At 65.8% G+C, this 55,670-nt stretch carries 50 protein-coding genes, 1 tRNA gene, 1 other RNA gene and 2 pseudogenes (2 of these 54 only partly in view); 24 read left to right on the forward strand and 30 right to left on the reverse strand.

The window, feature by feature from the left end; translation table 11 throughout:
* Positions 1-520, reverse strand: the 5' portion of a protein-coding gene (locus VUG52_RS00815) for an FKBP-type peptidyl-prolyl cis-trans isomerase (protein ID WP_050703286.1). Its footprint begins 146 nt before the window's first position; only the first 520 of its 666 coding nucleotides appear in the window; its start codon is at positions 518-520; its stop codon lies off the left edge, out of view.
* A gap of 224 nt (positions 521-744) precedes the next feature.
* Between VUG52_RS00815 and VUG52_RS00820 the strand changes: the two are divergent.
* Positions 745-1,898 (forward strand): annotated as a pseudogene (locus VUG52_RS00820) (AlgP family protein).
* Here VUG52_RS00820 and VUG52_RS00825 read toward each other — a convergent pair.
* Complete coding sequence (locus VUG52_RS00825) at positions 1,874-2,353, reverse strand: TIGR02444 family protein (RefSeq protein ID WP_050703288.1); 480 nt, start codon at positions 2,351-2,353, stop codon at positions 1,874-1,876. The pseudogene VUG52_RS00820 and the gene VUG52_RS00825 sit on opposite strands and share 25 nt — an antisense overlap.
* Positions 2,354-2,403: 50 nt before the next feature.
* Here VUG52_RS00825 and VUG52_RS00830 point away from each other — a divergent pair, with 50 nt between their 5' ends.
* The 3 genes from VUG52_RS00830 to VUG52_RS00840 all read left to right on the forward strand — a co-directional run bounded on the left by VUG52_RS00830 (position 2,404) and on the right by VUG52_RS00840 (position 5,711).
* The gene (locus VUG52_RS00830; RefSeq protein WP_050703289.1) at positions 2,404-4,314 is read left to right on the forward strand and encodes an ATP-binding cassette domain-containing protein; all 1,911 of its coding nucleotides are present in this window, start codon (positions 2,404-2,406) and stop codon (positions 4,312-4,314) included.
* Complete coding sequence (locus VUG52_RS00835; protein ID WP_050703290.1) at positions 4,314-4,901, forward strand: mechanosensitive ion channel family protein; 588 nt, start codon at positions 4,314-4,316, stop codon at positions 4,899-4,901. The genes VUG52_RS00830 and VUG52_RS00835 overlap by 1 nt, the downstream gene beginning before the upstream one ends.
* Before the next feature lie 177 nt (positions 4,902-5,078).
* Complete coding sequence (locus VUG52_RS00840) at positions 5,079-5,711, forward strand: LysE family transporter (RefSeq protein WP_050703291.1); 633 nt, start codon at positions 5,079-5,081, stop codon at positions 5,709-5,711.
* Positions 5,712-5,820: 109 nt separating this feature from the next.
* Here VUG52_RS00840 and VUG52_RS00845 read toward each other — a convergent pair whose 3' ends face one another.
* Both VUG52_RS00845 and VUG52_RS00850 read right to left on the reverse strand, forming a co-directional pair.
* Positions 5,821-6,573: a slipin family protein gene (locus tag VUG52_RS00845; protein ID WP_050703292.1), complete on the reverse strand. Its 753-nt coding sequence runs from the start codon at positions 6,571-6,573 to the stop codon at positions 5,821-5,823.
* 3 nt (positions 6,574-6,576) lie between these two features.
* Positions 6,577-7,920 (reverse strand): NfeD family protein, encoded by a 1,344-nt coding sequence (locus VUG52_RS00850; protein ID WP_050703293.1) that lies wholly within the window; start codon positions 7,918-7,920, stop codon positions 6,577-6,579.
* Positions 7,921-8,046: 126 nt separating this feature from the next.
* Between VUG52_RS00850 and VUG52_RS00855 the strand changes: the two genes are divergently transcribed.
* The 3 genes from VUG52_RS00855 (at position 8,047) to VUG52_RS00865 (ending at position 9,487) form a co-directional block, all read left to right on the forward strand.
* A complete protein-coding gene (locus VUG52_RS00855) occupies positions 8,047-8,475 on the forward strand; it encodes a YbaK/EbsC family protein (RefSeq protein WP_331833198.1) in 429 nt (142 codons plus the stop codon).
* 60 nt (positions 8,476-8,535) lie between these two features.
* The gene (locus VUG52_RS00860) at positions 8,536-8,778 is read left to right on the forward strand and encodes a DUF2789 domain-containing protein (RefSeq protein WP_050703294.1); all 243 of its coding nucleotides are present in this window, start codon (positions 8,536-8,538) and stop codon (positions 8,776-8,778) included.
* 70 nt (positions 8,779-8,848) lie between these two features.
* Complete coding sequence (locus VUG52_RS00865; protein ID WP_028688591.1) at positions 8,849-9,487, forward strand: hypothetical protein; 639 nt, start codon at positions 8,849-8,851, stop codon at positions 9,485-9,487.
* A 6-nt stretch (positions 9,488-9,493) separates the two neighbouring features.
* Here VUG52_RS00865 and VUG52_RS00870 read toward each other — a convergent pair whose 3' ends face one another.
* Positions 9,494-9,931: a CBS domain-containing protein gene (locus VUG52_RS00870; RefSeq protein WP_050703295.1), complete on the reverse strand. Its 438-nt coding sequence runs from the start codon at positions 9,929-9,931 to the stop codon at positions 9,494-9,496.
* A 146-nt stretch (positions 9,932-10,077) separates the two neighbouring features.
* The gene (locus tag VUG52_RS00875) at positions 10,078-11,808 is read right to left on the reverse strand and encodes a dipeptidase (protein ID WP_050703296.1); all 1,731 of its coding nucleotides are present in this window, start codon (positions 11,806-11,808) and stop codon (positions 10,078-10,080) included.
* Between the two features lie 215 nt (positions 11,809-12,023).
* Here VUG52_RS00875 and VUG52_RS00880 point away from each other — a divergent pair, with 215 nt between their 5' ends.
* Entirely contained in the window at positions 12,024-12,728 is a 705-nt protein-coding gene (locus VUG52_RS00880; RefSeq protein WP_156329569.1) for a hypothetical protein, read from the forward strand.
* Between the two features lie 217 nt (positions 12,729-12,945).
* Here the strand turns inward: VUG52_RS00880 and VUG52_RS00885 are convergent.
* From VUG52_RS00885 to VUG52_RS00895, 3 genes are all read right to left on the reverse strand, one after another.
* A tRNA-Arg gene (locus tag VUG52_RS00885) sits at positions 12,946-13,022 on the reverse strand.
* A gap of 86 nt (positions 13,023-13,108) precedes the next feature.
* Positions 13,109-13,972: an ABC transporter ATP-binding protein gene (locus VUG52_RS00890; protein WP_050703298.1), complete on the reverse strand. Its 864-nt coding sequence runs from the start codon at positions 13,970-13,972 to the stop codon at positions 13,109-13,111.
* Positions 13,969-15,552 carry an ABC transporter permease gene (locus tag VUG52_RS00895; RefSeq protein WP_052896346.1) on the reverse strand — a complete coding sequence of 528 codons (1,584 nt, stop codon included), beginning with the start codon at positions 15,550-15,552 and terminating at the stop codon, positions 13,969-13,971. Before VUG52_RS00895 ends, VUG52_RS00890 begins: the two co-directional genes overlap by 4 nt.
* Positions 15,553-15,856: 304 nt before the next feature.
* Here VUG52_RS00895 and VUG52_RS00900 point away from each other — a divergent pair, with 304 nt between their 5' ends.
* Positions 15,857-16,897, forward strand: coding sequence for an ABC transporter substrate-binding protein (locus VUG52_RS00900; protein ID WP_050703299.1), 1,041 nt, complete (start codon positions 15,857-15,859; stop codon positions 16,895-16,897).
* A gap of 28 nt (positions 16,898-16,925) precedes the next feature.
* Positions 16,926-17,831 carry a TauD/TfdA dioxygenase family protein gene (locus VUG52_RS00905; RefSeq protein WP_050703300.1) on the forward strand — a complete coding sequence of 302 codons (906 nt, stop codon included), beginning with the start codon at positions 16,926-16,928 and terminating at the stop codon, positions 17,829-17,831.
* 117 nt (positions 17,832-17,948) lie between these two features.
* On the opposite strand, the gene VUG52_RS00910 is transcribed toward VUG52_RS00905, so the two are convergent.
* A complete protein-coding gene (locus VUG52_RS00910) occupies positions 17,949-18,863 on the reverse strand; it encodes a LysR family transcriptional regulator (protein ID WP_050703301.1) in 915 nt (304 codons plus the stop codon).
* Positions 18,864-19,055: 192 nt separating this feature from the next.
* Between VUG52_RS00910 and VUG52_RS00915 the strand changes: the two genes are divergently transcribed.
* From VUG52_RS00915 to VUG52_RS00940, 6 genes are all read left to right on the forward strand, one after another.
* Positions 19,056-21,392, forward strand: coding sequence for a TonB-dependent receptor (locus VUG52_RS00915; RefSeq protein ID WP_050703302.1), 2,337 nt, complete (start codon positions 19,056-19,058; stop codon positions 21,390-21,392).
* A gap of 17 nt (positions 21,393-21,409) precedes the next feature.
* On the forward strand, positions 21,410-23,083 hold the full coding sequence (locus VUG52_RS00920) for an aryl-sulfate sulfotransferase (RefSeq protein ID WP_050703303.1): 1,674 nt from the start codon (positions 21,410-21,412) through the stop codon (positions 23,081-23,083).
* Positions 23,084-23,398: 315 nt separating this feature from the next.
* Positions 23,399-24,841: an NADP-dependent succinate-semialdehyde dehydrogenase gene (gene gabD / locus VUG52_RS00925; RefSeq protein ID WP_028688580.1), complete on the forward strand. Its 1,443-nt coding sequence runs from the start codon at positions 23,399-23,401 to the stop codon at positions 24,839-24,841.
* Between the two features lie 183 nt (positions 24,842-25,024).
* Positions 25,025-26,302, forward strand: coding sequence for a 4-aminobutyrate--2-oxoglutarate transaminase (gabT, locus tag VUG52_RS00930; protein ID WP_050703304.1), 1,278 nt, complete (start codon positions 25,025-25,027; stop codon positions 26,300-26,302).
* 137 nt (positions 26,303-26,439) lie between these two features.
* On the forward strand, positions 26,440-27,777 hold the full coding sequence (locus VUG52_RS00935) for a response regulator (RefSeq protein ID WP_050703305.1): 1,338 nt from the start codon (positions 26,440-26,442) through the stop codon (positions 27,775-27,777).
* A 140-nt stretch (positions 27,778-27,917) separates the two neighbouring features.
* Positions 27,918-28,697: a hypothetical protein gene (locus VUG52_RS00940; protein WP_052896348.1), complete on the forward strand. Its 780-nt coding sequence runs from the start codon at positions 27,918-27,920 to the stop codon at positions 28,695-28,697.
* 6 nt (positions 28,698-28,703) lie between these two features.
* Here VUG52_RS00940 and VUG52_RS00945 read toward each other — a convergent pair whose 3' ends face one another.
* Together VUG52_RS00945 and desA are read right to left on the reverse strand one after the other, a co-directional pair.
* A complete protein-coding gene (locus VUG52_RS00945) occupies positions 28,704-29,693 on the reverse strand; it encodes a GGDEF domain-containing protein (RefSeq protein ID WP_050703306.1) in 990 nt (329 codons plus the stop codon).
* 140 nt (positions 29,694-29,833) lie between these two features.
* Entirely contained in the window at positions 29,834-31,018 is a 1,185-nt protein-coding gene (gene desA, locus VUG52_RS00950; RefSeq protein WP_050703307.1) for a delta-9 fatty acid desaturase DesA, read from the reverse strand.
* A gap of 150 nt (positions 31,019-31,168) precedes the next feature.
* Between desA and dibA the strand changes: the two genes are divergently transcribed.
* Positions 31,169-33,064, forward strand: a complete 1,896-nt coding sequence (dibA, locus tag VUG52_RS00955) for a phosphodiesterase DibA (protein ID WP_050703308.1) — start codon at positions 31,169-31,171, stop codon at positions 33,062-33,064.
* Between the two features lie 5 nt (positions 33,065-33,069).
* Here the strand turns inward: dibA and VUG52_RS00960 are convergent, their stop codons facing one another.
* The 9 genes from VUG52_RS00960 to VUG52_RS01000 all read right to left on the reverse strand — a co-directional run bounded on the left by VUG52_RS00960 (position 33,070) and on the right by VUG52_RS01000 (position 42,535).
* Positions 33,070-34,317 (reverse strand): HipA domain-containing protein, encoded by a 1,248-nt coding sequence (locus tag VUG52_RS00960; protein WP_218188883.1) that lies wholly within the window; start codon positions 34,315-34,317, stop codon positions 33,070-33,072.
* Positions 34,318-34,319: 2 nt separating this feature from the next.
* Complete coding sequence (locus tag VUG52_RS00965) at positions 34,320-34,547, reverse strand: helix-turn-helix domain-containing protein (RefSeq protein ID WP_050703310.1); 228 nt, start codon at positions 34,545-34,547, stop codon at positions 34,320-34,322.
* Between the two features lie 213 nt (positions 34,548-34,760).
* Entirely contained in the window at positions 34,761-35,405 is a 645-nt protein-coding gene (locus tag VUG52_RS00970; RefSeq protein WP_050703311.1) for a methionine ABC transporter permease, read from the reverse strand.
* Positions 35,395-36,504 carry a methionine ABC transporter ATP-binding protein gene (locus tag VUG52_RS00975; RefSeq protein ID WP_050703312.1) on the reverse strand — a complete coding sequence of 370 codons (1,110 nt, stop codon included), beginning with the start codon at positions 36,502-36,504 and terminating at the stop codon, positions 35,395-35,397. Before VUG52_RS00975 ends, VUG52_RS00970 begins: the two co-directional genes overlap by 11 nt.
* A 1-nt stretch (position 36,505) precedes the next feature.
* On the reverse strand, positions 36,506-37,306 hold the full coding sequence (locus tag VUG52_RS00980; RefSeq protein WP_050703313.1) for a MetQ/NlpA family ABC transporter substrate-binding protein: 801 nt from the start codon (positions 37,304-37,306) through the stop codon (positions 36,506-36,508).
* A complete protein-coding gene (locus tag VUG52_RS00985) occupies positions 37,299-38,690 on the reverse strand; it encodes an LLM class flavin-dependent oxidoreductase (protein ID WP_050703314.1) in 1,392 nt (463 codons plus the stop codon). Before VUG52_RS00985 ends, VUG52_RS00980 begins: the two co-directional genes overlap by 8 nt.
* Positions 38,690-39,871, reverse strand: a complete 1,182-nt coding sequence (locus VUG52_RS00990) for an SfnB family sulfur acquisition oxidoreductase (protein ID WP_050703315.1) — start codon at positions 39,869-39,871, stop codon at positions 38,690-38,692. Before VUG52_RS00990 ends, VUG52_RS00985 begins: the two co-directional genes overlap by 1 nt.
* 146 nt (positions 39,872-40,017) lie before the next feature.
* Entirely contained in the window at positions 40,018-41,259 is a 1,242-nt protein-coding gene (locus tag VUG52_RS00995; protein WP_050703316.1) for an SfnB family sulfur acquisition oxidoreductase, read from the reverse strand.
* Positions 41,260-41,554: 295 nt separating this feature from the next.
* Entirely contained in the window at positions 41,555-42,535 is a 981-nt protein-coding gene (locus VUG52_RS01000) for an NADPH:quinone oxidoreductase family protein (protein WP_050703317.1), read from the reverse strand.
* A gap of 157 nt (positions 42,536-42,692) precedes the next feature.
* Between VUG52_RS01000 and VUG52_RS01005 the strand changes: the two genes are divergently transcribed.
* A complete protein-coding gene (locus VUG52_RS01005) occupies positions 42,693-43,094 on the forward strand; it encodes a flagellar basal body-associated protein FliL (protein ID WP_050703318.1) in 402 nt (133 codons plus the stop codon).
* Here VUG52_RS01005 and VUG52_RS01010 read toward each other — a convergent pair whose 3' ends face one another.
* The 4 genes from VUG52_RS01010 to VUG52_RS01025 form a co-directional block, all read right to left on the reverse strand.
* Positions 43,095-44,204 (reverse strand): ABC transporter permease, encoded by a 1,110-nt coding sequence (locus VUG52_RS01010; RefSeq protein WP_050703319.1) that lies wholly within the window; start codon positions 44,202-44,204, stop codon positions 43,095-43,097.
* A 1-nt stretch (position 44,205) separates the two neighbouring features.
* The gene (gene rbbA / locus VUG52_RS01015) at positions 44,206-46,929 is read right to left on the reverse strand and encodes a ribosome-associated ATPase/putative transporter RbbA (RefSeq protein ID WP_050703320.1); all 2,724 of its coding nucleotides are present in this window, start codon (positions 46,927-46,929) and stop codon (positions 44,206-44,208) included.
* On the reverse strand, positions 46,926-47,885 hold the full coding sequence (locus tag VUG52_RS01020) for an HlyD family secretion protein (RefSeq protein ID WP_050703321.1): 960 nt from the start codon (positions 47,883-47,885) through the stop codon (positions 46,926-46,928). The genes rbbA and VUG52_RS01020 overlap by 4 nt, the downstream gene beginning before the upstream one ends.
* A 93-nt stretch (positions 47,886-47,978) precedes the next feature.
* Positions 47,979-48,428: an EVE domain-containing protein gene (locus VUG52_RS01025; protein WP_050703322.1), complete on the reverse strand. Its 450-nt coding sequence runs from the start codon at positions 48,426-48,428 to the stop codon at positions 47,979-47,981.
* A gap of 176 nt (positions 48,429-48,604) precedes the next feature.
* Here VUG52_RS01025 and VUG52_RS01030 point away from each other — a divergent pair, with 176 nt between their 5' ends.
* Positions 48,605-48,760 (forward strand): hypothetical protein, encoded by a 156-nt coding sequence (locus tag VUG52_RS01030; RefSeq protein WP_011536298.1) that lies wholly within the window; start codon positions 48,605-48,607, stop codon positions 48,758-48,760.
* 16 nt (positions 48,761-48,776) lie between these two features.
* On the opposite strand, the gene VUG52_RS01035 is transcribed toward VUG52_RS01030, so the two are convergent.
* The 4 genes from VUG52_RS01035 to VUG52_RS01050 all read right to left on the reverse strand — a co-directional run bounded on the left by VUG52_RS01035 (position 48,777) and on the right by VUG52_RS01050 (position 50,167).
* The gene (locus VUG52_RS01035; protein WP_050703323.1) at positions 48,777-49,385 is read right to left on the reverse strand and encodes a 5-formyltetrahydrofolate cyclo-ligase; all 609 of its coding nucleotides are present in this window, start codon (positions 49,383-49,385) and stop codon (positions 48,777-48,779) included.
* 61 nt (positions 49,386-49,446) lie between these two features.
* Positions 49,447-49,626: non-coding RNA, 6S RNA (gene ssrS, locus VUG52_RS01040), on the reverse strand.
* Positions 49,627-49,643: 17 nt separating this feature from the next.
* Positions 49,644-49,961, reverse strand: coding sequence for a cell division protein ZapA (locus tag VUG52_RS01045; RefSeq protein WP_028688562.1), 318 nt, complete (start codon positions 49,959-49,961; stop codon positions 49,644-49,646).
* A complete protein-coding gene (locus tag VUG52_RS01050) occupies positions 49,958-50,167 on the reverse strand; it encodes a TIGR02449 family protein (protein WP_023631616.1) in 210 nt (69 codons plus the stop codon). Before VUG52_RS01050 ends, VUG52_RS01045 begins: the two co-directional genes overlap by 4 nt.
* 146 nt (positions 50,168-50,313) lie before the next feature.
* Between VUG52_RS01050 and VUG52_RS01055 the strand changes: the two genes are divergently transcribed.
* The 5 genes and pseudogenes from VUG52_RS01055 to VUG52_RS01075 all read left to right on the forward strand — a co-directional run bounded on the left by VUG52_RS01055 (position 50,314) and on the right by VUG52_RS01075 (position 55,122).
* Positions 50,314-50,868: a YecA/YgfB family protein gene (locus VUG52_RS01055; protein ID WP_050703324.1), complete on the forward strand. Its 555-nt coding sequence runs from the start codon at positions 50,314-50,316 to the stop codon at positions 50,866-50,868.
* Positions 50,869-50,889: 21 nt separating this feature from the next.
* The gene (gene pepP / locus VUG52_RS01060; protein ID WP_331832340.1) at positions 50,890-52,221 is read left to right on the forward strand and encodes a Xaa-Pro aminopeptidase; all 1,332 of its coding nucleotides are present in this window, start codon (positions 50,890-50,892) and stop codon (positions 52,219-52,221) included.
* A pseudogene (ubiH, locus tag VUG52_RS01065) lies at positions 52,218-53,416 on the forward strand (2-octaprenyl-6-methoxyphenyl hydroxylase). The gene pepP and the pseudogene ubiH overlap by 4 nt, the downstream one beginning before the upstream one ends.
* On the forward strand, positions 53,413-53,895 hold the full coding sequence (locus VUG52_RS01070; protein ID WP_050703327.1) for a DUF4442 domain-containing protein: 483 nt from the start codon (positions 53,413-53,415) through the stop codon (positions 53,893-53,895). Before ubiH ends, VUG52_RS01070 begins: the two are co-directional and overlap by 4 nt.
* 9 nt (positions 53,896-53,904) lie before the next feature.
* A complete protein-coding gene (locus tag VUG52_RS01075) occupies positions 53,905-55,122 on the forward strand; it encodes a 2-octaprenyl-3-methyl-6-methoxy-1,4-benzoquinol hydroxylase (protein ID WP_177330811.1) in 1,218 nt (405 codons plus the stop codon).
* Between the two features lie 32 nt (positions 55,123-55,154).
* Here VUG52_RS01075 and VUG52_RS01080 read toward each other — a convergent pair whose 3' ends face one another.
* Positions 55,155-55,670: the 3' portion of a phosphatase PAP2 family protein gene (locus VUG52_RS01080; RefSeq protein WP_050703329.1), read on the reverse strand. 285 nt of this gene lie beyond the right edge of the window; the window shows 516 of its 801 coding nt (coding positions 286-801); the start codon falls outside the window, past its right edge; it ends in the stop codon at positions 55,155-55,157.

Raw genomic sequence — 55,670 nt, forward strand, 5'->3', positions numbered from 1 at the left:
CCTGCCAGCCCTCGATCACCGAGTCCAGCTTGAACCATTGCGGTTGCAGGTTCTGGTCGAACACCGTGCCATCCGGCAGTTTCCCCACATAGCGCACCTGCACGCGACCGCTGGCCTTGGGTTGCGCGCCGCTGCCGCTGGCCAGTTCGCTGTAGAGGATGCCCTCGGGCAGCTCGCGTACCCCGGTCTTGGCCCGCTCACCGGCAATGAAGCGTTTTTCCGCTTCCACCAGTTTTTCCACCTGGGCCTGTTCGGCGGCGGCGTTGGCTTGCGTCTCGTGCTGCTCGAGGATGGCCTGCATGCGTGACTTGGCAATGCGTGGCGGCTGGCCCTGGTAGGCCTGGCGCAGGCCTTCGACCAGGGCGTCGAGCTGCAGGCCGGGGACTTCCTGGCGCAGGCGCTCGCCCAGGCTGGCACCAAGGCTGTAGGCCAGGTCGCTGTCGTTGGCGGGGGCGGTTTCGGCGTTGGCCAGGGAGAGCGGCATCACCAGGCACAGGCCCAGAATCAGATAACGAGGCATGGACGGTTCCTGCGGTAAAGAGCGCAAAGTATGCCAGCGTTGTTGGGCGAAGATGTGTAAATATCGGCAGTGCACTAATGGGCAACTACACTTGTTTCCAGCTGCAAGACAACAACTTTGCCCAGGCATGCAACGCGGCGCTACTGAGACTGTCAACATGCCCTAGCGGCGGTAGCAGCAGAAGCATAGTATGAGCCGCACTCTCGTCAGCCAGGAGGTAAACCATGTCGGCCAAGAAGAAAGCAGTCAGTACGCCGTTGCACCTGCTCCAGCAACTTTCGGGTAGCTTGCTCGAACATTTGGAAGATGCCTGCTCCCAAGCGCTGGCGGATGCCGAGAAACTGTGTTGGCCAAGTTGGAAAAACAACGTGGCAAGGCCCAGGAGAAACTGCATAACGCTCGCCTGAAGTTGCAGGACGCCGCCAAGGCCGGTAAAGCCAAGGCTCAGGGCAAGGCGCAGAAAGTCGCCGGAGAACTTGAGGACTTGCTCGATTCGCTCAAGGATCGCCAGGCGCAAACCCGTACTTATATCCAGCAACTCAAGCGCGATGCCCAGGAAAGCCTGAAACTGGCCCAGGGTGTCGGCAAGGTACGTGAGGCGGCCGCCAAGGCCCTGGACTCGCGTACTGCGACACCGAAAGCCGCCGCGAAACCTGCTGCCAAACCAGCGGCCAAGCCGGCTGCCGCCAAGGCCCCGGCGAGGACTGCAGCCGCGAAACCTGCCGCCAAGCCAGCGGCCAAACCGGCTGCTGCCAAGGCTCCCGCGAAGACCGCTGCAGCGAAACCTGCCGCCAAGCCAGCGGCCAAGCCTGCTGCCGCCAAGGCCCCGGCGAAGACTGCCGCCGCAAAACCTGCGGCCAAGCCAGCGGCCAAGCCTGCTGCCGCCAAGGCCCCGGCGAAGACCGCCGCCGCGAAACCTGCCGCCAAGCCAGCGGCCAAGCCTGCTGCCGCCAAGGCACCGGCGAAGACTGCTGCTGCGAAGCCTGCGGCCAAACCAGCAGCCAAACCGGCTGCTGCCAAGGCCCCGGCGAAGACCGCCGCCGCGAAACCTGCTGCCAAGCCAGCAGCCAAACCGGCTGCCGCCAAGGCCCCGGTGAAGACCGCTGCCGCTAAACCTGCTGCCAAGCCAGCGGCCAAACCAGCTGCTGCCAAGGCACCGGCAAAGACCGCTGCAGCGAAACCAGCAGCCAAGCCTGCTGCCGCCAAGGCCCCGGCCAAACCAGCCGCTGCCAAAGCTCCGGCCAAGCCTGTAGCCAGCAAGCCAGCCGAAAGCAAGCCAGCCACGCCGACCGCCAGCGCCACTCCGGCGCCTGCGACCAGCGCGGCCACGCCTGCGGCAACCACCACACCGGCTCAGTCGCCGACTTCGGCGTCCTGAAGCTCACGGGCCGCGGCGCGCAGCTGATGCAGCGCGTCGTGGTCCCGGGCCTGGTCCGGCGCCAGCCGGGTCAGCCAGTCCTGCGCGGCGCCCGCCTGCGCAGGCCATCCACGCGCCAACGCCTCCAGACGCTCCAGCAAGGTGCGTTCAGCCTGTAACTCCAGCGCCTTCACCTGCTCACGCATCACGCTCAGTTGTGGGTCGGCCAGCGCCTGCTCGCGCCATTGCCGGCGTAGCGCGCGCAGCGGCGTCACCACATCGCGTTGCCAGGGGCCGGCCAGGGCCTGCAGGGCGGCGATCCGCTGTTCATCGGCGGCCACGCCGCGGGCCTGCAGCCAGGTGCCGCAGAGCAGCAGGCAGACATCGCCGCCCAGTTCCTGGAGGGCCAGGCTGGCGGCTTCGACGCCTGGCCGGGCATACAAGGCCAGGGCGTGATTCCACAGGTCGGTGTGCATGGTTTCACTCGCGCCAGTGATCGGCGAAGCTGGTAGACTCCGCGACCATCATGATCAGACTATCGAACCTCACTTTACAGCGTGGTCCCCAGCGCCTGCTAGAAGGCGCCGAGATGACCCTGCACACCGGTCACAAGGCCGGCCTGATCGGCGCCAACGGCGCCGGCAAATCCAGCCTGTTCGCCCTGCTGCGCGGTGAGCTGTCGCCCGATGCCGGCGATTGCCTGCTGCCCGGCGACTGGCGCATTGCCCACATGCGCCAGGAGGTCGACACCCTCGACCGCATCGCCGTGGACTATGTGCTCGACGGCGATGCCCGCCTGCGCAAGGTCCAGGCGGAGCTGGCCGCCGCCGAGCAGGCCCACGACGGCACCGCCCTGGCGCGCCTGCACAGTGAGCTGGACAGCGCCGACGGCTACACCGCCGATGCCCGCGCGCGCAAGCTGCTGGCCGGCCTGGGTTTCACCAACGAGCAGATGGACCGCCGCGTCGGCGACTTCTCCGGTGGCTGGCGGATGCGCCTGAACCTGGCCCAGGCACTGATGTGCCCGTCCGACCTGCTGCTGCTCGACGAGCCCACCAACCACCTGGACCTCGATGCCATCCTCTGGCTGGAAGAGTGGCTCAAGGGCTACCCGGGCACGCTGCTGCTGATCTCCCACGACCGCGACTTCCTCGATGCCGTGGTCGACCATGTGCTGCATGTCGAACAGCGCAAGCTCAATCTCTACAAGGGCGGCTACAGCGCCTTCGAGCGCACCCGCGCCGAACGCCTGGCGCAACAGCAGCAGGCCTACGAGAAGCAGCAGGCGCAGCGCGCGCACATGGAAAAGTACATCGCCCGCTTCAAGGCCCAGGCCACCAAGGCCCGCCAGGCGCAGAGCCGGATCAAGGCCCTGGAGCGCATGGAGGAGCTGTCGGCGGCCCACGTCGACTCGCCGTTCGACTTTGTCTTCCGCGAGTCGGAGAAGATCTCCAGCCCCTTGCTCGACCTGTCCGAAGGCCGCCTGGGCTATGGCGACAAGGCCATCCTCGAGAAGGTCAAGCTGCAACTGGCGCCGGGTGCGCGGATCGGCCTGCTCGGTCCCAACGGTGCGGGCAAGTCGACCCTGATCAAGAACCTCGCCGGCGAGCTGCAGCCGTTGTCCGGGCGCCTGGTGCGTGGCGAGAACCTCGCCGTCGGCTACTTCGCCCAGCACCAGCTCGACTCGCTGGACGACAAGGCCAGCCCGCTGCTGCACCTGCAGCGCATCGCCCCAGGTGAGCGCGAGCAGACCCTGCGCGACTTCCTCGGCGGCTTCGACTTCCACGGCAACCGTGTCGACGAACCGGTGGTGAATTTCTCCGGTGGCGAAAAGGCACGCCTGGCCCTGGCGCTGATCGCCTGGGAGCGGCCGAACCTGCTGCTGCTCGACGAACCGACCAACCACCTGGACCTTGAGATGCGCCTGGCGCTGACCATGGCCCTGCAGGAGTTCGCCGGTGCCGTGGTGGTGGTGTCCCACGACCGTCACCTGCTCAAGAGCACCACCAACGACTTCCTGCTGGTGGCCGATGGCAAGGTCGACACCTTCGACGGCGACCTGGACGACTACAGCCGCTGGCTGGTCGAGTATCGCCAGCGCAACGCGCCGGTGAGCAGCACGCCCGCGAACCCGGACAAGACCGACAAGAAGGCCCAGCGCCAGGCCGCCGCGGCCCTGCGCCAGCAGTTGGCGCCGCACAAGAAGGCAGCCGACAAGCTGGAGAGCGAACTCAACCAGGTGCACCAGCAACTGGCCGAGATCGAAACGGCGTTGGGCGACAGTGGTCTGTACGAGGGCTCGCGCAAGGATGAGCTGCGCGACTTGCTGGCCCGCCAGACCAAGCTCAAGCAACGCGAAGGCGAGCTTGAGGAAGCCTGGATGGAAGCCCTGGAAACGCTGGAAAGCATGCAGGCCGAGCTCGAGGCGCTGTCCTGATGGAGGAGTTGCGTTCGCTGCTGCCGGGACAGTGGATGGACACGTTCTGGCTGGGGCTGCAGATCCTGCTGATCCTGATCGCCGCGTTCGTCCTGCAGCGCATGGTCGCCCGCGGCCTGCGCAGCCTGGGCGAACGCTACCCGTTGCCGCACGAGCTGATGGTGCCGGTGCGCGGTGCCCTGCGCTGGCTGATCATGGGCAGCGCGTTGCTGTTCGTGCTCGAGCGCATGGGGGTGTCCGCCACGGTGCTGTGGACGGCATTGTCGGGCTTCGTCGCGGTGGCGGCGGTGGCGTTCTTCGCCATCTGGAGCGTGCTGTCCAACCTGCTGTGCGCGGTGCTGATCTTCACCGTCGGACCGTTTCGCATTGGCGATGTGGTCGAGCTGGTCGATACCCTCGACAAGCCGGGGGTGAAAGGCCGGGTGATCGCCATCAACCTGCTGTACACCACGCTGATGGAAACGCCGGAGGCGGGCGGGGCACTGGTGCAGGTGCCGAACAGCCAGTTCTTCCAGAAGGCGGTGCGGCGTTGGCGTGGTACCGAGGCTTCAGTGGCCTTGCAAGAGGCACCTGTCGAGAGCGACTGACAGGGCGCTGCTCATTGTAATCGCGGGGCAAGCCCGCTCCCACGCCCTGGTCCTTTTGGATGGCTGGCGTGGGAGCGGGCTTGCCCCGCGATCGTTTCAAGCAGAAAAACCACTGGTTATTTTTTCGCCAACACCTTAGCTTAGCGGTTTGCAAAAGCTGTTCGAGCGAGGTGTGCGATGTCGATGGAAACGTGGTTGGCCTTCTTTGCCGCGTGCTGGGTGATCAGCCTGTCGCCGGGTGCCGGGGCAATCGCCTCGATGTCCAGTGGTCTGCAGTACGGTTTCTGGCGTGGATACTGGAACGCCCTGGGCCTGCAACTGGGCCTGATCGTGCAGATCGCCATCATCGCCGCCGGTGTTGGCGCCATCCTCGCCGCGTCGGCCACCGCCTTCCAGGTCATCAAGTGGTTCGGCGTCGCCTACCTTGTCTACCTCGCCTACAAGCAATGGCAAGCCCTGCCGATGGACATGAGCGACGAGTCCGGCGTGCGACCGATCGGCAAGCCGCTGAGCCTGGTGTTCCGTGGTTTCCTGGTCAACGTCAGCAACCCCAAGGCGCTGGTGTTCATGCTGGCGGTGCTGCCGCAGTTCATCAACCCGCACGAGGCGTTGCTGCCCCAGTACCTGGCGATCACCGTGACCATGATCAGCGTCGACCTGCTGGTGATGGCGGGCTACACCGGGCTGGCTTCGCGGGTGCTGCGCCTGTTGCGCACGCCGAAGCAGCAGAAGCGACTGAACCGTACCTTTGCCGGGTTGTTCATCGGTGCGGCGACGTTCCTTGCCACTCTGCGCCGGGCGCCGCTCTGATAAATTGCGTGAAGCCATTCGCGGGTAAACCCGCTCCCACAGGCATACCACTCCTCTCGAGGACAGTGGCGTACCTGTGGGAGCGGGTTTACCCGCGAATGCTGCACCGCTATCGCTGCTTGTCCACCAACCCCTTGAGCAGATCCACCGGCAACGGAAACACGATGGTCGAGCTCTTGTCCCCGGCAATCGACCCCAGCGTCTGCATGTAGCGCAGCTGCATCGCCCCCGGCTCCTTGCCTAGCATCTGCGCCGCCTGCATCAGTTTCTCCGACGCCTGCAGCTCGCCTTCGGCATGGATCACCTTGGCCCGTCGTTCGCGCTCGGCCTCGGCCTGGCGGGCGATGGCGCGGACCATCGACTCGTTGAGGTCGACGTGCTTGATCTCGACGTTGGCCACCTTGATGCCCCAGGCGTCGGTCTGCGCGTCCAGCACCTCGCGGATGTCCGAATTCAGCTGTTCGCGCTCGGCCAGGAGTTCGTCCAGCTCGTGCTTGCCGAGCACGGCGCGCAGGGTGGTCTGGGCCAGCTGGCTGGTGGCGGTGAGGAAGTCTTCGACCTGAATGATCGCCTTCTGTGGGTCGAGCACGCGAAAGTACAGCACCGCGTTGACCTTGACCGAGACGTTGTCGCGGGTGATCACGTCCTGGGGCGGCACGTCGAGCACCACGGTGCGCAGATCGACCCTGACCATCTGCTGGATGCCGGGAATCAGTATGATCAGCCCCGGGCCCTTGACCTGCCAGAAGCGCCCAAGCTGGAACACCACGCCTCGCTCGTACTCGCGCAGGATGCGCAGGGCCGACAGCAGCAGTATGCCCAGCAGCACCAGCCCGGCGCTGAATCCGAATTGCATGAACATCGTCTACTCTCCTTGCGCCGTGGGCGCAGTGGCGCTGACCTCCAGCGTCACGCCATGACGGGCCGTTACCCGCACGTGCTGGCCCGGCTGCAGCGGTGTCGCGCACTGCGCCTGCCACTGTTCGCCCTGGGCTTGTACCGAGCCGCAGAACGGGTTGTCCGCGCGCACCTGGGTCACCGTCACCAGGCTGCCCACCAGCCCGGCATCGCCGCTGACCAGGGCGCGCCGGCGCGCCTTCAGCGCCATGCCCAGCACGCCGCCGAGCAACAGCGCCGACAGCACCGCCAGGCTGACGATCAGCGTCAGCGGAATGCCAAAGCCAGGGGCGTCGGTGTCCATCAGGATCACCGCGCCGACCACGAAGGCGACGATGCCGCCGAAGCCGATCACCCCGAAACTGGGCAGGAACGCCTCGGCGACCATGAACGCCACCCCGAGCAGGATCAACGCCACCCCGGCGTGGCTCACCGGCAGCAATTGCAGGGCGTACAGCGCCAGCAGCAGGCAGATGCCGCCGACCACGCCGCCGACCCCGGAGCCTGGGTTCATGAATTCGAACAGCAGGCCGTACACGCCGATCATGATCAGGATCAGCGCCACGCTGGGGTTGGTGATCACCGCCAGCAGGCGAGTGCGCCAGTCCGGCAGGTGCTCCACCACATTGACGCCGGCGGTCTGCAGGGGCAGGGCCTGGCCGGCGACGGTCAGCGTCCGGCCATCGAGCTGGCGCAGCAGGTCGGGCAGGTCAGCGGCAACCAGGTCGATCACCTTCAGTCGTTGCGCTTCGCTGGCGGACAGGCTGACCGCCTCGCGCACGGCCTTTTCCGCCCAGTCGGCGTTGCGCCCGCGCAATTGCGCCAGGCCGCGGATGTAGGCTGCGGCATCGTTGACCTGTTTGCGGGCGAGGGTGTCCTGCTCGCTGTTCGCGGCGGGCTTTTCCTCCGTGCCGGGGACACCGATCTGTACCGGCGTCGCCGCGCCCAGGTTGGTCCCTGGGGCCATGGCCGCCACGTGGCTGGCATAGAGGATGTAGGTGCCGGCGCTGGCCGCCCTGGCACCGCCCGGGGCGACGTAGGTGGCCACCGGCACCGTGCTTGCGAGGATGGCCTTGATGATCTGGCGCATGGCGCTGTCGAGCCCGCCGGGGGTGTCGAGACGGATCACCACCAGTTGCGCGCCTTGCGCCTGCGCCTGGTCCAGCCCGCGCAACAGGTAGTCGGCACTGGCCGGGCCGATGGCGTCGTCGACGCTCAGCAGCCACACATTGGCGCCGGGCGCGGCCAAGCCGCCCGGAGCGAAGCCCAGGATCAGCAACAACAGCAGCATGCGCCAGCGTCGGGCGATCACCTGTCGTCACCTCATGCGGACCTGTCCTTGAAGTTTAGCCGTGGCTGCCGGTCCACGGCCTAAACTTGAGGGTGGGGGCAAAACCGGAGGTGCATCATGCGTATGGCCAAGACCCTTTAGCAGCGCCTGGACCAGGCCAACTGCGACTACGACATCATTCCCCATCCCCATTCGGCCACCAGCCTGGAGTCGGCGCGCACGGCCGGCGTACCCGCTGAGCGGGTCGCCAAGTCGGTGATGCTCGATGACCGCCATGGCAACTACATCATGGCCGTGCTGCCGGCCAACCGGCACCTGGACATGACCGAGGTGCGCATGACCGGCGCCTGGCAGTTGACCCGCGAAAGCAACCTGCCGAGCCTGTTCGGCGATTGCGAGCGCGGCGCCATCCCGGCCCTGGGCGACGCCTACAACATTCCCATGCTGCTCGACCGGACCCTTACCCGCCAGGGTGATGTCTATCTCGAGGCAGGTGACCACGATCACCTTATCCACATGAGCATGGAGCAATACTTGAAACTGGTGCCGCACGCCGAAGTGCGCGAACTGAGCTGATGCTCGCAACCCACGCCGGGCTGGCGTCGTGGACGACCAACCCGGCCATAGGAGTGAATCATGGAAGCGCCGATCCACAAGTTTTCCGAACTGTTCAAGCAACTGGGCCTGCCGGACGATGCCAAGAGCATCGACCAGTTCATTACCAGTCATTCGCCGTTGAAGAACGAAATCAAGTTGGTGGATGCACCGTTCTGGACCAAGGCCCAAAAAGACTTCCTGGAGGAAAGCATCAAAGAGGACGCCGATTGGGCGGTACCCTTCGACCAACTCAACGAAGCGCTGCGCCGTCCCCGCCAATAAAGCGCCGAGCGGCACCTGATGGGCGATCGGGCCGTTGCTATGCTCAGGTAAAACAAGAGGGGATGGCGCAATGAAAGATCCCTACGCACCAGGTTTCTGGTGCACCGTGACGATCCTGGGCACCCTGACCGCCGGCTACTTCTACGGTATCCGGCACACCCACACGATGAACCAGGCCGTGCAGTTTCTCTATGCCGCCGCCGCCGTGACCGCAGCGGTGGCGTTGTGCGGCCTGGCGTGGATCGCCTGGCAGCAGCTGCACCTGAACAGGCGCGAAGTCGCCCAGGGACGAACGTTGCTGACCATCTGGAACACCAAGGTCGCCCTGCGCCGGGTCGAGACGGTGTTCGACCGTTATTTCTGGGGCAGCTACTGGCACTCCGGGCGTACCTTCGAGGAGGTGATGGGCGAGCTCAAGGGCACGCCGCTGGAGCAGAGCCTGGACGCGCTCAAGCGCCAGTGCCGGGAACTCGACCGGGAAGTGCATGACCACCACCATCACTGGCTGGCCAATGCCCGCGACCTGTCCAGCGTGGCCACGGCCATGGCCCGCGAGCGCTACCAGTTGGACCTGTGCGACGCGCCGGCCCGTGACGGCGGCAACACCGCCGTGCTCAACAGGGATCTGGAAGTGCTGGTGTACACCTGGTCGGCGCGCCTGCGCAGCTTCGACCATCAGCTGGACGAGCTGGAACGCGCCTATCACTGAGCAGGGTCATTCACCGCGGATGTACTGCTCCAGCTGCAGGATCAGGTTGGCCTGTTCGGCGATGGTTTCCTTGACCAGGTCGCCGATCGACAGCAGCCCGAGCAGCTTGCCTTCGTGTACCACCGGCAGGTGGCGCAGATGGCGGTTGGTCATCAGGTTCATGCAGTACTCGAGGTTCTGCTTGGGCTCAACCGTGACCACCGGAGAACTCATGATGTCGCGTACCGGCGTGGCCGCCGAGGAGCGACCCTTGAGCACCAGCTTGCGGGCGTAGTCGCGTTCGCTGACGATTCCCACCACCTGGTCGTTCTCCACCACCGGCAGTGCACCGACGTTCTTCTCCGCCAGCAGCCTCAAGGCATCCAGCACCGAGTCGTCAGGGTTGATGGTGTAGACGGTGTGGTGCTGGGACTTGGCTTTGAGGATTTGTTCGACGTTCTTCATACGGGCCTCTGTGGGTGGAAACGCGACGTGTCGGAGTAAATAAAGCATCCGGCACGGCGCTCTGCACGGCAATGCAGGAAACGGCATCGAGGTGATTGAAAAACGTCATTGCGGCAAGGGGCCGCAACGCGGCCCCAAGTGGGTCATCAGAGCTTCGGCATCTGCCCGATCCGCGCCACCATCTCGCTGACGATCTGCAGGTCGAGCATGAACTGCTCCACGGTCTTGAACTCGTTGTCGTTGTGCCCGGTGTACTTCACGTCCGGCATGGCCAGGCCGAACTGCACGCCGTTGGGCAGGTCGTGCACCGAGGTGGCGCCGGCGGAGGTGCCGTACTCGTGCTTCATGCCCAGGTTCTCGCTGGCCACGGCCAGCAGGGCTTTGACCCATTCGCCTTCAGGGTTGCGGTACATCGGCGCGTCGAGGGTGTAGTCGAAGGCCACCTGGGTCTTGCTCTTGGCCTTCCAGCCGTCGAGCTTGCGGGCGATCTCGCCCTTCAGGGTGTCGAGCGACTTGCCCTTGGGAATGCGCAGGTTCACCGCCAGCTTCAGCGCCTTGTCATCCAGGCCGACGAAGGTCAGCGAGGTGGTCAGCGGGCCCATGAAGTCGTCCTTGAAGCCGACGCCGAGCTTGTTGCCCAGGTAGTCCAAGCCCCAGTTGTCGGCGGCGTAGCGGGCGGCGTCGGTGATGTGGTTGTGCTTGAGCGGCACGTCCTTGCCCAGGCCGTTGAGGAAGTCGAGCATGCGTGCCACCGGGTTGACCCCGGACTCGGGCTCGGAGGAGTGCGCCGAGACGCCGGTCACGGTGAGCAGCACCTGCTTGCCGTCGACCTTGGCGTCGATGCTGAAGTCGCCGCCATGGCGTTTGACGTAGGCCGCGCCGGCCTTGTTCAGCGCCTTGGCCAGGTCGGCCGGCTTGTCGCCGGTCAATGTCGCCACCGAGCTGCCGGGGATCTGGTTGGTGGCCAGGCCGCCGGTGAGGTTGATCACCTCGGCGCCTTTGCCGTCACCGGCACGCTTGGCGAAGGTGGCCATGACGGTGCCATAGCCCTTCTCGGCGATCACCACCGGGTAGCCGCCGTCCAGCGCCAGGTTGTAGTCGGGGGTGGCGTTGCGTTCGAAGTAGTAAGGGATGGCGTCGCCGGTGGTTTCTTCGGTGGTGTCCACCAGCAGCTTGAACTGGCGGGCCAGCGGCAGCTTCTCGTCCTTGGCCACCTTCAGCGCGTACAGCGCGACGACGATGCCGTTCTTGTCGTCCTCGGTGCCGCGGCCATACATGCGGTCGCCCACCAGGGTGACCTTGAACGGGTCGAGCTTGGTGCCGTCCTTGAGCTTCCAGTTTTCCGGAGTGACCGGTACCACGTCGGCGTGGGCGTGGATGCCGATCACTTCCTTGCCTTCACCGAGGGTGATCTCGTAGACGCGGTTGTCGATGTTGCGGAACGTCAGGCCGAAGCCCTCGGCCAGGGCCTTGATCTTGTCGGCGATCTTGAGAAATTCCGGGTTCTCGTGCTGCGCCACGCCCTCTTTGCGATAGGTCGGGATCTCCACCAGCTCGCGCAGGGTTTCCTTGGCGGCCTTGCCGTACTTGATGCGGGTGTACAGGCCCAGCAGGCGGTTGATCTCGTCCTGCTGCTCGGCGCTCAGCGGCTTGCCGGCCAGGTACAGCTTGAGGGTGTCGTCCAGCTTGTCGGCCTTGGCCAGGTCGCTGCCGGCCAGCTTGCCGAGGAACTGCTTGAAGTCGGCCGGGTCGCTGCCATCGTAGGCCTTGATGATGGCGGCGGACTGCTGCTGGGAGAGGTTGGCCTGGGCCGGGATCGAGAACATGGCCACGCTGGCCAGCAGGAGCGATGCGGCGGATAGCTTGGTAAATGGCATGGGGGTGCGCATTCCTTTGCAAGGGGTGGAGGGTGACCGTTTACGCAAACGGAAGATGCTCAAGCTATCACCAATGCGCGGCTGCGTGTGAGAGGTGGCATTGTGAGGTCATGGCGAATTTGGTGGTGGCCTTATAGTGGCCTTTTGTTTCCGGCATCAAGCCTATATGGTGGGCGGCCCCGGAAATGTGCAGGCGTATGGAAATGACGACTAGAATGCTGTTTTTGCTGTGTTGTGCCTTGGTCTGTGCCGGATGCGTTAATGATCCGAATGCCCGGGATTCCACTGTCGTGAAGACGGCTACCGATGGCATTCGTTGCCCCCCACCTCCGGCGGATGTCATGCAAACGGCTACCAAGGCGGATGGTTCCTTCGACTTCAAGCTGAATGAGGTGCGTAAGGTCGCCCTGGAAGCGGGGGCGGGTATCGAGAGGAAGTACGAGAAGATCCGAGAGATCGACCCTCAGCTTCAAACGGTCGAGACTGTCCACTATCGCCTGTGCATCGAGTACTCGAATGGGACCTTCACCAAGGAGGAGTACAAAAAGGCAATCCAGGCACTGCCCCTGTTCGGTTCACCTGCGCGAGGAACACCTGGCGATGACAAGGCACAGAACAAGCAGAGCATGGTGTTTCCCGCGAGGTCGGCGCTCGCTCCCGGCGGCACACGCACCGAGCCTTCTCTTGGCCTGACGATCATCCTCAAGTCGATGGGCGATATATGTGCCTTGCCTTGCCAGGTTAAGTCGAAGGCCACCTTGGATGTCACGACTTCATCCTTTCGTATGCCGAACTACGACGTTCAGCCAGGCTCGACGATCACCTTTACCCATGAGAACGAAACGTTCCTGCTGACCATTGAGCAGATCAAGTACTCGCCCTTCTATGTCGTGCTGGGGATCGACAGGATCAAGATCTGAGCGAGGAGCGCTTGCCTGGGCCGGTCAGTGCGTCGGTTTGCTGTGTGCATGGATAGGGTGCCGGAAGCGTCGCCCGGCAGGCCGTCCGAGACGGTGGGCAACCCTGTACCGATTAACAAGGGGCATGAGAGGTGGCCATGCACCCGCGTAGAGGGTTCTTCACGCGGGTGGGGGGCTGAAACAAAAAAGCCCAGGAGCGTTCCGGGGCTTTGGTGTATGGCGCACTCGGCGGGATTCGAACCCACGACCCCTGCCTTCGGAGGGCAGTACTCTATCCAGCTGAGCTACGAGTGCAACGGGCCGCATGATACCCATCTGTGTCGGTGGCGTCCATGACCTTGATCTGCGGAGTTTTTTCCCGGGGGGACAGCGGGTGCCGGTCACAGTGCGATCAGCTCCGGCCGCAGCCCCTCCACCCGCTGTCCCGCAGGCTTGAGATACCCGCCATCCCCGGTGATCTGGTGCAAGACCTTTTCGCGCAAGCCATGCAATGCCACGCCGGTGCGCTGGCGCGGGTGCGGCAGTTCGATTTCCACCACCGCCTTGATCCGCCCCGGCCTCGGCTCCAGCACCACCACCCGATCGGCCAGGTAGGTGGCTTCCTCGGCATCGTGGGTGACCAGCAGGATGGTGATGCCCGAGCGTTCGCGAATCGCCAGCAGTTCGTCCTGCAACTGTTGGCGGGTCAGCGCGTCGAGGGCGCCGAAGGGTTCGTCCAGCAGCAGGATCCGTGGGCTGGCCACCAGGCCACGGGCGATGGCCACGCGCTGGGCCATGCCGCCGGACAGCTGGTGCGGATAGGCCGATTCGAAGCCGACCAGGCCCACCAGTTGCACGTACTCGTGCACGCGCCGGGCGCGCTCGCCCTGGGTGAGCGTCTCGTTGACCAGCCCCAGGCCGATGTTCTGCGCCACCGTCAGCCATGGGAACAGGCGGTGCTCCTGGAACACGATGCCGCGTTCGCCGCCGATGCCGTCGAGCGGCTGGCCGTCGACCCGGATCGTGCCGCTGTAGTCGGTGTCCAGCCCCACCAGCAGACGCAGCAGGGTGGACTTGCCGCAGCCGGAGGAGCCGACGATGGCGATGAACTCGCCTTCGTTGATCGACAGGTCGAAGTCGCGGATCGCCTCGAAGGGCTGGCCGTCGACGCTGAAGGTCTTGCCGACCCCCTCGAAACTGACCAGCGGCGGCGTGGCGTCGGGTTGGTTGGCCGCGTGCAGGGCCGGGGTGATGAAGGCATTCATGCGGATCTCCAGCGCGTGGCGCGCGATTCGAGGCGTTGGCCGAGGTGGCCGAGCAGGGCGCCGACCAGGCCGATCAGGACCATGGCGGCCATCACCTGGTCCATGCGGAACAATTGCTGGGCGCCGATCATCTGGCTGGCGATGCCACCGTCCGAGGGCATGAAGTACTCGGCGCCGATGGTGCCAAGCCAGGCGTAGATCAGTGCCAGGCGCAACCCGGCGAAGATTGCCGGGGCGGCGCCGGGCAGCACCAGCAGACGCAGCCGGTGCGGCAGGTCCAGGCGCAGGGCCTGGGCGGCTTCGCCCAGCTGTGGCGGAAGGCTGGCGATGCCGCGCTGGGTGGCGATCAGCAGCGGGAAGAACGCCGCCAGCGCGACGAACACTAGCTTGGCGCCCTCGCCCAGGCCGAACCAGGCGGTCAGCAGCGGCACCCAGGCGAACAGCGCTACCTGACGCAGCGCCGACAGGCTCGGGCCGAGCAGCCGCTCGGCGTTGGCTGACAGGCCCAGCAGCAGGCCCAGCACAAAGCCCGCGCCACCGCCTAGCAGCAGCCCGGCCAGGGTGCGTTGCAGGCTCAGGCGCAGGGCCTCGGGGAGTGATCCGTCGAGCAGGCCTGCGTACAGGCTGCGCAGCACATCCAGCGGCGAGGTGAGGATGTTGGCGTCGACCCAGCCAAGGCTGTTGGCGGCCTGCCACAGCAGCAACAGCCCCGCAGGCAGCAGCAGGCTTTGCCAGCCGCGTGGCACCTGGCCGCGCAGCTGTTCGCCCGTGGCCGGTTGCGGCCAGTGCAACAGGCCGCGCTCCAGGCGCGTGAAGCCGCGATCCATCAGCGCGCCGACCAGGCCGATCACCAGGATGCAGAGGAACACCAGGTCGAGCATGAACAGTTGCCGCCCCCAGACCATCAGGTAGCCGATGCCTTCGCTGGAGGCCAGCAGCTCCACGGCCAGCAGCGAGGTCCAGCCAGTGGCCAGGGCCAGTCGCACACCGGCGAGAAACGCCGACAGCGCGGCGGGCAGCAGCAGGCGCAGGAACAGCAGGTGAGGGGGCAGGCGCAGGACGGCGGCGGCTTCACGCAGCTTGGGCTGGGCGTCGCGCACGCCGACCAGGGTATGCAGCGTGACCGGCACCACCACGGCCTTGACCAGCACCACCAGCTTGAGCAGCTCGCCGATGCCGAAGAACAGCATGAACAGCGGGATCCAGGCCAGGGTCGGGATCTGCGCCAGGGCGACGAAGGTGGGCAGCACCAGGGTCTGCGCCCGTCGCGATCCGCCCAGCCAGGTCCCCAGCAGCAACCCGCTGCCAATCCCCGCCAATAGCCCCCAGATCAGCCGTTGCAAACTTATCCACAGATGTCCCCAGAGCTCGCCGGAGCCATACTCCAGCGCACTCTGCCAGACCAGCGATGGCGCAGGCAGGATCTGCTCGCTCATCCAGTGTTCACGGCTGGCGATAATCCATAACGCCGCCACCACCAGCGGCACGACCCACGGTATGTAGGAGCGGCCTTGCGCCGCGAAAGGGCCGCGTCGCGGCCCCCATCGACGGCGCTGGCCTACGCTCAAGACTTCGCTCATCAAGGCACCTCTCAAACAAACCATTCCTTGTTTATTCGTTTATGGAATTAAAAAGTTCTCACAAGCGATATTCAAGAGATAAGAGCATGCGGCTGTTGCATGCGAAACCCCCGAGGCATTGCGTTTTCCTCATATTTTCCATGCGTGCTCTGCAAGCCGCCCGGCGCCCCGCATGGCGCCTGGGTTATGTCTTCTGGTTACTAAAAAATGAAGTTTTGATCTTTGTAGGTTCTAACCGGACCTGCCTAGCTTCTGGCCCATAGCGCCGGCCATCGCCGGTGGCAGCCTGCCAAGGAGCCTTGCCATGAAAACCGCCTTCCGCCATCTGCTCAGCCCGTTGCTCGCCGCCGTGTTGAGTGCCGTGCCCGTGGCAGCCCATGCCGCCCAGCCGGATGTGATCCGTATCGCCGTGCCCGACCTCAGCGCTGGCAGCAAGCCCAGCGCCGGCGGCGTGGTGGATGTGCTGCGCGACCAGCAACTGCTGGAGAAAGAGTTTGCCAAGGACGGCATCCGTATCGACTGGCGCTTCTTCAAGGGCGCCGGCCCCGTGGTCAACGAAGCCCTGGCCAACGGCCAGGCGGACTTCGCCTACCTGGGCGACCTGGCCGCGATCATCGGCAAGGCCAACGGCCTCGACACCCGCGTGCTGTCGGCCGGGGTGCGTGGGGTGAAGAGCTACCTCGGCGTGGTGCCGGGCTCGGGTATCCACAGCCTGCAGGACCTCAAGGGCAAGCGCGTGGCGGTGTTCCGCGGCACCGCCAACCAGCTGTCGTTCGCCAGCGCCCTGGCCAGCCAGGGGCTGTCCGAACGTGAGCTGAGAGTCATCAACCTCGATTTCAACGCGGCGAACGCCGCCCTGGCCGCCAAGCAGATCGACGCCACCTGGGGCCTGTCCAACCTGCTGTCGCTGCGCGAGCGTGGGCTGGTCGAGCTGCCGGTCAACTCCCGGGACCTGAAAGGCGCCGGCAGCACCCAGGCGGTGCTGCTGGGTACCGGCGAGTTCATCCGCCAGCACCCCGACCTGGTGCAGCGGGTGGTCAACGCCCAGGAGCAGGCGGTGAAGTGGCTGCGCGACGAACGCAACCGCGAGGCCTATGTGGACCTGGTGGCGAACACCGCCAACTGGCCGAAGGCGATCCTGCGCGACGACCTGGCCGAGGAGAACCTCGCCGACTACTTCGACCCACGCCTGGATGCCGGTTTCGTCGGCCTGCTGCAACAGGGCGTGGACCTGGCCGTCAAGGAGCGCCTGATCCGCCGTGGCTTCCAGGTGGCCGACTGGATCGAACCGCGTTTCATCGATGCCGCCCAGCGCCAGGACCAGGCCGTTCAGGCCGCCCGCTGATCCGACAACAACCGTGAGGAGCACGACCATGAGCAACGCCGCACTGGCCACCGCGCCGCAATCCCTCGAACTCGACATCCACCCCGTTGCCGGGCGCATCGGCGCCGAGATCCATGGCATCAAGCTGTCCGCCGACCTCGATCCGGCTACCATCGATGCCATCCAGGCGGCATTGGTGCGCCACAAAGTGATCTTCTTCCGCGCCCAGGAGCACCTGGACGACGTGGGCCAGGAGGCCTTCGCCCAGTTGCTCGGCGAGCCGATCGCCCACCCCACGGTGCCGGTGGTCGATGGCACCAGCTACCTGCTGCAGCTCGATGGCGCCGAGGGGCAGCGGGCCAACTCCTGGCACACCGACGTGACCTTCGTCGACGCCTACCCCAAGGCCTCGATCCTGCGCAGCGTGGTGGCCCCGGCTGCCGGTGGCGACACGGTGTGGGCCAACACCGCCGCAGCCTACCAGGAGCTGCCCGAGCCGCTGCGCGAACTGGCCGACAAGCTGTGGGCGGTGCACAGCAACGAATATGACTATGCCAGCGTGAAGCCGGACGTCGATCCGGCGAAGCTTGAGCGCTACCGCAAGGTGTTCACCTCGACGGTGTACGAGACCGAGCACCCGGTGGTGCGGGTGCATCCGATCAGTGGCGAGCGGGCGTTGCAGCTGGGGCACTTCGTCAAGCGCATCAAGGGCTATTCGCTGGCGGACTCGCAGCATCTGTTCGCGCTGCTGCAGGGGCATGTGACACGCCTGGAAAACACCGTGCGCTGGCGCTGGCAGGCGGGGGACGTGGCGATCTGGGACAACCGCGCGACGCAGCACTATGCGGTGGATGACTATGGCACCCAGCCGCGCATCGTGCGCCGGGTTACCCTGGCTGGCGAGGTGCCGGTGGGCGTCGATGGGCAACTGAGCCGGACCACGCGTAAGGGTTGAGATCGTTGGGGCCGCTTTGCGGCCCTTTCGCGGCACGAGGCCGCTCCTACAGGAGATCTTGTTCCCCTGTAGGAGCGGCCTTGCGCCGCGAAAGGGCTGCGCAGCAGCCCCTATCCGCTACAACTCGGTATCGCAGGCCACCAGCTGCCTCACCAACCCCTGCGCCAGCGCCGACAACCCATACCCCACCCGGCTCACCACCCCATAACGGGTGTAGAACGCCTCTTCCTGCTCGGGCGCCAGGTCCACCAGCTTCAGCGCGACCAGCCCGCGATCGCCTTCATAAGGCCGCAAGTTCGCACTGCAAGCGATACCGATGGTGTCCGACTGCAGCACGACATTGAGCAGCGCATAGCCATGCTCGCATTCCACGCTGGGCAGAAAGTCCTGCCGCCCGCTCAGATCGCTGAGGATCTTGCGGATGTTCGGCGGGCGAAACGTGGTGGCCAGCGGGTAATCGAACAGGTCCCGCGCCCTTACCTCGGCCAGCTCGGTCAATGGATGCCCCCGGCGGCAGCAGAAATGCCAGCGCTGTGGCCTGAGCTTGTGCACCTGGTAATCCGGGTCGGCCTCGAACTGGCGGGTGTCGGCGACGAAGAACTCGATCTCCTCGGCGATCAGCCGCCGGTTCAGCGCCTGCCAGTTGTCCACCTGGAAGCAGGTGCGCGCCGCCGGGTACTCGGCGACGAACCGCGCCACCGCCCGGGGCACCAGCCCGCCGGCGGGGGCCGGCCCCGAACCGAAGCGCACCACGCCGGTGGTGGCGCCATTGAACTGGTTGATCTCGTTGACCAGGTTATGCGCCCCGTGCACCAGCCGCCGCGAATGCTCCAGCACCAGCAGGCCCTGGCGGGTCGGCGCCAGCTCCTTGCTGGCGCGGTCGACCAGGCGGCAGCCGACGTTGTGTTCCAGCGTCTGGATGCTGCGGCTGAAGGCCGATTGCGAGAGGTTCACCGCCGCCGCCGCGGCGACAAAGCTGCGGTGCTCGACAAGGGCGATGAAGTGGCGGAGCTGGCGCAGGTCGATATGCATTTTCTACATGGAAACTTTCGGTGGAATGCAATTGCTGGGAAGGGTTGGGAACCTTATAAAGGGAGTCACTTATTCCACAAAATATGAAATATAAATATTTATATTTCTTAAAAGAATAAAGCCCATCTGATCGCGATTCGGTTCCGCCAACGGAAATGCTCGCCAGGGCCTGTGCCTCCAAGGAGCATCTGCATGTCCCGAATTTCCCGTTGGCCGGCGCGCGCGTCGGTATTCGCCCTGCAACCCTTGGCCGCTGGCGTGCTGCTGGCCGCCGCCGGCAACAGCTTCGCCGAAGAACCGCGCCCGGCTGCGCCGGCCGTCGAGCAGGAGGCCAAGCTTGGCACCGTCACCGTCAATGCCCGGCGCCGTGAGGAGACCGCCCAGAGCGTGCCCACGCCGATCAGCGTGCTGGGCAGCGAAACCCTGGAGACCCAGCGCATCTATCGCGTGCAGGACCTGCAACAGCTGGTGCCGAGTACCAACGTCGCCTATGTGCACGCCCGGCAGTCGAGCATCTCCATCCGTGGGTTGGGTAACAACCCGGCCAGCGATGGCCTGGAAGGCAGCGTCGGCGTGTACCTGGACAACGTCTACCTGGGGCGCCCGGGCATGGCGGTGTTCGACCTGCTCGATGTCGAGCAGCTGGAGGTGCTGCGCGGGCCGCAGGGCACGCTGTTCGGCAAGAACACCACCGCCGGGGTGCTCAACATCACCACCCGCAAGCCTACCTTCCACCAGGAGGGCAGCGTGCAGTCGTCGCTGGGCGAGGATGGCTACTGGCAGACCCAGGGCAGCTTCTCCGGCCCCCTGACCGACACCCTCGCCGGGCGCATCAGCGCCTACCACACCGAGGACGACGGCTATGTGAAGAACGTCTACAACGGCCACGACCTCAATGGCGGCAAGCGCCAGGGCTTTCGTACCCAGTTGCTGTTCAAGCCCAGCGAAACCTTCAACCTGCGCTGGATCGGCGAGTACAACGAAGAAGACTCCGATAACGGCATCCTCAGCCTCTACAGCACCGGCCCGACCATCAATGGCGTGAACCGCTACGAAAGCCTGGCCGCCCAGGCCGGCGCCACCCTGGTGTCGGGCAAGGACCGCAAGGTCAACTTCGACGCCGACCAGATGGTCAAGGTGTTCCAGGGTGGCACCTCGGTGGAAGCCAACTGGACCCTGCCCAACGATTTCACCCTCACCTCGATCAGCGCCTACCGCTGGTGGGATTTCACCCCGCGCAACGACGACGGTCTCAACGTGCCGGTGTTCTACAGTGCCGGAGTTTCGGTGCGGGACAAGCAGTACTCGCAGGAGATTCGGCTGGCCTCACCCACCGGCGGCTTCTTCGACTACGTACTGGGCGCTTACTACTTCAAGCAGGACCTGGACAATAAATCGTTCACTTACTACGGGCCGCAGGCCGATGTCTGGAACCTGACCCCGGCCGGCGCCCTGGCCAACGTGAACACCATCGGCAATGGTCACATCGACACCGACAGCTACGCCCTGTTCGCCCAGGGTACCTGGCACCTGACCGAACGCCTGGACTTCACCGCCGGGGTGCGTGGTACCTACGAGGAGAAAAGCGCCTGGGTTACCCGCGATGCGCCGTCCGGTGGCGCGCCCGTCACCGGCGCGGCGGCCGCCGCCCGTCAGGGCCGGGTGGGCGCCTACGATTCAGGTGACCTCAACCAGTACAGCTTCGCACCGTCCGGGCTGCTCAGCCTGAGCTACCGCTTCAGCGACGACGTGCTGGGCTATGCCAGCCTGTCCCACGGCGAGAAGTCCGGGGGTGTCAACCTGACCGTCGGTGCCGCCCCACGCTTGGGCACCGATTCGCTGCTGGTGGGTACCGAGCGGGCCAACAACGCCGAGCTCGGGCTCAAGAGCACCCTGTTCGACAACCGTCTGCAGCTGAACACCAACCTGTTCTGGACCGAAGTACACGGCTACCAGGCCAACGTCTACGACGAAGCCAACCGTGTGCAGTACCTGGCCAACGCCGGTAGCGTGCGTTCTCGCGGCCTGGAGTTCGAAGCCACGGCCCTGCCGATCCGAGGCCTGACGGTGAACTTCAACGGTTCATGGAACGACGTGCGCTACACCGACTACAAGGACGCGCCGTGCCCGCCCGAGGTGAGCCTGGCCAACCCCGCCGCCACCTGCGACCTGTCCGGCCACCAGGTGGTCGGCGCCTCCAAGTACATCGCCAACCTCAACGGCCAGTACAAGTGGCAGCTCGGCGAACGCATCGAGCCCTACGTCACCGCCAGCTACGCGTTCCGCTCCAAGGCCGTCGGCACCATCGATGACTCCGACTACGGCCAGATCCCCAGCTACGGCATCGTCAACCTGTCCACCGGCGTGCGCCTGGACCAGGGCGACGGCGTGCTCGACCTGTCGCTGTGGGTGAAGAACGCCGGCGACAAGACCTATTTCACCAGCCTGTGGAACTCCGCCAACGGTGGCTATGCCGGCGTGCTGGGCACCCCGCGCACCGTGGGCGCCACCGCCCGTTACGACTTCTGAGCACAAGGAGCTTTGCCATGAATGCCAAGACCCAACCGCACGACCTGCCCGAAGGCGCCTGCCTCACCGCCAAGGTGCCCGACCGCGACCAAGCCCTGCTCGGCGACGTGGTGGTCAACCCTTACCGCCTGGCGCCGCTGACCGCGATCATCCGTGACGGCGGACGTACCCTGAGCGCCGCCCATGTGCGGGTACTGGGCCGCGGCGAGCGCGGTGTCGATATCATCTACGACGTGTCCGACCGCTCGCTGTGGACCTACGGCGGCATCCCGGTGTTCGGCCTGTACCCCGACCACGTCAACCAGGTCGAGGTGAGCTACAAGCTCGATGGCGAACGCATCCGCGAGCGTTACCAAATCTACGCCCCGGCGGTGCGCCTGCCAGTGGTGGCGAAGCAGACCGCCGCGCTGCCCGAGGTGGAGCCGGTCAAGGTCGCGCCCGGTTTCGAGCAGCGCCTGTACCTGTTCAACCACCTGCTGGCCGAGATCCCCGGTGGGCGTGCCTTCAAGTGGAACGGCCTGGGCGGCGCCGCCGAATGGGACTCGGTGGGCAACAACTGGATCGCCGACAGCAACGGTGACGTGCGCTGGTACCTGGACATCGAGCAGATCCACGACTCCAACCACCGCGATGGCCTGGGCGGCACCATGGGCTTCCACCAGACCCGCGACGGCAAGCTGATCTGGGGCCAGGGCCAGACCTACTCCAAGTACGACCTGCTGGGGCGCAAGGTGTGGCAGCGCAACCTGCCGGACAAGTTCGCCGACTTCTCCCACGAAATCCGCGAGACGGTGAGCGGCAGCTACCTGCTGCGGGTCGGCACCAGCGACTACCGTCGCCCGGACGGCAAGCGCGTGCGCTCGATCCGCGACCATATCATCGAAATCAACGAAGCCGGCGACGTGCTGGACTTCTGGGATCTGAACCAGATCCTCGACCCGTACCGCGGCGAGTTGCTGGAAACCCTGGGCAAGGCCGCGATCCAGCTGCCGGACGGTGTGCAGAAACAGGACGACCGGCTGGCCAACGAACTGGCCGAAGGCGACCTGCCGTTCGGCGACACGCCCGGCGTCGGTACCGGGCGCAACTGGGCCCACGTCAATGCCATCGACTACGATGCCGATGACGACAGCATCATCGTTTCAGCACGGCACCAGGGCGTGGTGAAGATCGGCCGTGACAAGCAGGTGAAGTGGATTCTGGCCGCCCCCCAGGGCTGGCCGACGCGCCTGCAGGACAAGGTGCTCAAGCCCGTGGGCGAGGGCTTCGAGTGGTCCTGGACCCAGCACACCGCCTGGCTGACCGGGCGTGGCACGCTGAACGTGTTCGACAACGGCTGGGGCCGTGACTTCGGGCCGACGAAACTGAGCGGAAACTACAGCCGGGCGGTGGAATACCGCATCGACGAGGCCAAGGGCACGGTCGAGCAGGTGTGGCAGTACGGCAAGGAGCGCGGTGACGAGTGGTATAGCCCGATCACCTCGGTGGTGGCGTACCGGGCGGATACCGATACCCAGTTCATCTACTCGGCTTCGGTGAATTTCCTGACGTCCGAGAAGCTGACGACCAGCGTGCTCAATGAAGTGCGCCGTGGCACCCAGGAGGTGGCGGTGGAGCTGAAAGTGCACAGTCGCCAGCCGGGCAGCGTGGGCTACCGGGCGCTGGTGATCGATCTCGACAAGGCGTTCTGACCCTTCCTTCTGACCGATGGTCTAACCTTTTACGGCCCAATCGCGGGGCAAGCCCGCTCCCACAGGAACCCTGCGCTCCTTGTGGGAGCGGGCTTGCCCCGCGATTGGGCCGTTTGCCAGGGGGTGTTCAACCATTCGTTCTTTTTTTCGAACAGCCTATTGTCCAACACCCCAACCCCCGCTTAGCATTCCGTTTGAGATTTCAAACGCTCGGCACCCAGGCGTCGAACACCCTGGTGCACGAATTTGTGACGGCCGCCCCCTTCTCGGGGCGCCTTTTCAACAATCAATAATTCGCAGTAAAGGGAAGCCGACATGCAGCTCAAAGACGCTCAGTTGTTCCGCCAGCAGGCCTTCATCAACGGTGAATGGCTGGATGCGGACAGCGGTCAGACCATCAAGGTGACGAACCCGGCCACCGGTGAGGTGATCGGTACCGTGCCGAAGATGGGTGCCGCCGAGACCCGCCGCGCCATCGAGGCCGCCGACAAGGCCCTGCCGGCCTGGCGCGCACTGACTGCCAAAGAGCGTGCCGGCAAGCTGCGTCGCTGGTTCGAGCTGATGATCGAGCACCAGGACGACCTGGCCCGCCTGATGACCACCGAGCAGGGCAAGCCACTGGCCGAGGCCAAGGGTGAGATCGCCTATGCCGCCTCGTTCATCGAGTGGTTCGCCGAAGAAGCCAAGCGTGTGTACGGCGACGTCATCCCAGGCCACCAGCCGGACAAGCGCCTGATCGTCATCAAGCAGCCGATCGGTGTCACCGCCGCCATCACCCCGTGGAACTTCCCGGCCGCGATGATCACCCGCAAAGCCGGCCCGGCCCTGGCCGCCGGTTGCACCATGGTGCTCAAGCCCGCTTCGCAGACCCCGTACTCCGCCTTGGCCCTGGTCGAGCTGGCCACCCGTGCCGGCATCCCGGCCGGCGTGCTGAGCGTGATCACCGGCAGCGCCGGCGAAGTCGGCAGCGAACTGACCGGCAACTCCCTGGTGCGCAAGCTGTCCTTCACCGGCTCGACCGAAATCGGCCGCCAGCTGATGGAAGAATGCGCCAAGGACATCAAGAAGGTATCCCTGGAGCTGGGCGGCAACGCGCCGTTCATCGTGTTCGACGACGCCGACCTGGACAAGGCGGTCGAGGGCGCGATCATCTCCAAGTACCGCAACAACGGCCAGACCTGCGTTTGCGCCAACCGCATCTACGTGCAGGACGGCGTCTACGACGCGTTCGCCGAGAAGCTGAAAGCCGCCGTGGCCAAGCTGAAGATCGGCAACGGCCTGGAAGAAGGCACCACAACTGGCCCGCTGATCGACGGCAAGGCTGTCGCCAAGGTCCAGGAGCACATCGAGGACGCCGTCGCCAAGGGCGCCAAGGTGCTGTCCGGTGGCAAGATCATCGAAGGCAACTTCTTCGAGCCGACCATCCTGGTCGACGTGCCGAAGACCGCCGCCGTTGCCAAGGAAGAGACCTTCGGCCCGCTGGCACCGCTGTTCCGCTTCAAGGACGAGGCAGAAGTCATCGCCATGTCCAACGACACCGAGTTCGGCCTGGCCTCGTACTTCTACGCCCGCGACATGAGCCGCGTGTTCCGCGTCGCCGAGGCCCTGGAATACGGCATGGTGGGTATCAACACCGGCCTGATCTCCAACGAAGTGGCGCCGTTCGGCGGCATCAAGGCCTCGGGCCTGGGCCGTGAAGGTTCCAAGTACGGTATCGAGGACTACCTCGAGATCAAATACCTGTGCATCAGCGTCTGATCGCCAGGTAAACGCTTTTACCTCTGCCAGCGGGGCGCGAGAGCGACGTCTCGCTGGCCTTTTTGACATAGCGGTACCTGGTGGCCAGGGCATGTGTGGCAGTCGATCAACGAATACTGTGCACGCCTGCATCCAGCCACCCCCGAACAAAAGCGCCGCAGAACCGGCGCAATTGAGGGCACTATGAGCAAGACCAACGAATCCCTGATGCAACGCCGTGTCGCCGCCGTCCCACGTGGCGTCGGCCAGATCCACCCGATCTTCGTCGACACCGCGAAGAACTCGACGGTGATCGACGTCGAAGGCCGCGAACTGATCGACTTCGCCGGCGGCATCGCGGTACTGAACACCGGCCACCTGCACCCGAAAGTGGTCGCCGCCGTGCAAGAGCAGCTGACCAAGGTCAGCCACACCTGCTTCCAGGTACTGGCCTACGAGCCCTACGTCGAGCTGTGCGAGAAGATCAACAAGCTGGTCCCGGGCAACTTCGACAAGAAGACCCTGCTGGTCACCACCGGCTCCGAAGCCGTTGAAAACGCCGTGAAGATCGCCCGTGCCGCCACCGGCCGTGCCGGCGTGATCGCCTTCACCGGCGGCTACCACGGCCGCACCATGATGACCCTGGGCCTGACCGGCAAGGTCGTGCCGTACTCCGCCGGCATGGGCCTGATGCCAGGCGGCATCTTCCGCGCCCTGTTCCCGAGCGAACTGCACGGCATCAGCGTCGACGACGCCATCGCCTCGGTCGAGCGCATCTTCAAGAACGACGCGGAGCCGCGCGACATCGCCGCGATCATCCTCGAGCCGGTACAAGGCGAAGGCGGTTTCCTGCCGGCGCCGAAAGAGCTGATGAAGCGCCTGCGCGCCCTGTGCGACCAGCACGGCATCCTGCTGATCGCCGACGAAGTGCAGACTGGCGCCGGCCGTACCGGCACCTTCTTCGCCATGGAGCAGATGGGCGTCGCGCCTGACCTGACCACCTTCGCCAAGTCGATTGCCGGCGGCTTCCCGCTGGCCGGTGTGTGCGGCAAGGCCGAGTACATGGACGCCATCGCCCCGGGCGGCCTGGGCGGCACCTATGCCGGTTCGCCGATCGCCTGCGCTGCGGCCCTGGCCGTGATCGAGGTGTTCGAGGAAGAGAAGCTGCTGGACCGCAGCAAGGCAGTCGGCGAGCGCCTGACCGCTGGCCTGCGTGAAATCCAGAAGAAGCACCCGATCATCGGCGATGTCCGTGGCCTGGGCTCGATGATCGCCGTGGAAGTCTTCGAGAAAGGCACCCACACCCCGAACGCCGCCGCTGTTGCCCAGGTGGTTGCCAAGGCTCGCGACAAGGGTCTGATCCTGCTGTCCTGCGGCACTTACGGCAACGTCCTGCGGATCCTTGTTCCGCTGACCGCCGAAGACGCGCTGCTGGACAAAGGCCTGGCCATCATCGAAGAGTGCTTCGCCGAACTGGCCTGAAAAATGTGACAGGTTTCAGAAAAAAACCCGCCTCGGCGGGTTTTTTTTGTGCCGTTGGCCGGCATCAGGCGCTAAGGTTGTACGAGGATTCCATGGAAGCTGCGATGGATCGCGCGTCATAGCCTGGAGAATAGCCCATGAGCGCTGTTGACCCCGTCCCCCCCTGCGTGCTGATTGCCGAAGGCGATCCCTGGGTGCGCGACATGCTCAGCGAAATGCTGCTCAGCGTGCGTTGCGACGCCCGCCTGCAGGTCTGTGCCGATGGTTCCGAGGCGCTGAGCGCGCTGGCGGCCAAACCCGACCTGATCATCGCCGCCCGTGAACTCTCAGGGTTCGACGGCCTCGATCTGTTGCGCAAGGTGCGCGCCAAGGGCGACAAGCCCGGTTTGCCGTTCATCCTCATGAGTGACCGCACCGACAGCGCCAGTGTGCGCGAGGCGCTGCCGTTGCACCCGACCGCCTACCTGAGCAAACCGCTCGACCTGGACAACCTGCGCAAGCGCCTGGAGAACCTGCTGCTGGCAGTGGGCGAGCAGATCGCCTGTCCGGTACCGCCGCTGCAGCCCGGCGCGCAACTGCCGGCCTACCTGGAACAGCGCCGGGCCACCGCCGATGGCGGCCCGTTGTTCGCCGATGTGCAGGTGGCGGTCAAGCGTGCCCTCAATCCCCATGGCCTCAACCTCAAGGTGCTCGAGGAAGAGGTGCGCAACGACCCGCAGATCACCGGCGTGCTCATCGCCGCTGCCAACAGTGCCGCCCTGCACCGAGAAGCGCCGGTACAGACCCTGCTGCAGGCGCTGAACAAGCTCGGCAGCACCCAGAGCATGAACCTCATCCTCGGCCTCACGCTCAAGCGCAGCGCCCGTTTGAGCGACCCGCTGCTGACCCGGCACGCCACCCATTACTGGAACCTGTCGCTGCACACCGCCGAGTACGGCCGCACCCTGGCGCGCATGCTCGAGGTGGACGAAGCGCGCTGCTATTGCGCGGGGCTGCTGCATTGTCTGGGTGACCTGGCGGTGCTGCGTACCTTGCAGGAGTGGCGCCTGGCCGGTGGCGAGCTGGACGAGGACCAGGTGGAGCTGTCGCTCAACGAGTTCGGCGCGCCGTTCGGCTCGGCGCTGCGCACCCGCTGGCGTCTGCCGCTGGACCTGCGCGAGTTGATCGCCGCGGTGTACCAGCTTGGCGGCGGCGTCTATTCCCGGGAGATCCTGGCGATGAACCTGGCCGGGCAGCTGTCGCAGCTCAAGCCCAGCGAAGGGCTGGAGAAGGTCGCCAGCAGCAAGACGGCGCGCCTGCTCAAGCTTGGGTTGCCGGAGCTGACGCGGCTGCGCAAGGTGGACCCTGAGGCGCTGGCGCGGGAGGAGGCCGAGCGTCAGGCAGCGGAAGCTGCCGCGAGCGAGCCGGAGGTTGCCCCGGTCATTGCGCCGGCTACCGATGCAGGCTCGGCCGAGGGCGAGGAGCGCCAGGCCTGATCGGCGTATCGCCGGGGTTGTATCAGGCTTGGGACCCTTCCTACAGATTTTGCGGACGACTGTTCGTATCCAGAGAAGTCCTTCAGGCGTAGCTTTCCCTTCACTCCATCAACGGAATGGCAGGAAGGTTGCGGCCGAAGATGAGCACGTACAGACACCGTGGTCTGCGCTATCAGGTCTATCGATCGCAAGCGCGGAAGCTCGCCCTGCAAGCATTCTGCAGGAGTCAACGTCTGCTCAGGCCTGGGCTTGACGTCGACAAGCTGTGTTTCGAACCCATTGGTCACAGGGCTGTCGAGGCTTTTCAGCGCTGGGGCGAGCAGACTCACCACTTCCCTTGGGAGGAGGTGCCGCGATGGACTGACTGCGATCTCAAAGGTTTCGACCTGTCGTTGTGGTCAGAACGAGAGCTCTGCGGTCTTTGCTATGCCAGTCCCCGGCAAAGCAGGCGCTGCATCAAGATCATCCTGCTGGAGGGCAAGCCAGGTCCTGGGAACCCACTGAGAGGGCTGGTGGCATCACTGTCGCTGCTGGCGGTTGCGGAGTACGCAAGGATGCTCAAGTACTCGCGAATCGAAGTTCAACAGCCCGACCCGGGGGCTGAACCCCTGTATCAGTCGCTTGGCTTCGTTCGCGATTCAGCCGGGAGTCTCGTTCTACCCGTTGCGGCTATGAGCCAGCAACGTACTTTCCACATATCGGAGGTACCTATGAGCTATTCGAAAGATTCCAGGAAGGCTGCATTGATCAAACGCTACACAGCCCAAGCCATCGCTCTGGCGGGTGAAATCACCGATCAGCAATGGCATTTTCTTGAAGTCGGCTTCAAGGAGGGTCTGGAGAAAGAGCCCGGGGGGAAACTGGCTGGGCCACGTAGCGGGCCGATCGATTACGAGTGGAGTACCGCAGCCGTGAAGTGATCCGCTTCAGCCTTTAACGATCTGGTTCTTGCCCTGGCGCTTGGCACGGTACATGGCGGCGTCTGCTCGGGCGAACAGGCTGTCGAGCGTTTCATCCTCATCCTGCAGCCCGGTCAGCCCTTGGCTTACGGTAACCCCGTAGGTGTGCTCGCCATGGATGAAACTCAACCGCTGGATTTCCCGCTGCAGACGCTCGGCAATCTGCTCGGCCACTTGTGCAGTGCAGCCGGGGAACACTGCCGCAAACTCCTCGCCACCGATTCGCCCGAACTGATCGCCACGGCGCAGGACGGCCTTGCCGCTGTCGGCGATGCGCTGTAGCACCTGGTCGCCTTCCTGGTGGCCGTAGGTGTCGTTGATGTGCTTGAAATCGTCGATGTCCAGCAGCAGGAAAGCCATCGGCGTGCCTTCCTCGCGGGCGCTGTCGAAGGCTTGCTGGGCGCACTCGAAGAAGTACCGGCGGTTGCTGCTCTGGGTGAGCACATCGGTGGTGGCCAGGCGTTGCAACTCGCCTTCGAGCTGCTTCTTTTCGGTGATGTCCTCGGCGATGCCGACGATGATCACCCGCTGGTCGCCCTCGCGCTGCTGGTTGATGTAGCACTTGTCGCTGAGCCAGCGCACCTCGCCGGCGGCATTGAGGATGCGGTACTCGCGGTCCTCGACGGTGCCCTTGACCAGCACCTGGGCCAGGCTGCGCTCGGCGTACTCCAGGTCGTCCGGGTAGATGGCGTCGCGCCATTCGTTGTAGTCGGCCAGTACCAGGCTGGCCGGGCGGCCGAAAATGCGCTCGTAGGCGGGGCTGACGTAGAGCACCTGGCGGGTTTCCCAGTCAAAGGCCCAGAGCACGGCGTTGACGCTGTCGAGCAGCGAGCTGTACAGCTGCTCGCGTTCGCTCAGGCGAGCCACTTCGCCTTGGGCGTGGAGCAGGGCCAGCAGGGTCTGGGCGGCTTCTGGGCGGGGAGTGCCGGCAGGTGTGGGTGGGAGGTCTTTGGCCATGAGCACGGAACGTTTCTCGACGATGGGCGTGCGGCCACGGTCCGGCCCGCCACGCGGGCGATATGCCGGGTTTGAGTCGATTTGCGCAGGGGAAGTTCCGGTCGGCACGCCCCGCTACGGGGCATGCCGATCAACGGTGCTCAGGCGCCGTTGGGGCGCAGCGAGTAGGTCTTGAGCTGGGCGGCGAAGTCACGTAGCGAGTGGATGCCACTGGCCTCGGCCTCGTGTACCCAATCTTTCATCGCGGCGAGCATGTCGTGGCCGTTGGCGCTGGTGCGCGCCCAGATCTGCTGCAGCGCCAGGCGCTTTTCATAGATGGTCTTGAGTGCCTGGCTGTGGGCCAGCATCGACTCGATGCGCACGTGGTGGCGGTCCTGCAGCAGGCTGGTTTCCCGCGAGAGCAGGCGCTTGGCACGGCGGAAACGGTGGCGCACCGAGGCGTCGACCTTGTCCAGCTCTTGCTTGACCAGCGGGCCGATCACCAGCTTGCGGTACTGGGCCATGATCTGGAAGCGGTTGTTGAGGATGGCCATGGCGGTGTCCATGTCCAGCGACGCCTTGCCCTCCACGCGATGGGCGATGGGCGCGACGCGCTGCACCTTGGCCAGGCGCAGCAGGCTCAGCAGGCGGATCCACATCCAGCCCATGTCGAACTCCCAGCGGCGCACCGACAGCTTCGCCGAGTTGGGGTAGGTGTGGTGGTTGTTGTGCAGCTCCTCGCCGCCAATGATGATGCCCCACGGCACCAGGTTGGTGGCGGCGTCGCGGCACTCGAAGTTGCGGTAGCCCACGGCATGGCCCAGGCCGTTGACCACGCCGGCGGCCCAGAACGGAATCCACATCATCTGGATCGCCCAGATGGTGATGCCGATGGTGCCGAACAGCAGCAGGTCGATGACTGCCATCAGGGCGATGCCGCCGAGCTTGTAGCGGGTGTAGAGGTTGCGCTCGATCCAGTCGTCCGGGCAGTTCTTGCCGTAGATGCGCAGCGTTTCCTCGTTGCGCGCCTCTTCACGGTACAGCTCGGCGCCCTTGCGCAGCACGGTGCCCAGGCCCTTGTGCACCGGGCTGTGGGGGTCGTCCGGGGTTTCGCACTTGGCGTGGTGCTTGCGGTGGATGGCGGTCCATTCGCGGGTGTTCTGCGCGGTGGTGAGCCACAGCCAGAAACGGAAGAAATGCTTGAGCCCCGCGTTCAGCTCCAACGCGCGGTGCGCCGAGTAGCGGTGCAGGTAGATGGTGACGCTGACGATGGTCAGGTGGGTCATCAGCAGGGTGACGGCGACCAGTTGCCAGGCCGACAAGTCGAGTAGACCGTAATACCACATAACGGGAAAGACCCTCGAAAACTCAGGGGAACAGCGCTCGCATTATCCCTGGGCGGGGAAATAAAACCAGTCGCCCTTTTAGATAGGAGGTCACAGGGTGTTTCAGCCCTTATAATGCCCCTTCCTTTTTCATGGGCTCCTCCACCCGACATGTCTGTTTCCGTTCGCGACGCCTTGCGCATGGCCGGGCTCTACGTGGTGCTTTCGATCCTCTGGCTGGTGCTGTCCGAGCTGGTTCTGCGTGGCATGACCGACGACCCGCTGGCGCTGGTCGTGGGCCGGCAGATCAACGTGGTGGTCTGGGTACTGCTCAGTGCCTTGCTGATCTTCGTCTCTCGTGCCCGCCTGCTGAACTTCATCGGCATCGGCGCCCGCCTGCGCAGTGAAGACCGCGAGCGCCTGCGCATGGCAGCGGCGGTGTTCGACAGCACCCTTGAGGGTGTGCTGGTGACCGACCGCAATGGCCTGATCGTGCACGTCAACCGGGCCTTCATGCGCATCACCGGCTACCAGCAGGAAGAAGTCATCGGCCAGCGCCCGAGCAAGTTCAAGTCCGGTCGGCATGGCGCGCCGTTCTACCAGCAGATCTACGCCGCCCTCGCGGAGCAGGGCGAGTGGAGCGGGGAGATCTGGAACCGCCGCAAAAGCGGCGAGATCTACCCGCAATGGCAGACGATCTGCGCCATTCGCGATGACAGTGGCGCGCTCAGCCATTACGTCGCGGTCTTCAGCGACATCAGCGCGATCAAGCACACCGAGGAAGAACTGGCCTATCTCGTCCATCACGACCCGCTGACCGGCCTGCCCAACCGCCTGCTGTTCAACGACCGCGCCATGCAGGCCATGGCCGCGGCCCAGGCCAACAAGCGCGGCTGCGCCCTGCTGCTGCTCGACCTCGACCATTTCCAGAGCATCAACGACGGCCTCGGCCACACCATCGGCGACCAGTTGCTCAAGCTGGTCGGCGAGCGCCTGCGCCAGGTGCTGGGCAGCGGCGTGACCTTGGCCCGGCTGGGCGGCGACGAGTTCGGCGTGCTGGCCGAGAACTGCCAGCAGGTCGGCCAGGCCGGCAAGCTGGCGCAATCGATCATCGAGCGATTGAAGGAACCGTTCTGCTTCGAAGACAACCGCCTGTTCATCAGCGTCAGCATCGGCATCAGCCTGTTCCCCAGCGATGCGCTGAGCGCCGAGCAGTTGCTGCGCAACGCCGACTCGGCGCTGTTCAAGGCCAAGAGCAACGGCCGAGCCTGCTATGCGCTGTACACCGAGGAGCTCACCGCCCATGCCCAGCAGCGGGTCGAGACCGCCGGCGAGTTGCGCCGGGCGCTGGAGCAGCAGGAGCTGCGGGTGTTCTTCCAGCCGGTGCACGACCTGTTTACCGCCCGAATGATCGGCGTTGAGGCACTGGTGCGCTGGCAGCATCCCCAGCGCGGCCTGGTCCCGCCCGGGGAGTTCATCCCCATCGCCGAACGCACCGGACTGATCGCCGAGATCGACGCCTGGGTGCTGCACCAGGCCTGCCGGCAGATGGTGCAGTGGCAGACCGAGGGTCGGCAGTTGGCGTTCGTCGCGGTGAACATTTCCAGCCGCCTGTTCAGCCAGCGCGACCTGTACCGGCAGGTGGCCGATGCATTGCACGACACCGGGCTGGACCCTGCGCTGCTCGAACTCGAAGTGACCGAGAGCGCGGTGATGGAAGATCCCGAGGTTGCCCTGGAGCAGCTTCACCGCTTGCGCGAGCTGGGCGTGACACTGGCCATTGACGACTTCGGCACGGGGTATTCGTCATTGCTGCGACTCAAGCGAATGCCCGTGCAGAAGCTCAAGATCGACCAGGGCTTCGTCGCGGGCCTGCCCCATGACGAGGACGACATCGCCATCGTGCGGGTGATCATCGCCCTGGCGCGGAGCATGGGCATGCAGGTGCACGCCGAAGGGGTCGAGCAGGCGGAGCAGGCGCGGTTCCTGCTGGAGCAGCAATGCCAGCTGGGGCAGGGGTACTGGTTCGGGCGGCCGGTGCCGGCGGCGGAGCTGCACTGGGGCTGAGTCCGTCAGTAACGAAGCCTTTGCGTCATGTCGCGGATCACGCCATGCACGATCCGCCTGACGAGCCTGCTCTCACCAGCGTTCAAGCCGTCCACATGCTGATCAAGCAAAGCCTTGGCCTGGGTCTCAGTGCCCGGTACAAGCTCATCGATGATCCTTTGCCCGAGTGCTCCACGTACGCCGATGGCTTCACCAAGGCTCAACACGCTGTCCCTGGTGACCTCACCGTGGGTGCGGACTCCATCAGGTTTCCACACCAGTTCCGCGTCCAGCCAGGGGGCGGCCGAGTCACCATACACAGCGGTGCACAGCAGATCGTAGTGCGGAGCCAGATAGCAAGCGTCCGGATGCATGAAGAACGACAGGTTCTTCAGGTGTGCATCGTTGTTCCCCACCAGGATGTTGAATACCAGCCAGCGAAACAATTGCATGCGGGTCTGTGCGACATTGCGCACAAGATCCAGGATTTTCAGTAGTGTTTCCGGTGTCGCCTGGTGGTATTTGAAGCTTTTGTCCAACGCCAGGAGCTGGCACGCATCCAGCACATGTATGCGTTCGAGCCGTTCGCCGTGACCCATGCGATCAAAGCGCTCGATCAGGTAGACGGCTTCCGGTACGCGCCGAAATGACACGTCAGGTACTGCGAGGTTCATTACCCGAGCCAGACGCATCACGAACCATTCGTTGATGGCGGTTGCATCGTACAGCTCGCGTAGCGGGTGATCGGGCTTGAGGATGTGGGTTGACGGCGTGTTGCCTTCGGGTTCGAACAGGGCATTGCCTACTATCACGACTGGCAGCTTGTGCTGCGCGCCGGCCAGCGACATGCGTTTCGGTGCTCCCGTGGTCAGCGCGCTATGCGGTAGGTTACGAATGCGTTCACTAAGTCGGGCATCGGTGAGCGGCCTGAGCCCATCGGGCTGGTCTTGCGCCAGGTCCTCCAGCAGCGTGATCGCACCGGCTGACTCCGACCCATAGTACCCGAGCAGGCCAAAGGCATCGGCGAATTCGATTCTGGCGTCGTTGGCCAGCAGGGACCTGGCGTGCTCTTCTGGCAGAAGGTTGTCGAAGAACCACTGGACCGGGCGATAGGAGGAGCTGTCGACAATCGTCTCGCGGGCTCTGGGAAGTGCGGGAGAAAGGTCATACCCCGTTGCGCTGGAGCGCCACCCCGACGTGTACGAAAGGCTCCAGACACCTCCATCGTCGCGTAGCGTGGCGACGTGATCGGCGTTTATGAGGACCTCGAGCATTCTCATCGGTCAGGTGTATCCACGTAGAGCCGTATGCCGAGCTCCTGTAGTACTTGCAGGACGCTGGCGAGAGAAACGCTGCCTTTGCCCTGCTCGATGTCCCTGAGCAGGACATGACTCTTGCCGACGATCAGCGCGAGATCGGTCTGGGTGATGTTCTGGCTTTTCCGGATGTTTCTTACCGTGTTTCCCAGCTCGGCAGGGGTGCGGATCTGTGTGAGACCGTTCATGCGAACGCGACCTGTCTGAAGCGAAAGAATAGCTTCGATTATGTCGCACAACGGTCAGGTTTCAAGAAAAACTAAACCATTACTTAGTTTTCATATGTTGGATGATGTTTCTGTGGGGAAACGAAATTATAATTTCGTTCTTGTCGTGTGCAGGAGCCTCACAGCCAGAATCAAGCTTTGAGTCAGTTTTGACTGTGAGGCGGCGGCCTGTCGTCAACGCTTGTTCAAACCCTTGGCCAAACGGTCCCCGCCCAGCTGGATCACCGCCACCAATGCCACCAGCATCACGATCACGGTCAGCATGATCTGGCTGTCGAAGCGTTGGTATCCGTACCGATAAGCGATATCCCCCAGACCCCCGGCGCCGATCGCCCCGGCCATGGCCGATGAGTTGATCAGCGTCACCAGGGTGATGGTGAAGCCGCCGACGATCCCCGGCAGGGCCTCCGGCAACAGCACGTACCAGACGATGTGCCAGCGCCGGCAGCCCATGGCCTGGGCGGCTTCGATCAGGCCGTGGTCGACCTCGCGCAGGCTGACCTCGGCGATCCGCGCGAAGAACGGCGTGGCGGCGATGGTCAGCGGCACCACGGCTGCCCACACGCCATAGGTGGTGCCGACCACCAGGCGGGTGAAGGGGATCAGCGCGACCATCAGGATCAGGAACGGGATCGAGCGGAACAGGTTGACGATGGCGCCCAGCACCCGGTTCAGCGCCGGGGCCTCGAAGATCCCGCCCTTGTCGCTGGTGACCAGCAGCACCGCCATCGGCACCCCGACGAGCAGCGCGACCAGCGAGGACACGCCGACCATCAGCAGGGTGTCTAACAGGCCTTGCAGCAGGCGATCAATCCACATGGCCGAGTACCTCCACATCCGCGGCCCAGCGGCGGGCGCGTTCGAGCAATTGGTGGGTGTCCAATGGCGAGCCGCGCACGGACAGGATCAACTGCCCCAGGGCCTGCTCGCCGATGGTCTCGACGCCGCCCTGGAGCAGCCGCACGCGTCCGCCAAGGTCGTTGAACAGGGCGCTCAGCTCCGGCTCGCCGACCAGGTCGAGCTTGAGTACCACGGCCGCGTCGCGGCTGACCGGCTGGGCGCGCAGGCTGGCCTGCAAGGCTGCCGGCAGCTTGGTCTGCAGCGGTGCGAGCAGGGTGCGGGTGACGTCGTGGCGCGGCGCGCCGAACACCTGCCAGACCTCGCCCTGCTCGACGATCTCGCCACGTTCGAGCACCACTACGCGCTGGCAGATGTCGCGGATCACCGCCATCTCGTGGGTGATCAGCACCACGGTCAGGCCCAGGCGCCGGTTGATGTCGCGCAGCAGTTCGAGGATCGAGGCCGTGGTTTCCGGGTCCAGCGCCGAGGTGGCCTCGTCGCACAGCAGGATCTCGGGGTCATGCACCAGCGCCCGGGCGATGCCGACGCGCTGCTTCTGCCCGCCGGACAGTTGCGCCGGGTAGACGTGATGTTTCTCCGCCAGGCCGACCAGCTCCAGCAGCTCGCGCACCTTGCGCTGGCGCTCGGCCTTGGCCACCCCGGCCACCTTCAACGGCAGCTCGACGTTCTGCCACACGGTCTTGGCCGACATCAGGTTGAAGTGCTGGAAGATCATGCCGATGCGCCGGCGCAAGGCCACCAGACGGTCCTCGTCGAACGGCGCGATATCCACCTGGTCGATCAGCACCCGGCCCTGGCTAGGTTGCTCCAAGCGATTGATAGTGCGCAGCAGCGAGGACTTGCCGGCGCCGCTGCGGCCGATGATGCCGAAGATCTCGCCCCGGCGGATGTTCAGGTCGATGCCTTGCAGCGCCGGCTGCCCCTGGCCCGGATAGGTCTTGCCCAGGCCGATGAAGCGGATGTGCGCCTGGTTCACCTCCGGGCGCAGGGCGGTATCCTCGACCTTGAACGGTTCAGCGGGCGGGACGGGCGCCCTGAGGGCGCTGGCCTGGGCCATGTCAGCCTTCCCAGCCGGCCTGGTAGAGCTTGCCATGGGCCTTGTCCAGGGCGGCGCGCACGACCGGCGAATGTTGGTAGATATCGATGAACTTGGCCAGGCGCGGGTCGTTCTTCTCCTGCGGGCGAATGACGAACTGGATCACGTACTCCTTGTTCTCCAGGCCGTCGAACAGCAGCGCCGAGGTGGCGTCGAAGCTGTTGGCCAGGCGGATGTAAGCCGGGTAGCCCTGGACCAGGTCGGCGTCGTCATAGGCGCGCACCAGTTGCACGGCTTCGACCTGGAGAATCCGGATCTTCTTCGGGTTGGCGACGATGTCGTCCTCGGTGGCCTTGTAGCCCACGCCCGGCTTGAGCGTGATCAGCCCGGCCTTGGCCAGCAATTGCAGGCCACGGCCACTGTTGATCGGGTCGTTGGCGATGGCCACGCTGGCGCCCTCGGGCAGCTCGGCGAAGCTTTTGTACTTCTTCGAGTAGAGGCCGACGTTGTTGATGATCCCCGGCGCGTACGGGACCAGGTCGAAGCCGGCGGCGGCCTTGGCGTTTTCCAGGAACGGGATGTGCTGGAAGTAGTTCACGTCGATATCGCCGCTGTTGAGGCTGACATTGGGCGCGATCCAGTCGCTGAACTCGATCAGCTTCACTTCCAGGCCCTGTTTATGGGCCTCCTCCACCGCCGCCTCCAGGGGGATGGCGAAGGCGGCGGTGGTGCCGATCTTCAGCGGTTCGGCGGCCAAGGCGGCGGCGGACAGGCCGAGGCCCAGGGCAATGGCCGCGACGGGCCGGAACAGTTTCTCAAGCATGGTGCAGGGCTCCAGTCGGGGCAGGGTCGGGGGTGTTGCGGTAGCGGGCGCCGGGGTGTCCGGCGGGCAGGCGCGGCTCGCTGCTGGCGAACAGCTTCTCGCGCAGGGTGCCCTCGGCGTAGGCGGTCTTGTAGCGACCGCGGCGTTGCAGGGCGGGGACCACCAGCTCGATGAAGTCCTCGTAGCTTTCCGGGGTGACGGTGCGGGTCAGGTTGAAACCGTCCAGGCCGGTCTCGTCGATCCAGGCGATCAGTTGCTCGGCCACCTGCTCGGCGTCGCCGACCAGGGTCACGTAGCGACCGCCCAGGGCGTGCTGCTCGAGCAGGCGGCGGCGGGTCCAGGCGCTTTCCTGCAACTGGCGGGTGGCGGACTGGATGGCGTTGCCCTTGGCGAATCCGATGGGCTCGTCCAGTTCGTAGCGCGAGAAGTCGATACCGGTGGAGCTGGCGAAGTGCGCGACCCCGGCCTCGGCGCTGGCGTAGCGCAGGTACTCGGCGTGCTTGGCCTGTGCCTGTGCCTCGGTCGGCGCGACGATCACGGTGATGCCCATGAACACCTTGACCGCCTGTGGGTCGCGTCCGGCCGCCTTGGCCGCGGCGCGCACCTTGTCGACCTGGGCGCGGGTGGCGGCCTTGTCCTGGCCGCTGATGAACACGCACTCGGCGTGGTTGCCGGCGAAGGCCAGCCCGCGCGGCGAGCTGCCGGCCTGGAACAGCACCGGGGTGCGCTGCGGCGAAGGCTCGCACAGGTGGTAGCCCTCGACCTTGTAGAACTCGCCGTGGTGCTCGACCTTGCGCACCTTGTCGGGGCGGGCATAGACCCGCTGCTCGCGGTCGGCGACCACGGCATCGTCGGCCCAGCTGCCTTCGAGCAGCTTGTACAGCACCTGCAGGTACTCGTCGGCCTGGTCGTAGCGGCGATCGTGCTCGGGTTGCTGCTCCAGGCCCATGGCCCGGGCGGCGCTGTCGAGGTAGCCGGTGACGATGTTCCAGCCGACCCGGCCATTGCTCAGGTGGTCGAGGGTGGAAAGGCGCCGGGCGAACAGGTAGGGCGCCTCGTAGGTCAGGTTGGCGGTGAGGCCGAAGCCCAGGTGCCTGGTCACCGCCGCCATGGCCGAGACCAGCAGCAGCGGGTCGTTGACCGGCAGCTGGATCGACTCCTTGAGCGTCACGTCGACCGACTGGCCATAGACGTCGTAGGTGCCGACGATGTCGGCGATGAACAGACCGTCGAACAGCCCGCGCTCGAGCAGGCGGGCCAGGTCGGTCCAGTACTCGAGGGTCTTGTAGCGCGTGGAGGTGTCCCGCGGGTGGGTCCACAGGCCGTGGTTGATGTGCCCGATGCAGTTCATGTTGAAGGCATTGAGCAGGATCTGCTTCGCCATCAGATGGTCCCCCGGCGCGGCGGCTTCTCGTCGTTGAGGTAGTAGTTGCCGATGGCGTGGTACTTCCAGCGCACCGGGTCGTGCAGGGTGTGTACCCGGGCGTTGCGCCAGTGGCGGTCGAGGTTGTGCTCGGCCAGGGTGGCCTGGCTGCCGGCCAGCTCGAACAGCGTGGTGCCGGCGGCCAGGGAGATCTCGGTGCTGATCGCCCGGGCCTCGGCCACGGCGATGGAGGCGGCGGCCAGGGTCTCGGCGTTGCCGTCGGCCTGGGCGATGTCGAGGATTTCCCCGGCGCGCTCGAGCAATGCCTCGGTGGCATGCAGGCGGATCGCCAGGTGGCCGAAGCTCTTCAGGGTCAGCGGGTCGTCGCTGGCCTTGTCGAGGCCGGAGTCGATCCACGGCCGGCTGCGGGTGCGCACGAAGTGCAGGGCATCCTCGTAGGCGGCGCGGGCGATACCGGTGTCGATGGCGGCATGGAGGATCTGCGCCAGCGGGCCGACCGTGGTCGGGCGTTCGAAGGCGCTCTGGAATGGCACCACGTCCTCGGCGCGGACCGCCACGTGGTTGAACACCACCGAGCCGCTGCCGGTGGTGCGCTGGCCGAAGCCGCTCCAGTCGTCGATCACCTCGATGCCCTGGCTGTCGGCGGGCACGAAGGCCAGGTGCGACACATCCTGCTCGTCGATCACCAGGGTCGGGATACGCTGGGCGTAGATCGCGCCGGTGCAGTAGAACTTGCGGCCGTCGATGCGGTAGTGGTCGCCGTCGCGGCTCAGGCGGGTGGTGCGCTCGTGGGCGTTTTTGGTGCCGAGCTCGGCCAGCGCGTTGCCGAAGCGCCGGCCGGCGAGGACCTCGGCGTAGAGGCGTTTTTGCTGTTCTGGGCTGCCGTTCACCCGCAGCACTTCCAGGGCGTAGAAGTGGTTTTGCGGGATCTGCCCAAGCGAGGCGTCGGCCTGGGCGATGCGGGCGATGACCTTGGCCAGGGTGACGTTGGACACTCCGGCGCCGCCGAAGGCCTTGGGCACGCTGATGCCCCAAAGGCCGGACTGCACGAAGCGTTCGAGTTCGGCATGGGGCAGGCGGCGCTCGCGGTCGCGCAGGGCGCTGTCCTGGCGCAGGTGTTGGGCGAGTTCGTCGGCGACGGCCAGGGCCTGGGCGTCGGTGGTGATGATGGATGCAGTCATTTTGCTCTCCGGAGCCTGGGGACGCCGTGTGCCTCTTCGCGGGTAAACCCGCTCCCACAGGTACAGCGCTGTTATCGGAATCGGTGCGATCCCTGTGGGAGCGGGTTTACCCGCGAAGGGCTGCGCAGCAGCCCCAAGGCTCGATATCAGATCCAGGAATGGCGGGCAGGCAGGGTGCCGTTGAGGTGGTAGGCGCCGACGGCGTGGTACTTCCAGCGCACCGGGTCGTGCAGGGTGTGGACCCGGGCGTTGCGCCAGTGCCGGTCGAGGTTGAACTCGGCCAGGCTGGCGCGGCTGCCGGCCAGCTCGAACAGCTTCTCGCTGGCCTGCAGCGAGATCTCGGTGGTGAGCACCTTGGCTTCGGCGACGGCAATCGAGGCACGGGCTGCGGCGGCGGCATCGATCACACCGGCGTTCACCTCATCGAGCACCTTGGCGGCCTTGCGCAGCAGGGCTTCGGCGGAGTGCAGTTCGAGCTTCAGGCGACCGATGTCGGCGATCACATAGGGATCGTCGCTGTTGCGTTCGACCTTGGCCTCGATCCACGGCCGGGACTTCTCCCGAACGAACTGGATCGTGTCCTCGATGGCCGCTTCGGCGATGCCGGCGTCGATCGCCGCCTGGATCAGCTGCGAGGCGGCGCCCTGGATGCTGGGCTCCTCACGCAGGCGCCAGTTGTCCACCACCAGGTCGCCGTCCACCGGCACCTGGTCGAGCAACACGGTGCCGCTGGCGGTGGTGCGCTGGCCGAAGCCGGACCAGTCGTCGACGATGCGCAGCCCCGGGCTGCCGCGACGGACGAACGCCAGGCGCTGGCGGCCATCGTCGTCCAGCGCCTTGACCGCCACCCAGTGGGCGTACAAGGCGCCGGTGGAATAGAACTTCTCGCCGCTGATGCGATAGCCGTCGCCATCACGGGTAAGGCGCGCCTTGAGCGTCAAGGTGTCCTTGGTTCCGCGCTCGGGGCCGGCATTGCCGATGCGCCAGCCGTCGAGCACCGAGCGGAAGATCAGTTCCTGCTGGGCTTGGGTGGCGGTCAGGCGGACCAGTTGCAGGATGCCGAACTGGTTCTGCGGAATCTGCCCCAGCGCCGGGTCGGCGGCACTGATCAGGCGGAACACTTCGGCGATGGTGGCGAAGGACACCTCGGGACCGCCGAAGGCCTTGGGCACGCTGATGCTGCCCAGGCCGCTGCGGGTGAACTGTTCGATCTCGGCCCATGGCAGCTTGCGCTGCTGGTCACGTTTGGCGGCCTGCTGGCGGGCCACCTCGGCCAGTTCGCGGGCGGCCTGCAGGGCCTCTTCGTCGTTGCGCAACACCGTGGCCGGCAGCAGCAGCGGCGAGCTGTCGAGATCGCTGTGGAATCGGGTAGTTGGTTGGCTGGACATCAGTACCGCTCCTTGGCTGCACTCAATGCCCTGGCGTTATGCACTGGGGTGATTGTGATCCTGACCATTCCTAACCTCACAAAGTTGAAAGCGTCGCCTCAGCTGATGGCGACAGACGTTTGCTGGTCCGGTGGTCCGGTCGATATACCCTATTCGTTTAGAAAAAGTTTATGAACTACCGTTTAGGAATATGAATAGAAGAACTGCAGGGTCGGCTCTGTCGCCGGCAAGCCGGTTCCCATGAAAACGCCGCAACACTGTGGGAGCCGGCTTGCCGGCGATGAGGCCAGAGCGGTCAGCGCGGGATAGTCACCACCAGCTTGCCCACCGCCTGGCGCTGCGCCAGGCGTTCGATCGCCTCGCCACCCTCGGCCAGTGCAAAGGTCTGCGACACCAGGGGCTTCAACTTGCCTTCGGCATGCCAGGCGAACAGCTGGCGGAAGTTGGCCGCGTTGTCTTCCGGCTGGCGCTGGGCGAAGGCGCCCCAGAACACCCCGAGCACCGCCGCGCCCTTGAGCAGGGTCAGGTTCACCGGCAGTTGCGGAATCGTGCCGCTGGCAAAGCCCACCACCAGCAACCGGCCATTCCATGCCAGTCCGCGCACGGCCTGGTCGAACAGCGCGCCGCCGACCGGGTCGTAGATCACGTCCACGCCCTGGCCGCCGGTCAGGCGCTTGATCTCGTCCTTGAGGCTGGCCTGGCTGTAGTCGATCAGTTCGTCGGCCCCGGCCGCCTGGGCGATCGCCAGTTTCTCGGCGCTGCTGGCCGCGGCGATCACCCGGGCGCCCAGGGCCTTGCCGATCTCCACCGCCGCCAGCCCCACGCCGCCCGAGGCACCGAGCACCAGCAGGGTTTCGCCGGCCTTGAGCTGAGCGCGCTGGGTCAGCGCGTGCATCGAGGTGCCGTAGGTCATGCCGAACGCGGCGGCGGTGGTGAAGTCCATGCCCGCCGGGATCGGCAGCACGTTGTAGAACGGCACCGCCACCTGCTCGGCGAAGGCGCCCCAGCCGGTCAGGGCCATGACCCGGTCGCCGACCTTGAACGCGCCGGCCTTCTCGCCGACCGCGGCCACCACGCCGGCCGCCTCGCCACCCGGGGCGAACGGCAGCGGCGGCTGGAACTGGTACTTGCCCTCGATGATCAGGGTGTCGGGGAAATTGACCCCGGCGGCGTGCACATCGAGGAGGATCTCGTTCTTCTTAGGCGTGGGGCTGGCGACCTCTTCCAGGACCAGGTCCCGCGCCGGGCCCAGGGCTTTGCACAACAAGGCTTTCATCAGGGCTATTCCTTTGCGTGTGGTGGCCGATAAGTGTAGGAGGGCTGTCCCGAGGGTCAACGAGCATGGCCGGCCCTGATGAGCCGGCATAAGCCCGGGCTTGGGTTTGGCCGGCGCGCTGGGTAAGCTGGCGCCAACTGTATTGAGGAGCGAATTCGTGAAAGCGTGGATCTTGATGGTGCTGGCCCTGATGCTGCCAGTGGCGGCGATGGCCGAGGAAAAGGAAGGCGAGCCCAAGGTCGCCTACATCAGCCTCAGCCCGCCCTTCGTCGGCAACTACGCCCTCGACGGCGGCCCCAAGCTGCGCGTGTACAAGGCCGACGTCGCCCTGCGCGTGACCGGCGATGCCGCCGCCACCGCGGTCAAGCACCACGAGCCGCTGATCCGCAACCAGCTGGTGGCGCTGTTCACCCAGCAGGGCGTGGACAACATGAGCAACGTCGAGGCCAAGGAAAAACTGCGCCAGGAAGCCCTGAAGCAGGTGCAGCAGGTGATGGAGTCCGAAGAGGGCAAGCCGATCGTCGAGGACCTGCTGTTCAACAACCTGATCGTGCAGTGATCAGGCGGCGAGGCTGCGGCGAAAGCGCGCCAGGGCCACGCCGAAGAACACCAGGCCGATCGCGGCCAGGGCCGCCACATCCGGCCACACCACGTTCAGCCCGGCGTCGCGGAACAGGATCGCCGCGCCGAGGCTGACGAAGTGGGTCGAGGGCGAGCCCTGCATGACCCACTGCAGCCACTGCGGCATGCTGTCCAGTGGCGTGCTGCCCCCCGAGAGCAGCAGCATCGGGATGATCACCGGGATCGCCAGCAGGCCGAACTGCGGTGTCGAGCGCGCCAGGGTGGCGAGGAAAATGCCAAGCGCCGTGCTGGCGAACAGGTACAGCGCGGTCACCCCCAGGAACAGCCCCATGGAGCCCGCCAGCGGTACGCCCAGGGCGCCCTTGACCACCACTTCCAGCGAAATCCAGGTACAGGCCACCACCACCAGGGCGTTGCTGGCGATCTTCGCCAGCATGATCTCGAGCGCTGTCAGCGGCAGCACCAGCAGGTGGTCTAGGGTGCCGTGCTCGCGTTCGCGCAGCAACGCGGTGCCGGTGAGGATGATGGCCAGGATGGTGATGTTGTTGACGATCTGGATCACCGCCAGGAACCAGCCGCCTTCCAGGTTGGGGTTGAACAGCGCTTTCGGGTTGAGCAGGGCCGGGCTACTGGTGCCGCGGCCTGCGTACTCCAGCAGTTCGCGCTCGAAGATCCGGCCGATGTAGCCGGCCCCCATGAAGGCCTGGCTCATGGCCGTGGCATCGACATTGACCTGCAGTTCCGGCGAGCGCCCGGCCAGCAGGTCGGCCTGGAAGTTCACCGGCACGTTGACCACGAAGGTGTACTGGCCGCTGTCCATGGCCTGGTCCAGGCGATTCGCCGGCAGTGCCACGGCGGGCTGGAACTCGGGCGGCTGCAGCGATTCGGCGAGCTTGCGCGAGACGGCGCCGTGGTCTTCGTCGACCACCGCGACACTGGCATTGTGCACGCCGATCACCGAGCCTGCGGCGGGCATGTAGATCGCCACGCTGAAGGCGTACAGCAGGAACAGCAGCAACACGCTGTCGTGGCGCAGGCTGGTGAGTTCCTTCAGGCCCAGGCGCAGGGTGTGGGAGAGGCGGCTCATCTCAGGCCTCCTGTTTTTTCAGCATGGCCAGGCTCAGCCCGGTGAAGGCGGCGAAGAAGCCCAGCAGCGCCAGGCACTGCGGCCACAGCTCGCGCAGGCCCAGGGCCTTGGTGAAGGTGCCGACGGCGATGTCGAGGAAATAGCCGGCCGGGAACAGCTGGCCCATCAGCGCCGCCGCGCCGTCCAGCGACGAGCGCGGCACGATCAGGCCGGAGAACTGGATGGTCGGCAGGCTGGTGATGATCATGGTGCCGAGGATCGCCGCGATCTGCGTGCGGGTGAACGCCGAGATCAGCAGGCCCAGGCTGGTGGTCGCCAGCAGATAGGCCAGGCCGCCGCAGGCCAGGGCCAGCAGGCTGCCCTTGAGCGGCACGCCGAACAGCCAGCGGTTCATCGCCACCAGCAGCGCCAAGTTGACCAGGCTTACCGCGAGGTAGGGCGCCTGCTTGCCGAGCAGGAACTCCAGGCGGGTCAGCGGGGTGGCGTAGAAGTTGGTGATCGAGCCCAGTTCCTTTTCCCGCACGATGCCCAGCGCGGTGAGCATGGCCGGGATGAAGGCCAGGATCAGCGCCATGACGCCGGGGCCGATGGCGTTCACGCTGACCACGTCCTGGTTGTAGCGAAAGCGTGTCTCCAGGCGTACCGGCTGCTGGCGCGCCACCGGGTGCGGGCCGAGGGCGGCCAGTTGCTCCAGGTTGGCCTGGTGCACGGCTTCGACATAGTTGCGGCTGGTCTCGGCGCGGAACGGCATGCCGCCATCGAGCCAGGCGGCCACCACCGGCTGGCGCCCGGCATGCAGGTCGCGACCGAAGCCCGGCGGGATTTCCAGGGCCAGCTTGATCTCCGAGCGTTGCAGACGCTGGTGCAACTGGCGGGCATCGCGGATCGGCGCCTGTTCGGCGAAATAGCGCGAGCCACGGAAGGCCTCGAGGTAGGCGCGGCTCTGCGGGCTCTGGTCCTGGTCGTACACGGCGAAGGCGAGATCCTCCACATCCAGCGAGATGCCGTAGCCGAAGATCACCATCATGAACAGCGCGCCAAGCAGGGCGAAGGCCAGGCGTACCTTGTCGCGCAGCAGTTCCTTGCCTTCGCGGCTGGCCACCGCCAGCAGGCGGCGCAGGCTGAAGGCCTGGCGCAAGGCGGGCGCCGGGGCGGCGGCCTGTTCCAGCCCCGTGTCGGCCTGCGCCTGGACGGGCGCGTCCTGGGCCTGTTCGAGGCAGCGCACGAAGGCGTCTTCCAGGGTTTCGCCGCCGAACTTTCGCTGCAGGGCCAGCGGGGTGTCGCAGGCCAGCACTCGGCCGGCGTGCATCAGCGAGATGCGGTCGCAGCGCAGGGCCTCGTTCATGAAGTGGGTGGACAGGAAGATGGTCACGCCCTGCTCGCGGGACAACTCCACCAGCAGGCGCCAGAAATCGTCGCGGGCCGCCGGGTCGACACCCGAGGTCGGCTCGTCGAGGATCAGCACTTCCGGGCGGTGCAGCACCGCCACGGCCAGCGACAGGCGCTGGCGCAGGCCCAGGGGCAGGGCGCCGGACGGCTGGTCGGCAATGGCGCCTAAGTCGAAGCGCTCGATGAGCTCGGCGATGCGCGGCGCGCTGTCGGCCTTGGCCAGGTCGAACAGGCGGGCGTGCAGTTCGAGGTTTTGCCGGGCGCTCAGCTCGCCATACAGCGAATAGCTCTGGGACATGAAGCCGACCCGCTTGCGCGTGGCCAGGTCGCGGGCATCCACCGGTCGGCCAAGCAGGCTGGCGCTGCCCTCGCTGGCCGGCATCAGGCCGGTGAGCACCTTCATGGTGGTGGTCTTGCCGCAGCCGTTGGAGCCGAGGAAACCGAAGATCTCGCCGCGGCCGATGGCGAAGCTGACCTTGTTCACCGCGGTGAAGTCACCGAAGCGCAGGGTCAGGTCGTGGGCCTCGATCGCAATCGGCCCGTCGTCGGCCTGGCGTGGCGGAATGCGCAGGGGCTCGGGCTGTGGTCGGCCGGCGCCCTGGAAGTGGGTGAAGGCGTCGTCCAGCTTGCCGCTGGGCGTGGCCGCCGCCAATTCGCGGCTGAGGCCGGCGGCCAGCAGGCGGCCAGCGTCGAGCATCAGGCAGTGCTCGAACTGCTCGGCTTCCTCCATGTAGGCGGTGGCCACCAGCAGGGTCAGCTGCGGGCGCTGGGCGCGCACCTGCTCGACCAGCTCCCAGAAGCGCCGCCGCGACAGTGGGTCGACGCCGGTGGTCGGCTCGTCGAGGATCAGCAGGTCCGGCTCGTGGATCAGCGCGCAGCACAACCCGAGCTTTTGCTTCATGCCGCCGGACAGCTTGCCGGCCGGGCGCTCGGCGAAGCGCTCCAGGTCGGTGGCGCGCAGCAGGCTGGCCATGCGTTGTTCGCATTCGGCACGGCCCAGGCCAAACAGGGTGGCGAAGAAACGGATGTTCTCGCGGATCGACAGCTCCGGGTACAGGTTGTTGCCCAGGCCCTGGGGCATGAAGGCGACCTTGGGATACAGCGCGGTGCGGTGGCGGCGCTGGCGGATCGAGCCGCCGAGCACCTGCAACTCGCCTTGTTGCAGGCGCTTGACCCCGGCGATCAGCCCGAGCAGGGTCGACTTGCCGGCGCCATCCGGGCCAATCAGGCCGCAGCGGGTCCCGGCCGGCAGGCTGAACGCGAGGCTGTGCAGGGCCTGCAGGTCGCCATAGCGGTGGCTGACACCCTCGGCCCGCAGGGCGATCGCCGCGTTCATTGCAGGTTGGCCGGCCAGCCCACGTCGGCGGTGCGCACGTACCCGGCGCCGGGCATGCCCGGCTTGGCCTGGGGCACGGCGCTCGGTTCGGTCAGGCGCAGCTTGACCCGGAACACCAATTTTTGCCGCTCATCACGGGTCTCGACCTGCTTCGGGGTGAACTGCGCCTTGGCCGCGACGAATGCCACCTTGGCTGGCAGGGCCTTGTCGGGTAGGGCGTCGAGCACGATCCGCGCCTGGTCGCCCACGGTCAACCGGCCGGTGGTGGCGGCGGGCAGGTAGAGGTTCATGTACTGGTCGCTGGGGTCGATCAGCATCAGCACCCGGCCACCGGCGCCGAGCACTTCGCCGGGTTCGGCCAGGCGCAGCTGGATGATGCCGTCGATGGGCGCGCGCAGACTGCTGTCGTCGATCTCGCTGGTGAGCTGGGCGACCTGGGCCTCGGCGGCGCCGATGGCGGCCTTGATCGCCGCCAGCTGGGCCCGGGCCGCGACCACGGCTGCGGTGGCGGTGTCGTAGCGGGCCTGCTGCTGGTCGAGCAGCTGCTGGCTGGCAAACTTGCGCTGGTAGATCTCGCGTACCCGCTTGAGCTCCTGGCTGGCCAGCAACAGTTCGCTCTGGCGCAGCTGTACGCTGGCCTGGGCGGCGGCGTAGTTCTCGCGGGCGCGCAGCACTTCGGCCTCGGCCTGGCTGCGCTGGGCTTCCATCGTGCGGGTGTCGATGCGCGCCAGCAACTGGCCGCGGGTGACCTTGTCGCCTTCGTCGACCAGCACCTCGGCCAGGCGCCCGGGGATCTTGCTGGCGATTTGCACCTCGGTGGACTCGAGGCGCCCGTTGCCCATGCTCAGGCCTTCGGGCAGGCGGTCGTGAAGGGACTTCCAGTAGCCCAGCCCGCCTGCCGCCAGCAACAACAATACCAAGGCGGAGGCGAAGATTCTGGGGGCTTTTCGATTCATCGGTCTGCATCCTGCGGCTGGCACGCCTTATCCTGGCGCGACGCGCTTCCTTGCGCGTTGATATTGGTCAAACCCCTGACAATAGCCGCACAATCAGCTCAGCGCGAGAATCGCGGCCCATTGCCCGGCGGTCACCGGCATCACCGACAGGCGGCTGCCTTTGTGCACCAGGGGCAGTTCCTCGAGCGCCGCCTGCTGCTTGAGCAGGCCCAGGCCGAGCACCTGGCGGAAGGTCTGCACATGTTCGACGTCCACCGCGCTCCATGGGTTCTTCTCGGCGCTGGCCTTGGCGTCGTGGTAGTGGCTGTGCGGATCCAGGGCGGTCGGGTCCGGGTAGGCGGCGGCGCTGATCCGGGCGATGCCGGCGATCCCCGGTTGCGGGCAGCTGGAGTGGTAGAAGAAGAATTCGTCGCCTACGCTCATGGCCCGCAGGAAATTGCGCGCCTGGTAGTTGCGCACCCCGTCCCAGCGGGCGCTGCCCAGGCGTGCCAAGGCTTCGATGGAGAGCTCGTCGGGCTCGGATTTCATCAGCCAGTAGGCCATGGATGCTGCTCCTGAAAGAGTTTGAAATAACTCGTTGCATGAAACCGACAGTCGGTTGGCGTCAACGTTTGCCTGGCGACTCATGTTGTCGGAAAATGCGCCGATTTTAAGCTATACGCTCCGGCCGCCATCAAGAAAGCCGCCGAGCCTGGACAGTTGTTCTTGGGGGACGATCAATGAAACAACGTAAACCGGACCTGCTCTGGATCCTGGCCTTCATCTTCGGGCTGGGCGTGGTCACCACCGGTTACGCGCAAGGCTTGTGGGAACGCAAGCTGGATGCCGCCTACCAGCAGGCGCCCGTCGATCCGGCGCAGCAACAGCACCGCTGATCCCCCTTCGCGCACCTCACTTGGGTGCCAGGTACCAACCACGGTCCGAGACCGTGCCTTGCAACGGTACATCCCAGCTCGCCTGGTTGAGCCGCTCCACTTTCTGGCATTCATGCGCCAGCCCCAGCAGCAGCGGTTTTTTCCACGCCTTGCGCCGGCCCTGATAGGCCAGGCTGCGGTCATAGAAACCACCGCCCATGCCCAGGCGCCCCCCCATCTCGTCGAAACCGACCAGCGGTAGCAGGATCAGGTCCAGCGCCCAGATCGGCCGTTGCCGCTTGCGTTCGATCACCGGCTCCAGGATACGAAAGCGGTTGGGGCGCAGTGCCTCGCCGGCCTCGAAGCGCTGGAACACCATGCGCGTGCGTGGCCAGGCGTGCAGCACCGGCAGGTAGACGCGCTTGCCGCGCTTGTGTGCTTCGCGCAGCAGCAGGCGCGGGTCGATCTCGCCGTCGTTGGGCAGGTACAGGGCGATATGCCGGGCTCGGCGGAACAGCGGATCCTGCGCCAGTTGGCGATACAGGCCTTCGGCGGCCTGGCGCTGCTGGGCGGGCGTGAGGGCGCGGCGGGCGTTGCGCAGGAGGCGGCGAAGCTGGGGGCGGGTAAGCGGCGCGGTGTCGGTCATGGCACGGGCGATCCCAGAAGAAACGAAAAGCCCGCCGTTGGAGGCGGGCAGTTCTGAATGCAGGCTCCCCGACAAGACCGCTATCGGTGTAGCCCTTGAACCCGAAAGTTCAAGGTGGAGATTGCAGGGGGCGTTAAGGCTTTCCGTCGGGCGGACATGCACACCTGCCCCAGCGTGCAACCCCCGTGGTTGTGCGTATCGGCTCAGGGACATAACCGACTGGCGCATCCCCCAGGGAGTGGCGCCAGTATACCAATCTCAGTCGTTTTTGCTAACCGGATCGTCGGACAGGGCCTGGTCGACCCGCTCCAGCAGGTCGCGCACCTGCTCGCGGGTGGTGCCGCCGCTGGTCACTTCGGGGCGTTCCTGGCGGTGCAGCAGCTCGTGGGTGATGTTCAGCGCGGCCATCACGGCGATGCGGTCGGCGCCGATCACCTTGCCGCTGCTGCGGATCTCGCGCATCTTGCCGTCCAGGTAACGGGCGGCGCCGACCAGGTTGTTGCGCTCCTCGGGCGGGCAGATGATCGAGTATTCCTTGTCGAGGATCTGGACGGTGACGCTATTGCTTGAACTCATGAGTCTTGCTCCAGGGCCTTGAGGCGCAGGATCATCGATTCGATCTTGCGTTTGGCGATCTCGTTCTTTTCGATCAGGTGGGCGCGCTCCTCGCGCCAGGATCGTTCCTGAGCTACTAAGAGTGCGTTTTGTCGCTTTAGTTGCTCGACCCGTTCGATCAGCAACTCGAACCGGCTCATCAGCGCTTGCAGGTCGTTCTCTTGCATGGGTTGCACTCGATTCCTTCACTCGCCTGGCGATCATGCCTGCCCCAAGGGCGCGACGGCCAGTGCCGATGGTCTTGGCGCGCCTGCCGGTGCTAGGATACAAGGTCTCCATTCTAGTCATTGCGCCGTCTGGCGCCTAGCTGCCCATGCCCAATACCCAATCGCCCTACATCGCCTTCGCCATGTTGCTTTCGAGCAATGGCCACCCCGTCACCCCCGCCGAGCTGCATGGCCTGCTGATCGGCCGCAGCTGCGCCGGCGCCGGCTTCGATGCCGATGCCTGGCTGGCCGACGCCGCCCAGTTGCTCGAGACCGAGCCCGGCGACTCGGTGCGCAACGCCCTGGTCGGCCTGCAAGAGATGGTCAAGGCCGAGCTGACCGGCGAGGACGTCGCCATCGTCCTGCTGCTGCCTTCCGATGATGCCGCACTCAGCGACCGCGCCACCGCGCTGGGCCAGTGGTGCCAGGGCTTCATCACCGGTTTCGGCCTGAACGCCGGTGGCAAGGACCTGTCCACCGATGCCAAGGAAGTGCTCCAGGACCTGGTGGCCATCTCGCAGGTCCAGGAGGCGCTGGAAGAGTCCGAGGACGGCGAGAGCGACTACATGGAAGTCATGGAGTACCTGCGCGTCGCCCCGTTGCTGCTGTACACGGAGCTGGCCAAGCCGCAAGCGCCCGCGCCAAAGCCATCGCTGCACTGATCTGAACGGGGTCGTTTGCCCATGAGCCACATACCCAAGGCGGAGTACGCCCGTCGGCGCAAGGCGCTGATGGCGCAGATGGTCCCCAACAGCATCGCCATCCTGCCGGCGGCCGCAGTTGCCATTCGCAACCGCGACGTCGAGCATGTCTACCGCCAGGACAGCGATTTCCAGTACCTGAGCGGCTTCCCCGAGCCGGAGGCGGTGATCGCCCTGATTCCGGGGCGCGAGCATGGCGAGTACGTATTGTTCTGCCGTGAGCGCAACCCCGAGCGCGAGCAGTGGGACGGCCTGCGCGCCGGCCAGGAAGGCGCAGTGCGCGATTTCGGCGCCGACGATGCCTTCCCCATCAGCGATATCGACGAGATCCTGCCGGGCCTGATCGAAGGGCGCGAGCGGGTCTACAGCAACATGGGCAGCAACCCCGAGTTCGACCGCCGGCTGATGGAGTGGATTAACGTGATCCGTTCCAAGGCCCGCCTCGGCGCCCCGCCCGACGAGTTCGTTGCCCTGGATCATCTGCTGCACGACATGCGCCTGTATAAATCGGCGGCGGAAGTGAAGGTCATGCGCGAGGCCGCGGCGATTTCCGCCCGGGCCCACGTGCGCGCCATGCAGGCCTGCCGTGCCGGGCTGCACGAGTACAGCCTGGAAGCCGAGCTGGACTACGAGTTCCGCAAGGGCGGAGCGAAGATGCCGGCCTACGGCTCGATCGTCGCCGCCGGGCGCAATGGCTGCATCCTGCACTACCAGCAGAACGATGCGCCGCTCAAGGACGGCGACCTGGTCCTGATCGACGCCGGTTGCGAGATCGACTGCTACGCCAGCGACATCACCCGCACCTTCCCGGTCAACGGGCGGTTCTCGCCGGAACAGAAAGCCATCTACGAGCTGGTGCTCGCGGCCCAGGCCGCGGCGTTCGCCGAGATCGCCCCGGGCAAGCACTGGAATCACGCCCACGAGGCGACCGTGCGGGTGATAACCGAAGGGCTGGTGGCGCTGGGGCTGCTCAAGGGCGAGGTGCAGGCATTGATCGACAGCGAGGCCTACCGCGCCTTCTACATGCACCGCGCCGGACACTGGCTGGGCATGGATGTGCACGACGTGGGCGAATACAAGGTCGGTGGCCAGTGGCGCGTGCTCGAACCGGGCATGGCGCTGACCGTCGAACCCGGCATCTACATCGCCGTCGACAACCAGGCGGTGGCGAAGAAGTGGCGCGGCATCGGGGTAAGGATCGAGGACGACGTGGTGGTGACCAGACAAGGCTGTGAAATCCTGACTTCAGGCGTGCCGCGCACGGTCGCCGAGATCGAGGCGCTGATGCATGACGCCCGCAAGGACGTCGCATGAACCGGGTCAACCTGGCGATCATCGGTGGCGGCCTGGTGGGCGCGAGCCTGGCCCTGACGCTGCAGGCCGCGGCCAAGGCCCGTGGCTGGAAGATCCTGCTGATCGAGCCGTTCGCGCCCGGCGATAGCTTCCAGCCCAGCTATGCGCACGTTCCTCGGCGCTGTCCTACGGCACCCGGCAGATATACGAGCGCCTGGGGTTGTGGCAGACCATCAGCCGCCGCGCCGAGCCGATCCGGCAGATCCAGGTGTCCGACCGCGGCCGCTTCGGCGGCACCCGCCTGGACGCCCTGGAAGAAGGCGTGCCGGCACTCGGCTACGTGGTGGAGAACGCCTGGCTCGGCCAGTGCCTGTGGCAGGCCATCGACAACGAAGTGATCAGCTGGCGCTGCCCGGCGCAGGTGCAGGCGATGCAGGCCATCGCCGGCGGCTACCGCCTGGAATTGGACGACGACACTTCGCTGGAATGCGACCTGGCGGTGCTGGCTGACGGCGGTCGTTCGGGCCTGCGCGAGCAACTGGGCATCCATGTGCGCAACACGCCCTATGACCAGAGCGCGCTGATCGCCAATATCACCCCGGGCGAAGCCCACGCCGGCCAGGCTTTCGAGCGCTTCACCGAGCAAGGCCCGATGGCCTTGCTGCCGCTGGCGGACAACCGCTGCGCGCTGGTCTGGACCCGACAGGGGATGGACGCCAGGCGCCTGGCCGAGCTCGACGAGCGCAGCTTCCTGCGCGAGCTGCAGGAGGCCTTCGGCTACCGCCTCGGCGCCCTGCGCCAGGTCGGTGCCCGCCATCTCTATCCGCTGTCGCTGGTCGAGGCCGAGGAGCAGGTACGCCCGCACCTGGTGGTGCTGGGCAACGCCGCCCACAGCCTGCACCCGATCGCCGGTCAGGGCTTCAACCTGTCGCTGCGCGACGTGCAGTCGCTGGCGGACGCCCTGCTGGCCGGCCCGGCGCTGCCGGGTGACCTGGCCACGCTGCAGGCCTATCACCAGCGCCAGCGCCTCGACCAGGCCCTGACCATCGGCTTCTCCGACCAGGTCACCCGCCTGTTTGGCAGCAGCCAGCCGCTGCTGGCTGCCGGGCGCAACCTTGGCCTGCTCGGCCTGGACCTGCTGCCGCCGGCGAAAAGCTGGTTCGCCCGCCAGGCCATGGGCCTGGGCACCCGCCCCGATCCGCGAGGCCGCCCATGAGCGATGCGCGCAGGCTCGCACGGCGGGCGCGGATGCTGCGCTGGCTGCTGAACTTCTACCCACCCTACCTGGGCGCCGGTATCCACATCCAGGAAATCAGCCCGGACATGCGCAGCGTCAAGGTGCGCATGAAGCTGACGCGGTGGAATCGCAACTACGTCGGCACCCAGTTCGGCGGCAGCCTGTACGCGATGGTCGACCCGTTCTACATGCTGCTGCTGATCGAGCAGCTGGGCCGTGAATACATCGTCTGGGACAAGGCCGCCAGCATCGATTTCATCTCGCCGGGCAAGGGCCCGGTGTATGCCGAATTCCACGTCGACGACGCGCTGCTGGACGAGATCCGCCAGCAGACCGCCAGCGGCAAGAAATACCTGCCCCGGTTGCAGGTGGAGATCCGCGACGGTGCCGGCGAGCTGGTGGCGCGGGTCGACAAAACCCTATACGTGCGGCTCAAGCCGCAAGCGAGGCAGGCGTAAGGCATGGAAATGCGCGCAGATCTGTTGATTGTCGGTGCCGGTATGGTCGGCAGCGCCCTGGCCCTGGCCCTGCGCCACAGTGGCCTGGAGGTGCTCCTGCTAGACGGCGGGCCGATGACGGTCAAGCCGTTTGACGGCGAGGCACCTTTCGAGCCGCGGGTCAGCGCCCTGTCGGCGGCCAGCCAGCGCATTCTCGAGCGCCTCGGCGCCTGGGACGGCATCGCCCGGCGGCGTGTCTCGCCGTACTCGGACATGCATGTCTGGGACGGCAGCGGCACCGGCGAGATCCATTTCTCCGCCGCCAGCGTGCATGCCGAGGTGCTGGGTCATATCGTCGAGAACCGCGTGGTCCAGGACGGCCTGCTGGAGCGTCTGCACGACAGCGATGTCGGGCTGCTGGCCAACGCTCGCCTGGAGCAGTTGCGCCGCTCCGGCGATGAGTGGCTGCTGACCCTGGCCGATGGCCGCAAGCTGCGCGCGCCGCTGGTGATCGCCGCCGATGGCGCCAACTCGGCGGTACGCCGCCTGGCCGGCTGCGCGACCCGTGAGTGGGATTACCTGCACCATGCCATCGTCACCAGCGTGCGCTGCAGCGAGGCGCACCGGGCAACGGCCTGGCAGCGTTTCACCGACGAAGGCCCGCTGGCGTTCCTGCCGCTGAGCCGCGATGGCCGCCAGGACTGGTGTTCGATCGTCTGGTCGACCACCCCGGAGCAGGCCGAGCAGGCCATGGCGATGGATGACGCGACCTTCCGCCAAGCGCTGGAACGGGCTTTCGAGGGGCGTCTGGGCGATGTGCTGGAGGCGGATCCGCGGGTCTGCGTGCCGCTGCGCCAGCGCCATGCCAAACGCTACGTTGAGGAGGGCTTGGCGCTGATTGGCGATGCGGCCCATACCATCCACCCGTTGGCCGGGCAGGGGGTCAACCTGGGCTTTCTCGACGCCGCGGTGCTGGCCGAGGAGCTGGTCCGCGCCTGCGAGCGTGGCGAGCGCCTGGCCGATGTGAAGGTGCTGAGCCGCTTCGAGCGGCGACGCATGCCGCACAACCTGGCGTTGATGGCGGCGATGGAGGGCTTCGAGCGCCTGTTCCAGGCCAATCCGCTGCCCCTGCGTTGGCTGCGCAACAGCGGCTTGAAGCTGGTGGAGCAGATGCCCGAGGCCAAGGCGCTGTTCGTGCGCCAGGCGCTGGGGTTGTCCGGGGACTTGCCGGAGCTGGCCAGGGCCTGAGAGCGGGGCCGCCTGGCGGCCCCGGCAATGGATCAGGCGGCGCGCATCACGCTCATGCGCCTGACCAACGGCAGCTTGCCGAGCAGGCCGAACAGCGGCGCCGTCCAGCGCACCAGCGCCGCGCTGGCCTTGGCCGCCAGGGGCGTGTGGCAGCTCCAGCCCAGTGCCAGCAGCGCCATCAACAGGCCGCCGATGTAGTCGTCCTGCCCCCAATGGGCGCCGGCCACCAGGCGCGGCAGCATGAACAGCAAGGCCAGTGCCCAGATCACCAGGTGCTGTACCAGGCGGCGGCTGAACAGGCTCATGAACAGCGCCCAGATCAGCAGCACCGAGGCGTGGTCACCCGGGAAGCTCTGGCTGGAACGGTCCTTCAATTCCCACTTCGCTTCCATGTGCGGATAGAAGTCGCTCAGGTGCACGGCGTTGTCGAACACCATCGACGGGCTGTTGTGTTGCCAGCCCATTGCGCTGACCCACTTGGAAAACAGCGCGCGAATCACCACTAAGAGGAGTAGGGTGACCAGGAAACCGAAAAACGCCTGGCGTAC

It is taken from the genome of Pseudomonas sp. LH21 (assembly GCF_036549575.1).
Classification (GTDB): Bacteria; Pseudomonadota; Gammaproteobacteria; order Pseudomonadales; family Pseudomonadaceae; genus Aquipseudomonas; species Aquipseudomonas peradeniyensis.

Excerpts from the sequence above, each read along its gene's own strand:
- VUG52_RS00825 (WP_050703288.1), bottom strand. The coding sequence starts at position 2,353 with ATGCACACCGACCTGTGGAATCACGCCCTGGCCTTGTATGCCCGGCCA.
- VUG52_RS00830 (WP_050703289.1), top strand. The coding sequence starts at position 2,404 with ATGATCAGACTATCGAACCTCACTTTACAGCGTGGTCCCCAGCGCCTG.
- VUG52_RS00835 (WP_050703290.1), top strand. The coding sequence starts at position 4,314 with ATGGAGGAGTTGCGTTCGCTGCTGCCGGGACAGTGGATGGACACGTTC.
- VUG52_RS00840 (WP_050703291.1), top strand. The coding sequence starts at position 5,079 with ATGTCGATGGAAACGTGGTTGGCCTTCTTTGCCGCGTGCTGGGTGATC.
- VUG52_RS00845 (WP_050703292.1), bottom strand. The coding sequence starts at position 6,573 with ATGTTCATGCAATTCGGATTCAGCGCCGGGCTGGTGCTGCTGGGCATA.
- VUG52_RS00860 (WP_050703294.1), top strand. The coding sequence starts at position 8,536 with ATGGAAGCGCCGATCCACAAGTTTTCCGAACTGTTCAAGCAACTGGGC.
- VUG52_RS00865 (WP_028688591.1), top strand. The coding sequence starts at position 8,849 with ATGAAAGATCCCTACGCACCAGGTTTCTGGTGCACCGTGACGATCCTG.
- VUG52_RS00870 (WP_050703295.1), bottom strand. The coding sequence starts at position 9,931 with ATGAAGAACGTCGAACAAATCCTCAAAGCCAAGTCCCAGCACCACACC.
- VUG52_RS00875 (WP_050703296.1), bottom strand. The coding sequence starts at position 11,808 with ATGCCATTTACCAAGCTATCCGCCGCATCGCTCCTGCTGGCCAGCGTG.
- VUG52_RS00880 (WP_156329569.1), top strand. The coding sequence starts at position 12,024 with ATGCTGTTTTTGCTGTGTTGTGCCTTGGTCTGTGCCGGATGCGTTAAT.
- VUG52_RS00890 (WP_050703298.1), bottom strand. The coding sequence starts at position 13,972 with ATGAATGCCTTCATCACCCCGGCCCTGCACGCGGCCAACCAACCCGAC.
- VUG52_RS00895 (WP_052896346.1), bottom strand. The coding sequence starts at position 15,552 with ATGAGCGAAGTCTTGAGCGTAGGCCAGCGCCGTCGATGGGGGCCGCGA.
- VUG52_RS00900 (WP_050703299.1), top strand. The coding sequence starts at position 15,857 with ATGAAAACCGCCTTCCGCCATCTGCTCAGCCCGTTGCTCGCCGCCGTG.
- VUG52_RS00905 (WP_050703300.1), top strand. The coding sequence starts at position 16,926 with ATGAGCAACGCCGCACTGGCCACCGCGCCGCAATCCCTCGAACTCGAC.
- VUG52_RS00910 (WP_050703301.1), bottom strand. The coding sequence starts at position 18,863 with ATGCATATCGACCTGCGCCAGCTCCGCCACTTCATCGCCCTTGTCGAG.
- VUG52_RS00915 (WP_050703302.1), top strand. The coding sequence starts at position 19,056 with ATGTCCCGAATTTCCCGTTGGCCGGCGCGCGCGTCGGTATTCGCCCTG.
- VUG52_RS00920 (WP_050703303.1), top strand. The coding sequence starts at position 21,410 with ATGAATGCCAAGACCCAACCGCACGACCTGCCCGAAGGCGCCTGCCTC.
- gabD (WP_028688580.1), top strand. The coding sequence starts at position 23,399 with ATGCAGCTCAAAGACGCTCAGTTGTTCCGCCAGCAGGCCTTCATCAAC.
- gabT (WP_050703304.1), top strand. The coding sequence starts at position 25,025 with ATGAGCAAGACCAACGAATCCCTGATGCAACGCCGTGTCGCCGCCGTC.
- VUG52_RS00935 (WP_050703305.1), top strand. The coding sequence starts at position 26,440 with ATGAGCGCTGTTGACCCCGTCCCCCCCTGCGTGCTGATTGCCGAAGGC.
- VUG52_RS00940 (WP_052896348.1), top strand. The coding sequence starts at position 27,918 with ATGAGCACGTACAGACACCGTGGTCTGCGCTATCAGGTCTATCGATCG.
- VUG52_RS00945 (WP_050703306.1), bottom strand. The coding sequence starts at position 29,693 with ATGGCCAAAGACCTCCCACCCACACCTGCCGGCACTCCCCGCCCAGAA.
- desA (WP_050703307.1), bottom strand. The coding sequence starts at position 31,018 with ATGTGGTATTACGGTCTACTCGACTTGTCGGCCTGGCAACTGGTCGCC.
- dibA (WP_050703308.1), top strand. The coding sequence starts at position 31,169 with ATGTCTGTTTCCGTTCGCGACGCCTTGCGCATGGCCGGGCTCTACGTG.
- VUG52_RS00960 (WP_218188883.1), bottom strand. The coding sequence starts at position 34,317 with ATGCTCGAGGTCCTCATAAACGCCGATCACGTCGCCACGCTACGCGAC.
- VUG52_RS00965 (WP_050703310.1), bottom strand. The coding sequence starts at position 34,547 with ATGAACGGTCTCACACAGATCCGCACCCCTGCCGAGCTGGGAAACACG.
- VUG52_RS00970 (WP_050703311.1), bottom strand. The coding sequence starts at position 35,405 with ATGTGGATTGATCGCCTGCTGCAAGGCCTGTTAGACACCCTGCTGATG.
- VUG52_RS00975 (WP_050703312.1), bottom strand. The coding sequence starts at position 36,504 with ATGGCCCAGGCCAGCGCCCTCAGGGCGCCCGTCCCGCCCGCTGAACCG.
- VUG52_RS00980 (WP_050703313.1), bottom strand. The coding sequence starts at position 37,306 with ATGCTTGAGAAACTGTTCCGGCCCGTCGCGGCCATTGCCCTGGGCCTC.
- VUG52_RS00985 (WP_050703314.1), bottom strand. The coding sequence starts at position 38,690 with ATGGCGAAGCAGATCCTGCTCAATGCCTTCAACATGAACTGCATCGGG.
- VUG52_RS00990 (WP_050703315.1), bottom strand. The coding sequence starts at position 39,871 with ATGACTGCATCCATCATCACCACCGACGCCCAGGCCCTGGCCGTCGCC.
- VUG52_RS00995 (WP_050703316.1), bottom strand. The coding sequence starts at position 41,259 with ATGTCCAGCCAACCAACTACCCGATTCCACAGCGATCTCGACAGCTCG.
- VUG52_RS01000 (WP_050703317.1), bottom strand. The coding sequence starts at position 42,535 with ATGAAAGCCTTGTTGTGCAAAGCCCTGGGCCCGGCGCGGGACCTGGTC.
- VUG52_RS01010 (WP_050703319.1), bottom strand. The coding sequence starts at position 44,204 with ATGAGCCGCCTCTCCCACACCCTGCGCCTGGGCCTGAAGGAACTCACC.
- rbbA (WP_050703320.1), bottom strand. The coding sequence starts at position 46,929 with ATGAACGCGGCGATCGCCCTGCGGGCCGAGGGTGTCAGCCACCGCTAT.
- VUG52_RS01020 (WP_050703321.1), bottom strand. The coding sequence starts at position 47,885 with ATGAATCGAAAAGCCCCCAGAATCTTCGCCTCCGCCTTGGTATTGTTG.
- VUG52_RS01025 (WP_050703322.1), bottom strand. The coding sequence starts at position 48,428 with ATGGCCTACTGGCTGATGAAATCCGAGCCCGACGAGCTCTCCATCGAA.
- VUG52_RS01030 (WP_011536298.1), top strand. The coding sequence starts at position 48,605 with ATGAAACAACGTAAACCGGACCTGCTCTGGATCCTGGCCTTCATCTTC.
- VUG52_RS01035 (WP_050703323.1), bottom strand. The coding sequence starts at position 49,385 with ATGACCGACACCGCGCCGCTTACCCGCCCCCAGCTTCGCCGCCTCCTG.
- VUG52_RS01045 (WP_028688562.1), bottom strand. The coding sequence starts at position 49,961 with ATGAGTTCAAGCAATAGCGTCACCGTCCAGATCCTCGACAAGGAATAC.
- VUG52_RS01050 (WP_023631616.1), bottom strand. The coding sequence starts at position 50,167 with ATGCAAGAGAACGACCTGCAAGCGCTGATGAGCCGGTTCGAGTTGCTG.
- VUG52_RS01055 (WP_050703324.1), top strand. The coding sequence starts at position 50,314 with ATGCCCAATACCCAATCGCCCTACATCGCCTTCGCCATGTTGCTTTCG.
- pepP (WP_331832340.1), top strand. The coding sequence starts at position 50,890 with ATGAGCCACATACCCAAGGCGGAGTACGCCCGTCGGCGCAAGGCGCTG.
- VUG52_RS01070 (WP_050703327.1), top strand. The coding sequence starts at position 53,413 with ATGAGCGATGCGCGCAGGCTCGCACGGCGGGCGCGGATGCTGCGCTGG.
- VUG52_RS01075 (WP_177330811.1), top strand. The coding sequence starts at position 53,905 with ATGCGCGCAGATCTGTTGATTGTCGGTGCCGGTATGGTCGGCAGCGCC.